The 55,457-nt window shown below is 62.1% G+C and carries 50 protein-coding genes, 4 tRNA genes and 1 pseudogene (1 of these 55 running past the window's edge); 39 read left to right on the top strand and 16 right to left on the bottom strand.

Going from position 1 to position 55,457, the window contains the following annotated elements; genetic code table 11:
• Positions 1 to 262, bottom strand: partial view of a helix-turn-helix domain-containing protein gene (locus ACTJJN_RS08500; RefSeq protein ID WP_003250216.1) — the 5' portion only. Its footprint begins 53 nt before the window's first position; only the first 262 of its 315 coding nucleotides appear in the window; its start codon is at positions 260 to 262; its stop codon lies beyond the left edge, outside the window.
• Positions 263 to 528: 266 nt separating this feature from the next.
• Here ACTJJN_RS08500 and ACTJJN_RS08495 point away from each other — a divergent pair.
• The 3 genes and pseudogenes from ACTJJN_RS08495 to ACTJJN_RS08485 form a co-directional block, all read left to right on the top strand.
• Positions 529 to 858, top strand: a pseudogene (locus tag ACTJJN_RS08495) (PAS domain-containing protein); the annotation flags it as partial.
• A gap of 360 nt (positions 859 to 1,218) precedes the next feature.
• Entirely contained in the window at positions 1,219 to 2,094 is an 876-nt protein-coding gene (locus ACTJJN_RS08490; protein WP_370588368.1) for a methyl-accepting chemotaxis protein, read from the top strand.
• A gap of 13 nt (positions 2,095 to 2,107) precedes the next feature.
• The gene (locus ACTJJN_RS08485; RefSeq protein ID WP_012053075.1) at positions 2,108 to 3,796 is read left to right on the top strand and encodes a putative bifunctional diguanylate cyclase/phosphodiesterase; all 1,689 of its coding nucleotides are present in this window, start codon (positions 2,108 to 2,110) and stop codon (positions 3,794 to 3,796) included.
• Between the two features lie 106 nt (positions 3,797 to 3,902).
• Here ACTJJN_RS08485 and ACTJJN_RS08480 read toward each other — a convergent pair whose 3' ends face one another.
• On the bottom strand, positions 3,903 to 5,651 hold the full coding sequence (locus ACTJJN_RS08480) for a sigma-54-dependent Fis family transcriptional regulator (RefSeq protein ID WP_440781195.1): 1,749 nt from the start codon (positions 5,649 to 5,651) through the stop codon (positions 3,903 to 3,905).
• A 223-nt stretch (positions 5,652 to 5,874) separates the two neighbouring features.
• On the opposite strand from ACTJJN_RS08480, the gene ACTJJN_RS08475 reads away from it, so the two are divergent.
• The 6 genes from ACTJJN_RS08475 to ACTJJN_RS08450 are packed head-to-tail and all read left to right on the top strand — an operon-like array spanning position 5,875 to position 11,797.
• Positions 5,875 to 6,969: an ABC transporter ATP-binding protein gene (locus ACTJJN_RS08475; protein ID WP_440781194.1), complete on the top strand. Its 1,095-nt coding sequence runs from the start codon at positions 5,875 to 5,877 to the stop codon at positions 6,967 to 6,969.
• Positions 6,969 to 8,066, top strand: coding sequence for an ABC transporter ATP-binding protein (locus ACTJJN_RS08470; protein ID WP_276216996.1), 1,098 nt, complete (start codon positions 6,969 to 6,971; stop codon positions 8,064 to 8,066). The genes ACTJJN_RS08475 and ACTJJN_RS08470 overlap by 1 nt, the downstream gene beginning before the upstream one ends.
• Complete coding sequence (locus ACTJJN_RS08465; RefSeq protein WP_003250226.1) at positions 8,063 to 8,929, top strand: carbohydrate ABC transporter permease; 867 nt, start codon at positions 8,063 to 8,065, stop codon at positions 8,927 to 8,929. Before ACTJJN_RS08470 ends, ACTJJN_RS08465 begins: the two co-directional genes overlap by 4 nt.
• A 3-nt stretch (positions 8,930 to 8,932) precedes the next feature.
• The gene (locus ACTJJN_RS08460; protein WP_003250228.1) at positions 8,933 to 9,733 is read left to right on the top strand and encodes a carbohydrate ABC transporter permease; all 801 of its coding nucleotides are present in this window, start codon (positions 8,933 to 8,935) and stop codon (positions 9,731 to 9,733) included.
• Positions 9,734 to 9,745: 12 nt separating this feature from the next.
• Positions 9,746 to 10,018, top strand: coding sequence for a DUF2160 domain-containing protein (locus ACTJJN_RS08455; protein ID WP_003250230.1), 273 nt, complete (start codon positions 9,746 to 9,748; stop codon positions 10,016 to 10,018).
• A gap of 39 nt (positions 10,019 to 10,057) precedes the next feature.
• Positions 10,058 to 11,797, top strand: a complete 1,740-nt coding sequence (locus ACTJJN_RS08450; protein WP_003250232.1) for an ABC transporter substrate-binding protein — start codon at positions 10,058 to 10,060, stop codon at positions 11,795 to 11,797.
• A gap of 142 nt (positions 11,798 to 11,939) precedes the next feature.
• On the opposite strand, the gene folD is transcribed toward ACTJJN_RS08450, so the two are convergent.
• Entirely contained in the window at positions 11,940 to 12,794 is an 855-nt protein-coding gene (gene folD / locus ACTJJN_RS08445) for a bifunctional methylenetetrahydrofolate dehydrogenase/methenyltetrahydrofolate cyclohydrolase FolD (RefSeq protein ID WP_003250234.1), read from the bottom strand.
• A 269-nt stretch (positions 12,795 to 13,063) separates the two neighbouring features.
• On the opposite strand from folD, the gene ACTJJN_RS08440 reads away from it, so the two are divergent.
• The 11 genes from ACTJJN_RS08440 (at position 13,064) to ACTJJN_RS08390 (ending at position 22,843) form a co-directional block, all read left to right on the top strand.
• A tRNA-Arg gene (locus ACTJJN_RS08440) sits at positions 13,064 to 13,140 on the top strand.
• Positions 13,141 to 13,181: 41 nt separating this feature from the next.
• Positions 13,182 to 13,257: transfer RNA gene (locus ACTJJN_RS08435), tRNA-His, on the top strand.
• A 52-nt stretch (positions 13,258 to 13,309) separates the two neighbouring features.
• Positions 13,310 to 13,394 (top strand) — tRNA-Leu (locus ACTJJN_RS08430).
• Positions 13,395 to 13,430: 36 nt separating this feature from the next.
• Positions 13,431 to 13,506, top strand: a tRNA-His gene (locus ACTJJN_RS08425).
• 310 nt (positions 13,507 to 13,816) lie between these two features.
• On the top strand, positions 13,817 to 14,116 hold the full coding sequence (locus ACTJJN_RS08420; protein WP_014753847.1) for a DUF6388 family protein: 300 nt from the start codon (positions 13,817 to 13,819) through the stop codon (positions 14,114 to 14,116).
• A 249-nt stretch (positions 14,117 to 14,365) separates the two neighbouring features.
• Positions 14,366 to 15,679 (top strand): trigger factor, encoded by a 1,314-nt coding sequence (gene tig, locus ACTJJN_RS08415; RefSeq protein WP_003250238.1) that lies wholly within the window; start codon positions 14,366 to 14,368, stop codon positions 15,677 to 15,679.
• A 91-nt stretch (positions 15,680 to 15,770) separates the two neighbouring features.
• On the top strand, positions 15,771 to 16,412 hold the full coding sequence (gene clpP, locus ACTJJN_RS08410) for an ATP-dependent Clp endopeptidase proteolytic subunit ClpP (protein WP_003259400.1): 642 nt from the start codon (positions 15,771 to 15,773) through the stop codon (positions 16,410 to 16,412).
• A 108-nt stretch (positions 16,413 to 16,520) separates the two neighbouring features.
• Complete coding sequence (clpX, locus tag ACTJJN_RS08405; RefSeq protein WP_003250242.1) at positions 16,521 to 17,804, top strand: ATP-dependent Clp protease ATP-binding subunit ClpX; 1,284 nt, start codon at positions 16,521 to 16,523, stop codon at positions 17,802 to 17,804.
• Positions 17,805 to 17,968: 164 nt separating this feature from the next.
• On the top strand, positions 17,969 to 20,365 hold the full coding sequence (lon, locus tag ACTJJN_RS08400; RefSeq protein ID WP_012053069.1) for an endopeptidase La: 2,397 nt from the start codon (positions 17,969 to 17,971) through the stop codon (positions 20,363 to 20,365).
• Positions 20,366 to 20,517: 152 nt separating this feature from the next.
• The gene (hupB, locus tag ACTJJN_RS08395) at positions 20,518 to 20,790 is read left to right on the top strand and encodes a nucleoid-associated protein HU-beta (RefSeq protein ID WP_003250246.1); all 273 of its coding nucleotides are present in this window, start codon (positions 20,518 to 20,520) and stop codon (positions 20,788 to 20,790) included.
• Between the two features lie 181 nt (positions 20,791 to 20,971).
• Positions 20,972 to 22,843: a SurA N-terminal domain-containing protein gene (locus ACTJJN_RS08390; RefSeq protein ID WP_012053068.1), complete on the top strand. Its 1,872-nt coding sequence runs from the start codon at positions 20,972 to 20,974 to the stop codon at positions 22,841 to 22,843.
• Positions 22,844 to 22,959: 116 nt separating this feature from the next.
• On the opposite strand, the gene ACTJJN_RS08385 is transcribed toward ACTJJN_RS08390, so the two are convergent.
• On the bottom strand, positions 22,960 to 24,000 hold the full coding sequence (locus ACTJJN_RS08385; protein ID WP_003250250.1) for a patatin-like phospholipase family protein: 1,041 nt from the start codon (positions 23,998 to 24,000) through the stop codon (positions 22,960 to 22,962).
• Between the two features lie 177 nt (positions 24,001 to 24,177).
• Here ACTJJN_RS08385 and ACTJJN_RS08380 point away from each other — a divergent pair, with 177 nt between their 5' ends.
• The 3 genes from ACTJJN_RS08380 (at position 24,178) to ACTJJN_RS08370 (ending at position 26,124) form a co-directional block, all read left to right on the top strand.
• Positions 24,178 to 24,456 (top strand): lipoprotein, encoded by a 279-nt coding sequence (locus ACTJJN_RS08380; protein WP_003250254.1) that lies wholly within the window; start codon positions 24,178 to 24,180, stop codon positions 24,454 to 24,456.
• Positions 24,457 to 24,470: 14 nt separating this feature from the next.
• Positions 24,471 to 25,250, top strand: a complete 780-nt coding sequence (locus ACTJJN_RS08375) for a CHAD domain-containing protein (RefSeq protein WP_014753843.1) — start codon at positions 24,471 to 24,473, stop codon at positions 25,248 to 25,250.
• 76 nt (positions 25,251 to 25,326) lie between these two features.
• The gene (locus tag ACTJJN_RS08370; RefSeq protein WP_014753842.1) at positions 25,327 to 26,124 is read left to right on the top strand and encodes an acyl-CoA thioesterase; all 798 of its coding nucleotides are present in this window, start codon (positions 25,327 to 25,329) and stop codon (positions 26,122 to 26,124) included.
• Between the two features lie 41 nt (positions 26,125 to 26,165).
• On the opposite strand, the gene ACTJJN_RS08365 is transcribed toward ACTJJN_RS08370, so the two are convergent.
• From ACTJJN_RS08365 to ACTJJN_RS08355, 3 genes are all read right to left on the bottom strand, one after another.
• On the bottom strand, positions 26,166 to 26,534 hold the full coding sequence (locus tag ACTJJN_RS08365) for an Mpo1-like protein (RefSeq protein ID WP_004576795.1): 369 nt from the start codon (positions 26,532 to 26,534) through the stop codon (positions 26,166 to 26,168).
• Between the two features lie 75 nt (positions 26,535 to 26,609).
• Complete coding sequence (locus tag ACTJJN_RS08360; RefSeq protein WP_014753840.1) at positions 26,610 to 28,088, bottom strand: methyl-accepting chemotaxis protein; 1,479 nt, start codon at positions 28,086 to 28,088, stop codon at positions 26,610 to 26,612.
• A 126-nt stretch (positions 28,089 to 28,214) separates the two neighbouring features.
• Positions 28,215 to 29,012: a TatD family hydrolase gene (locus tag ACTJJN_RS08355; RefSeq protein ID WP_017147777.1), complete on the bottom strand. Its 798-nt coding sequence runs from the start codon at positions 29,010 to 29,012 to the stop codon at positions 28,215 to 28,217.
• A 157-nt stretch (positions 29,013 to 29,169) separates the two neighbouring features.
• Between ACTJJN_RS08355 and ACTJJN_RS08350 the strand changes: the two genes are divergently transcribed.
• The 4 genes from ACTJJN_RS08350 (at position 29,170) to greB (ending at position 32,182) form a co-directional block, all read left to right on the top strand.
• Complete coding sequence (locus tag ACTJJN_RS08350; protein ID WP_017147776.1) at positions 29,170 to 30,576, top strand: transglycosylase SLT domain-containing protein; 1,407 nt, start codon at positions 29,170 to 29,172, stop codon at positions 30,574 to 30,576.
• A gap of 111 nt (positions 30,577 to 30,687) precedes the next feature.
• Complete coding sequence (locus tag ACTJJN_RS08345) at positions 30,688 to 31,125, top strand: DoxX family protein (RefSeq protein ID WP_017147775.1); 438 nt, start codon at positions 30,688 to 30,690, stop codon at positions 31,123 to 31,125.
• A gap of 248 nt (positions 31,126 to 31,373) precedes the next feature.
• Entirely contained in the window at positions 31,374 to 31,682 is a 309-nt protein-coding gene (locus ACTJJN_RS08340; RefSeq protein WP_003250272.1) for a hypothetical protein, read from the top strand.
• An 11-nt stretch (positions 31,683 to 31,693) separates the two neighbouring features.
• The gene (gene greB, locus ACTJJN_RS08335) at positions 31,694 to 32,182 is read left to right on the top strand and encodes a transcription elongation factor GreB (protein ID WP_003250274.1); all 489 of its coding nucleotides are present in this window, start codon (positions 31,694 to 31,696) and stop codon (positions 32,180 to 32,182) included.
• 97 nt (positions 32,183 to 32,279) lie between these two features.
• Here the strand turns inward: greB and ACTJJN_RS08330 are convergent, their stop codons facing one another.
• Positions 32,280 to 34,787, bottom strand: coding sequence for an ABC transporter permease (locus ACTJJN_RS08330; protein ID WP_017147774.1), 2,508 nt, complete (start codon positions 34,785 to 34,787; stop codon positions 32,280 to 32,282).
• Entirely contained in the window at positions 34,784 to 35,470 is a 687-nt protein-coding gene (locus ACTJJN_RS08325) for an ABC transporter ATP-binding protein (RefSeq protein WP_014753835.1), read from the bottom strand. The genes ACTJJN_RS08330 and ACTJJN_RS08325 overlap by 4 nt, the downstream gene beginning before the upstream one ends.
• Before the next feature lie 10 nt (positions 35,471 to 35,480).
• Between ACTJJN_RS08325 and ACTJJN_RS08320 the strand changes: the two genes are divergently transcribed.
• From ACTJJN_RS08320 to ACTJJN_RS08310, 3 genes are all read left to right on the top strand, one after another.
• Positions 35,481 to 36,086 carry an arylesterase gene (locus ACTJJN_RS08320; RefSeq protein ID WP_003250280.1) on the top strand — a complete coding sequence of 202 codons (606 nt, stop codon included), beginning with the start codon at positions 35,481 to 35,483 and terminating at the stop codon, positions 36,084 to 36,086.
• A 58-nt stretch (positions 36,087 to 36,144) separates the two neighbouring features.
• On the top strand, positions 36,145 to 36,435 hold the full coding sequence (locus tag ACTJJN_RS08315; RefSeq protein WP_003250283.1) for a hypothetical protein: 291 nt from the start codon (positions 36,145 to 36,147) through the stop codon (positions 36,433 to 36,435).
• A gap of 113 nt (positions 36,436 to 36,548) precedes the next feature.
• Positions 36,549 to 37,526: a L,D-transpeptidase family protein gene (locus ACTJJN_RS08310; RefSeq protein WP_003250286.1), complete on the top strand. Its 978-nt coding sequence runs from the start codon at positions 36,549 to 36,551 to the stop codon at positions 37,524 to 37,526.
• Positions 37,527 to 37,658: 132 nt separating this feature from the next.
• On the opposite strand, the gene ACTJJN_RS08305 is transcribed toward ACTJJN_RS08310, so the two are convergent.
• Positions 37,659 to 37,910: an Lpp/OprI family alanine-zipper lipoprotein gene (locus ACTJJN_RS08305; RefSeq protein ID WP_003250288.1), complete on the bottom strand. Its 252-nt coding sequence runs from the start codon at positions 37,908 to 37,910 to the stop codon at positions 37,659 to 37,661.
• Between the two features lie 507 nt (positions 37,911 to 38,417).
• On the opposite strand from ACTJJN_RS08305, the gene ACTJJN_RS08300 reads away from it, so the two are divergent.
• Entirely contained in the window at positions 38,418 to 38,699 is a 282-nt protein-coding gene (locus ACTJJN_RS08300; RefSeq protein ID WP_003250290.1) for a GNAT family N-acetyltransferase, read from the top strand.
• Between the two features lie 70 nt (positions 38,700 to 38,769).
• Here ACTJJN_RS08300 and ACTJJN_RS08295 read toward each other — a convergent pair whose 3' ends face one another.
• A complete protein-coding gene (locus ACTJJN_RS08295; protein WP_014753832.1) occupies positions 38,770 to 39,846 on the bottom strand; it encodes a 3-deoxy-7-phosphoheptulonate synthase in 1,077 nt (358 codons plus the stop codon).
• A gap of 232 nt (positions 39,847 to 40,078) precedes the next feature.
• Between ACTJJN_RS08295 and ACTJJN_RS08290 the strand changes: the two genes are divergently transcribed.
• The 3 genes from ACTJJN_RS08290 to cysB all read left to right on the top strand — a co-directional run bounded on the left by ACTJJN_RS08290 (position 40,079) and on the right by cysB (position 42,743).
• Positions 40,079 to 41,026, top strand: a complete 948-nt coding sequence (locus ACTJJN_RS08290) for a putative 2-dehydropantoate 2-reductase (protein WP_017147773.1) — start codon at positions 40,079 to 40,081, stop codon at positions 41,024 to 41,026.
• Positions 41,027 to 41,142: 116 nt separating this feature from the next.
• On the top strand, positions 41,143 to 41,640 hold the full coding sequence (locus ACTJJN_RS08285) for a universal stress protein (protein WP_003250295.1): 498 nt from the start codon (positions 41,143 to 41,145) through the stop codon (positions 41,638 to 41,640).
• Positions 41,641 to 41,768: 128 nt separating this feature from the next.
• A complete protein-coding gene (gene cysB / locus ACTJJN_RS08280; protein ID WP_003250297.1) occupies positions 41,769 to 42,743 on the top strand; it encodes an HTH-type transcriptional regulator CysB in 975 nt (324 codons plus the stop codon).
• A gap of 125 nt (positions 42,744 to 42,868) precedes the next feature.
• On the opposite strand, the gene ACTJJN_RS08275 is transcribed toward cysB, so the two are convergent.
• The 5 genes from ACTJJN_RS08275 to rloA form a co-directional block, all read right to left on the bottom strand.
• Positions 42,869 to 43,603, bottom strand: a complete 735-nt coding sequence (locus tag ACTJJN_RS08275) for a phosphoadenylyl-sulfate reductase (RefSeq protein WP_003250299.1) — start codon at positions 43,601 to 43,603, stop codon at positions 42,869 to 42,871.
• A gap of 80 nt (positions 43,604 to 43,683) precedes the next feature.
• Entirely contained in the window at positions 43,684 to 45,024 is a 1,341-nt protein-coding gene (gene pabB, locus ACTJJN_RS08270) for an aminodeoxychorismate synthase component I (protein ID WP_014753830.1), read from the bottom strand.
• 208 nt (positions 45,025 to 45,232) lie between these two features.
• Entirely contained in the window at positions 45,233 to 46,213 is a 981-nt protein-coding gene (locus tag ACTJJN_RS08265) for an alpha-L-glutamate ligase-like protein (protein WP_003250303.1), read from the bottom strand.
• Positions 46,213 to 47,748: an osmotic stress tolerance membrane protein RloB gene (gene rloB, locus ACTJJN_RS08260; RefSeq protein WP_012053057.1), complete on the bottom strand. Its 1,536-nt coding sequence runs from the start codon at positions 47,746 to 47,748 to the stop codon at positions 46,213 to 46,215. The genes ACTJJN_RS08265 and rloB overlap by 1 nt, the downstream gene beginning before the upstream one ends.
• A gap of 5 nt (positions 47,749 to 47,753) precedes the next feature.
• On the bottom strand, positions 47,754 to 48,290 hold the full coding sequence (rloA, locus tag ACTJJN_RS08255; protein ID WP_010953297.1) for a retropepsin-like aspartic peptidase RloA: 537 nt from the start codon (positions 48,288 to 48,290) through the stop codon (positions 47,754 to 47,756).
• 306 nt (positions 48,291 to 48,596) lie between these two features.
• On the opposite strand from rloA, the gene ACTJJN_RS08250 reads away from it, so the two are divergent.
• The 5 genes from ACTJJN_RS08250 to prpF all read left to right on the top strand — a co-directional run bounded on the left by ACTJJN_RS08250 (position 48,597) and on the right by prpF (position 55,397).
• Positions 48,597 to 49,313, top strand: coding sequence for a GntR family transcriptional regulator (locus tag ACTJJN_RS08250; protein WP_003250308.1), 717 nt, complete (start codon positions 48,597 to 48,599; stop codon positions 49,311 to 49,313).
• Entirely contained in the window at positions 49,310 to 50,200 is an 891-nt protein-coding gene (gene prpB / locus ACTJJN_RS08245; RefSeq protein ID WP_012053054.1) for a methylisocitrate lyase, read from the top strand. Before ACTJJN_RS08250 ends, prpB begins: the two co-directional genes overlap by 4 nt.
• 60 nt (positions 50,201 to 50,260) lie before the next feature.
• Positions 50,261 to 51,388: a bifunctional 2-methylcitrate synthase/citrate synthase gene (prpC, locus tag ACTJJN_RS08240; RefSeq protein WP_003250313.1), complete on the top strand. Its 1,128-nt coding sequence runs from the start codon at positions 50,261 to 50,263 to the stop codon at positions 51,386 to 51,388.
• Positions 51,389 to 51,503: 115 nt separating this feature from the next.
• Positions 51,504 to 54,092, top strand: a complete 2,589-nt coding sequence (gene acnD / locus ACTJJN_RS08235) for a Fe/S-dependent 2-methylisocitrate dehydratase AcnD (protein WP_019752043.1) — start codon at positions 51,504 to 51,506, stop codon at positions 54,090 to 54,092.
• Between the two features lie 114 nt (positions 54,093 to 54,206).
• Positions 54,207 to 55,397, top strand: coding sequence for a 2-methylaconitate cis-trans isomerase PrpF (gene prpF, locus ACTJJN_RS08230; RefSeq protein ID WP_017147771.1), 1,191 nt, complete (start codon positions 54,207 to 54,209; stop codon positions 55,395 to 55,397).
• Positions 55,398 to 55,457 lie beyond the last annotated feature (60 nt).

Raw genomic sequence — 55,457 nt, 5'->3', positions numbered from 1 at the left:
TGGGTGGGGCGTTGTGGATGACACCGAACAGGTAGGCGCGCTGCTCCTCTTCGTCGTCCGGTTCAGCGAAGAAGTCCTTGGGCTTGACGCCCAGCACCTGGGCAAACGCCATGATTGCATCGATGCTGGGGGTGTAGGTGCTGGTTTCGAAACGGCTGATGGTCTTGGGGTCGAAGCCGGTTCGTTCAGCCAGTTGTGCCTGGGTCAGGCCCGCCAGCTTGCGGTAGCGGCGCAGGGCGATACCCAAAGCTGATCTCGTCATCGCTTAATTCCCATTTAGAATCAAGAACTTAACGATATCTATCAATGTGGCGCAACGCCATGATCGATCACCTTTGTTTTATTTATGTGATGAATTTCGTAGAATTCATGGCTTGACCGGTCAGTCATCGTCACCTTCCTTGTACCGTTCGGCCTCGTGCCGTAACGGCAGGAAGCGCTTTTGCCCATTGGAACGGATCCTCATGAATCGGTTCCGATGGCCGTCGATGTACTGGGTACCGGCTTGTCATCGAATGGAGTCTCATCGTGCGCCTCAACCTGCCGGTAACCCCGGTCGAGCAACGTTTCCCCCCCGATCAGCGGCTGATTTCTGCTACCGATACCGCCAGCCTGATCACCTACTGCAACCCTGAGTTTGCCGCCATCAGTGGCTACAGCGAGGCCGAACTGATCGGCAGCCCGCACAACCTGGTGCGCCACCCGGACATGCCGCCGGCGGTGTACGAGTTGATGTGGCGCTACCTGAAAGCCGGCAAGAGCTGGATGGGTATCGTCAAGAACCGCTGCCGTAACGGCGACTACTACTGGGTCAATGCCTACGTCACGCCCATCCTCGAAGGTGGGCGGGTCGTGGGTTACGAGTCGGTGCGCGTATGCCCCACGCGGGAGCAAGTAGCCCGTGCCGAAGCCCTCTATGCGCGGCTACGCAACGGTCAGGCGGCATTGTCGGCGCCGCGCCGTCTGAGCTTGCTGACGCAGGCCTTGGCCTTGCCACTGGCCGGTGGGCTGCTGGCGGTGGGTGCCAATCAGTTGTGGCCTGGCCTGGTGGGGCAGGGGCTGACCGTGGGGCTGTTCGTGGCCTGCGGTCTATGGGCGCGCAATGCCCTCGGGCGGCAGCTGCAGCAGATTGTGCAGGGGGCCGAAGGTGCCTTCGCCGACCCGGTTGCAGCCTTGACCTACAGCGACCTGTCGGGTGCTGCCGGGCAGTTGCAACTGATGCTGATCAGCGAAGAGGCACGCCTGAAAACCGCATTGACGCGGCTAAGCGATCTGGCCGGGCAAATGGCCGTGGCCGCTCGCGATGCCGGGCAGTTGTCGCGCAGCACCGAGGCGGCATTGCTGGAGCAGCGTGCCGAAACCGACCTGAGCGCCACTGCAATGAACCAGATGGCCGCCTCCATTGGCGAAGTCGCCAACCACGTGCAGTTGACCGCCGCCGAGGCACACACGGCGCACCTGCTGGCCGAGCAAGGTAGCCAGGTGGCCGATGCCAGCGGCACGGCCATTCGTAACCTGGCCAGCACTGTGACGCAGATCAACCAGGCGGTCAGCCACCTGGCGGGTCAGACCGGCGCCATCGCCGAGGCAGCCGGGATGATCCGCGGCATTGCCGAGCAAACCAACCTGCTGGCCCTCAACGCCGCCATCGAGGCTGCCCGTGCGGGCGAGCAGGGCCGGGGCTTTGCCGTGGTCGCCGACGAGGTCCGGGCATTGGCCGACAAGACCCGCCAGTCCACCCTGCACATCCAGGCCATCATCGATGCCCTGCGCAGTGGCGCCGAGGAAGCCGTGGCGATCGCCAGCCGAGGCATCGACGGTGCCGAGCAAGGCGTTGCCCAGGTGCAGGAAGCCCGACAGGCGCTGCATGGCATTCGTGACGCGGTACAGCGCATCAGCGACATGAGCCAGCAGATGGCCACCGCCTCGCAGCAGCAGTCGGCGGTGGCAGAAGATGTTTCGCGGCAGATCAACGGCGTAGCCGGTATTGCCCAGCACAGCGCCCACAGCGCCAACGCCGCCGCCTCGCGCGGTACCGAACTGGAACACGTGTGCGCCGGATTGCGCGCCCTGGTGGAGCGCTTCAACCGCTAAGGCAGGATGCTTTATGGATGATAACTATCGCGCGGCCGTGGACGCGGCCGCAATCTTTTCGGAAACCGACCTGCGTGGGAACATCACCTACGTCAATCAGCAGTTCTGCAGCATCTCGGGCTACAGCCGTGAAGAACTGTTGGGGGCCAACCACCGCATCCTCAATTCCGGGCTGCATGAACCGACGTTCTTTGTCGGCATGTGGCGGGCTTTGGTCGCCGGGCGGGTGTGGAAGGGCGAAATCTGCAACCGGTCCAAGGACGGTTCGTTGTACTGGGTCGACAGCACCATGGTGCCACTGGTCGATCCGCTGACAGGCCAGGTGCGCAAGTATGTGTCGATCCGCTTTGACGTCACGGAGAAGCGCCAGCTGCTGCATACCTTGCAGTGGCGGGTGGGTCACGATGTGCTCACCGGCCTGCCCAACCGCGCCTACCTGTCCGACCTGCTGAACCAGGCCCTGGCCTACTCGCGCCGCGAAGGCATCTCGCTGGCGGTGTGCATGCTCGACCTGGATGGTTTCAAGGCGGTCAACGACGGCTACGGGCATGCCGTGGGTGACCTGCTGCTGGTGGAAGTGGCGCAGCGCCTGAAGAGTATCCTGCGTGGTGGGGATGCCGTGGCGCGGCTGTCGGGCGACGAATTCGTGCTGATCCTGCGCGATGTCGATGATGAGCACCAGCTGCATGCAGCCCTGCAGCGGGTGTTGCGTGCCTTGGCGGCGCCCTGTGTGGTGCGTGAGCATACACTGTCGCTCAGCGCCAGTATCGGCGTGACCCTGTACCCGCAGGATGACGAAGATGCCGACACCCTGGTGCGCCACGCCGACCAGGCCATGTATGTGGCCAAGCAGCGCGGGCGCAACCGTTACCATCTGTTCGACGTGTCGCAGGAACAGGAGCTCAAGGCCACCCACCAGACCGTGGCGCGCGTGCGCCGGGCGCTGCGCAACGGTGAGCTGTGTCTTTACTACCAGCCCAAGGTCAACCTGCGCAGCGGCAAGGTACTGGGCTTCGAGGGCTTATTGCGCTGGCAGCGGCCAGGCCGTGGTGTGGTGCCGCCTGGCGATTTCCTGCCATGGGTAGAGCAGACCGACCTGATCGTCGAAATCGGCGAGTGGGTGATCGGGCAGGCGTTGAGCCAGTTGCAGGCCTGGCAGCGCCAAGGGCAGCCCTGGTCGCTGAGCGTGAATATCGCCGCACGGCATTTGCAGCGCAATGACTTTGCCGAGCGCCTGCAGCAGTTGCTGGCAGCGTACCCGGCGGTGGACCCGGTGCTGCTGGACCTGGAAATCGTCGAGTCAGTGGCCATCGACAACCTGCAGCATGTCAGCCGCTGCCTGGATGCCTGCCGTGCGTTGGGTGTGCGTTTCTCGCTGGACGATTTCGGCACCGGTTATTCGTCCTTGAGTTACCTGAAACGCTTGCCGACCCAGACGATCAAGATCGACCAGTCGTTCGTGCGTGACATCCTTCATGACCAGGACGACCTGGCGCTGACGGAGGCGGTGATCGGCCTGGCGCGGGCGTTTGGCCGCGAGGTGATTGCCGAGGGGCTGGAGAGTGTCGAGCACGGTCGGGTACTGATGGGCCTGGGCTGCGAGCTGGCGCAGGGTTACTGCATCGCCCGGCCGATGCCCGCCAGTGACGTGCAAGCCTGGGCACAGGCCTACCGGCAGCCAGTGCAGTGGCGTGACCCTTGAAGCTCATCAGCGGGCCGTGGTCTTGACCTGCACGGGGGCGCCACCTGCTGTCGATCAGGGGTGGCTTCGAAAACCTGCTGTGCGGCGCGCTTCAGGGTCAATCGATTCATCGCTCACGCAACCGCTTGTACAGTGTGGTGCGGCTGATACCCAGTTGGCGGGCCACCGCCGACAGGTTGCCATTGGCTTGCTCGACCAGGCTCTGCAGGTCCGTCTCTTCAGTCGCTATCGGCACCGGTGTTTTCGACTCGGCCAGAAAACCCGCTGGAAGGTGCTCGACGCCGACCGGTCCGTTGGCCGCCAGGGCCAACGCGACCTGTAGCACACTCACCAGTTCGCGCAGGTTGCCCGGCCAGGGGTGTTGATCGAACAGGTCGATTATGGCCGGGGGCAGCCGCGCAGGTTGCCCGGGCTCGCGGTAGCGGGCATGCACCTGCTCAATCAGCTGGCGCCGGTCAGCGCGTTGGCGCAGGGGAGGCAGCACCAGTGTCAGGCCGGCGATGCGGTAGTACAGGTCCTGGCGAAAGCGCCCGGCGCGCACTTCTTCGGCCAGGTTGCGATTGCTCGCCGACACCACGCGGATATCCACCGGCACCGGTTCGCCACTGCCCAGCGGCTGGATGCTGCGCGACTGCAGTACGCGCAGCAGGCGGGCCTGGGTGGGCAGTGGCATGTCGCCAATCTCATCCAGAAACAGGATGCCGTGGTCGGCCTTGCGGATCAGCCCCGGGTTGCCCTTGTGGTGGGCGCCGGTGAACGCGCCTTTGTCATAGCCGAACAGTTCCGACTCCACCAGTTCGGCCGGGATCGCCGCACAGTTTACGGCAACCAGCGGCTGCCTGGCGCGGCTGCTGGCCCGGTGCAGGGTGTCGACGAACACTTCTTTGCCTACGCCTGTTTCGCCCTCCACCAACACCGGGATGTCCTTCTCCAATAGCAGGCCGGCTTGTTTCAAGGCTTTTTCCAGGCGCGGCTCGGCGTTGCCGGCTTCGGGGCGTCGAATGGTTTCGCGTGGGGGGTGCCACTGGCAGTGAAAGCGGTTGCGCCCGGTGGCCTGCAGAGCGAAGGGCTGCTGTCGGGGATGGCTGAGCAGCTGTTGCAGGGGTAACTGGAACAGTTGCTCGATGTTTTGCTGCAGCGGGTTTACGCCGAGCAGGCTATCGGCCCGGTGATTGGCAGCCAACACCTGTCCGCGCTCATCGAACACCAGCAGGCCGGCCCAAGGGCTGTCGAGGTTGTCGGAGGCGCTGTTGAAGATCAGTTGTGCATGCTGGTCAGCATGTTCGGCGAGGATCAGGCGGTTTTCCAGGCTCTGGCCCATCATGCGCACCAGCCCAAGCGTCTGGCTGGCCGGCAGGTAGCCGTCGCTGGCTACGTCGAGCACCCCGACCAGCTGCCGTGCGGCGTCGAACAGGGGGGCGGCGGCGCTGGACATGTAGCGGTTCTGGCGCAGGAAGTGTTCGTCCTGGCCGACGTGAATCGCTTCGGCGCAAATCAGTGTGGTGCCCAGGGCATTGGTGCCGACGCCACGTTCGTGCCAATGGGCGCCGGCGCTGAAACCATGGTGCTGGCGCGGTTCGATGAAACGCCGCGAGCCCCAGCTGTCGAGCAGGCAGCCGCTGGCATCGGCCAGCATCACCAGGTAGCTGGCGTTACCCAAGAGGTGCGCATAGTGCGGTAGCACTTCCTCGCGGGTCAGGCGTAGCAGGTTTTGGCGCCGCTCCAGCAGGGCGCTGAGCTCGGCGCAGGACAGGCAGTCAAAGTCCGGCGCATGCTGCGGCTGCAGGCCGTGGTCGCGGCAGCGGTCCCAGGAAGCCTGGATCAGGCGGGTGTGGGTCGAAGCGGATGCGGCCATGGGCCTGTCCTGTGTGATTGTTGTCATGGGTCGACCGCCGTTCAGTGTTGTTCACGGCTGTTCATTGTCAAACTGGCCAGTGTCCAGTTGTGCAGTGATTGTGTTCACCTGCGCGCCCGCGATTTGCCAGCGCTGCCACCCAGGCCCCGAACCAGAGCACCGGGCAAGGACTGGCACGGAACTGGCTGTAGCCGGCAGACAACAATCACAAAAAGGCCACGCCATGTCCCTGGTGCTGGAGCAGGTCAGCCGTAGCGTCGACAACCAGCCGTGGATCGTCGAGGCGTCACTGCGTTTCGAGCCCGGTTCGTTCAATGTGCTGCTGGGTCGCACCCTGGCCGGCAAGACCAGCCTGATGCGCCTGATGGCCGGGCTGGACCGTCCGGACCGGGGGCGGGTGCTGATGGATGGCCAGGACGTCACCGGAGTGCCGGTGCGTCAGCGCAATGTGTCGATGGTGTATCAGCAATTCATCAATTACCCGACCTTGAGCGTGTACGAAAACATCGCCTCGCCGCTGCGCCAGGCGCGCATGGCCGAGGACCAGATCCGACGGCGGGTGCAGGAAACTGCCGAGATGCTGCGCATCGAAACCTACCTGCAACGCCTGCCACTGGAGCTCTCCGGTGGTCAGCAGCAACGCACGGCGATGGCCAGGGCACTGGTCAAGGATGCCTCGTTGATCCTCTTCGACGAGCCATTGGTCAACCTCGACTACAAGTTGCGCGAAGGCCTGCGCCAGGAGCTGCGCGAGCTGTTCGCGGCGCGCCATTGCATTGCTGTGTACGCCACCACCGAGCCCAACGAGGCGCTGGCACTGGGCGGCACCACCACGCTTGTGCACGAAGGCCGTATCGTGCAGAGCGGGCCCACCGCCGAGGTCTATCAGCGCCCCAGCAGCGTGCTGGCTGCCGAGCTGTTTTCCGAGCCGCCGATCAACCTGGTGTCTGGCCGTATCACGGGTAACGAGGTGAGCCTGGCCCAGACCGTGCACTTTGCCCGCAATGCCGACCTGGAGCCGCTGGCCGAAGGTGACTACCGCTTCGGCGTGTGCCCCAGCCATATCGCGCTGGTGCCGGCCCATGACGATGACCTGGAGCTGGCGGTGCTGGTGGAGTTGGCCGAGATCAGTGGGTCAGAAACATTTCTGCATGTGCGCAACGAATACTGGCGCATGGTGCTGCACCTTCCCGGGGTGCACGAATACCAGGTGGACACGCCGATACGCGTGTTCATCCCCACGCACAAGCTGTTCGTTTTCGACAGCGCCGGGGTGTTGGTGCAGGCCCCGGGGCTGCGTCAGGCGAGGAGAGGGTGATGGCCGAAATCCGCCTGCGCCAGCTGGCGCACAGTTACAGCCGCCAGCCCGCCAGCGAGGCAGACTATGCCCTGCACGCACTCGAACATGTGTGGGAACAGGGCGGTGCCTATGCGTTGCTCGGGCCGTCGGGCTGCGGCAAGTCGACCTTGCTCAATCTCATTTCCGGGCTGCTGACGCCGTCTCATGGCGAGGTGCTGTTCGACGGCAAGCCGGTCAACCAGCTGTCCCCGCAGGCGCGCAATATCGCCCAGGTGTTCCAGTTCCCGGTGGTGTACGACACCATGACGGTGTTCGACAACCTGGCCTTCCCCTTGCGCAACCAGGGGCTCGATGAAGCCCGGGTGCGTGCCCGGGTGGAAGAAATTGCCGAAGTGCTCGAGCTGACTGCCGTGTTGCGCAAGAAAGCACGCAACCTCACCGCCGATGAAAAGCAGAAAGTCTCCATGGGGCGTGGCCTGGTGCGCGATGACGTGTCGGCGATCCTGTTCGACGAGCCGCTGACGGTGATCGACCCGCATCTGAAGTGGAAGCTGCGGCGCAAGCTGAAGCAGATCCATGAGCAGTTCAACATCACCATGATCTACGTCACCCACGACCAGTTGGAGGCCTCGACCTTCGCCGACAAGATCGCGGTGATGCACGGTGGACGCATCGTCCAGTTCGGCACACCGCGCGAGCTGTTCGAGCGACCGCGGCATACGTTCGTCGGTTATTTCATCGGTAGCCCGGGCATGAACTTGATTGACGTGCGTGCCGAGGCGGGCGCGGTGGTGTTCGGCGATGTCCAGTTGGTCCTGCCCGATGGCTTGTGCGAGCGCCTGGCTGCATTGGCGGGCGGGCGGCTGCAGCTGGGCATTCGCCCGGAGTTCGTGCAGCTGTGGGACAGCCCGTTCGAGGGTGCCTACCCGGCACGGGTGCTGGACGTCGAAGACCTGGGTACCTATCGCATCGTCACCCTCGAACTGGGCGGTGTCGCGCTCAAGGCGAGGCTGGGCGAGGACCGCCCGTTGCCTGTGGACAAGGCCTGGGTCAGCCTGCCGGCGCAGTGGCTGATGCTGTATGTCGACGATGTGCTGCTGGAGGCCGGGCCATGAACAACAAGGTGCCGAACAACAAGGCCTGGTGGCTGGTGCTGCCGGTGTTCCTGCTGGTCGCGTTCAGCGCGGTGGTGCCGATGATGACGGTGGTCAACTACTCGGTGCAAGACATCTTCGACCAGTCCAGCCGCTACTTCGTCGGTGCCGACTGGTACCGCCAGGTACTGCGCGACCCGGCGCTGCACGACGCATTGCTGCGCCAGTTTATTTACTCGGCCTGTGTACTGCTGATCGAAATTCCGTTGGGTATAGGCATCGCCCTGGCCATGCCAACCAAAGGCCGTATGGCCTCGGTGTGCCTGATCGTCATGGCTATCCCGTTGCTGATCCCGTGGAACGTGGTCGGCACTATCTGGCAGATTTTCGGCCGGGCCGACATTGGCCTGCTCGGCGCTTCCCTGGCCAAGCTCGGGGTCAGCTACAACTATGCCGGTGACCCGTTCGACGCCTGGCTCACCGTGCTGGTGATGGATGTGTGGCACTGGACTTCGTTGGTGGCTCTGCTGTGCTATTCGGGGCTGCGTGCGATCCCCGACGTGTACTACCAGGCCGCGCGCATCGATCGGGCCTCGGGCTGGGCGGTGTTTCGCCATATCCAGCTGCCCAAGCTCAAGAACGTGCTGGTGATCGCGTTGATGCTGCGCTTCATGGACAGTTTCATGATCTACACCGAGCCGTTCGTGCTGACCGGCGGCGGGCCAGGTAATGCGACCACGTTCCTCAGCCAGACCCTCACGCGTATGGCCGTAGGGCAGTTCGACCTGGGGCCGGCGGCAGCGTTTTCACTGGTGTACTTCCTGATCATCCTGCTGGTGTCGTGGCTGTTCTACACAGCCATGACCCATGCCGACAAGGACTAGGCCATGAGCACACGCAAATCAATGGCCCTGCTGCTGTACTTCTTCTTCCTGCTGGTGCCGATCTACTGGTTGCTGAACATGTCGTTCAAGAGCAACGCCGAGATCCTTGGCGGCCTGACCCTGTGGCCGCAGGCGTTCACGCTCGACAACTACCGAGTGATCTTCACCGACGCCAGCTGGTACAGCGGCTACATCAACTCGCTGTACTACGTGTGCCTGAACACGCTGATTTCACTGCTCGTGGCGTTGCCCGCGGCCTATGCGTTCTCGCGCTACCGCTTTCTCGGCGACCGCCACCTGTTCTTCTGGCTGCTGACCAACCGCATGGCGCCACCGGCGGTGTTCCTGCTGCCGTTTTTCCAGTTGTACTCGTCGATCGGGCTGTTCGATACCCACATTGCCGTGGCGCTGGCCCATTGTCTGTTCAACGTACCGCTGGCGGTGTGGATCCTGGAGGGTTTCATGTCGGGCGTGCCAAGGGAAATCGACGAAACCGCCTACATCGACGGCTACAGTTTTCCACGCTTCTTCGTGAAGATCTTCATACCGCTGATTGGCTCCGGCATCGGCGTCACGGCGTTTTTCTGTTTCATGTTCTCCTGGGTCGAACTGCTGCTGGCGCGCACCCTGACCTCGGTGAATGCCAAGCCGATTGCCGCGGTGATGACCCGCACAGTGTCGGCATCGGGCATCGACTGGGGTGTGCTGGCGGCGGCGGGGGTGCTGACCATCTTGCCGGGCATGCTGGTGATCTGGTTCGTGCGCAATCATGTGGCCAAGGGCTTCGCCCTGGGCCGGGTGTGAGGAGGGCAACGCATGGAGTGGATGGCCTGGACCCTGCCGACAGCGCTGTTCTTCGCCGCTGTGGGCCTGTTGCTGCTGGGCATGACCCTGCTTGAACTGCGTCGCCCCTGCGTAGAGCGACGGGGCTTTTTGCCGCTGGTCACCAGCCGTGGTGACCGTTTGTTCATCGGCCTGCTGGCCAGCGCCTACCTGCACCTGCTGGTGGTCGGTGTCAGCGACTGGCCATTGTGGGTGGCCTCGCTGCTGTCGCTGGCGTGGCTGGCGGTGGTGTTGCGCTGGGGCTGAGCAAGCGGCCCTGTGGGATAACTGAAACGGGAGATCACAATGTTCGACAACAAACACAACAGGCGACATTTGACCCTGGCCGCGTTGCTGGTACTGGCCAGCGTGCAAGGCACAGCCTGGGCCGACCAGTACGAAGAGGCGGCAAAGAAATGGATCGGCAGCGAGTTCAAGCCTTCGACCCTTACCCCCGAACAGCAGTTGGCCGAATTGCAATGGTTCATCAAAGCAGCCGAGCCGTTTCGCGGGATGAAGATTAACGTTGTGTCGGAAACCATCACCACCCATGAATACGAATCCAAGGTGCTGGCCAAGGCTTTCAGTGAGATCACCGGCATCCAGTTGACCCACGACCTGCTGCAGGAAGGCGATGTGGTGGAAAAACTGCAGACGCAGATGCAGTCGGACAAGAACATTTATGACGGCTGGGTCAACGACTCCGACCTGATCGGTACGCACTTTCGCTACGGCAAAGTGGAATCGATCACCGACCTGATGGCCAACGAGGGCAAAGCCTACACCTCGCCGACCCTCGACCTGAAGGACTTCATCGGTATTTCCTTCACCACTGCGCCTGATGGCAAGGTCTACCAACTGCCCGACCAGCAGTTCGCCAACCTGTACTGGTTCCGCGCCGACTGGTTCGAACGGCCTGAGTTGAAGGCCAGGTTCAAAGAGAAGTACGGCTATGAACTGGGGGTGCCAGTGAACTGGTCGGCGTACGAGGACATTGCCAAGTTCTTCACCGAAGACGTCAAGGAGATCGACGGCAAGCGTGTCTACGGGCACATGGACTACGGAAAGAAAGACCCGTCACTGGGCTGGCGCTTCACCGATGCCTGGTTCTCGATGGCTGGCGGCGGCGACAAGGGCCTGCCCAATGGTTTGCCGGTCGATGAATGGGGCATTCGCGTGGAGGACTGCCATCCGGTGGGTTCCAGCGTGACCCGCGGCGGCGATACCAATGGGCCGGCCGCCGTCTATGCCACGCAGAAGTACGTGGACTGGATGCGTGCCTACGCGCCCAAGGAAGCGCAGGGCATGACCTTCTCCGAAGCCGGCCCTGTGCCGGCGCAAGGCAACATTGCCCAGCAGATATTCTGGTACACCGCGTTCACCGCCGACATGACGAAGCCCGGCTTGCCGGTTGTGAATGCCGACGGCACGCCGAAGTGGCGCATGGCGCCTTCACCGAAGGGGCCATACTGGGAAGAGGGTATGAAACTCGGCTACCAGGACACCGGCTCGTGGACCTTCTTCAAGTCCACCCCCGAGAAGCAACGCTTGGCGGCGTGGCTGTACGCCCAGTTCGTCACCTCAAAGACCGTATCGCTGAAAAAGACCATCGTCGGCCTGACGCCGATTCGTGAGTCGGACATCAACTCCCAGGCCATGACCGAGTTGGCGCCCAAGCTCGGTGGGCTGGTGGAGTTCTATCGCAGCCCTGCGCGGGTGCAGTGGACGCCGACCGGCACCAACGTGCCGGACTACCCGCGGTTGGCGCAATTGTGGTGGAGCCATATCGCCGAAGTCGCCAGTGGCGAAAAGACCCCGCAGGAAGCCCTGGATGGGCTGGCCCGCGACCAGGACCGCATGATGGAGCGCCTGCAACGCTCCAATGCCCAGGCGACGTGTGCACCCAAGCTGAATCCGGAGAAGGACGCCCAGTACTGGTTCGACCAGCCGGGTGCGCCGAAAGCCAAGCTGGCCAACGAAAAGCCCATGGGCGAGACCGTCAGCTACAACGAACTGCTGAAGTCTTGGGAGGCGGCCAGGAAGTGATCGGCTGAACACCGTGGTGGCTTCCCCCGCCCCCTGGGGGCGGACAACCGCTTGCAAGAGCAGGCTCGTCCGCGAAGAGGTCATTTGTCACGGGCAAAAAAAACGGCACCTGAAAAAGGTGCCGTTTTCGCATTACGCGGTATTACTTGTGCAGCTCTTCTGCCGCGTACAGCGTGTTCTCCAGCAGGCACGCCCGGGTCATCGGCCCGACGCCGCCCGGCACCGGTGTGATCCAGCCGGCGCGGGGCAGGGCAGTCTCGTAGACCACGTCGCCGACCAGCTTGCCGTCTTCCTGGCGGTTGATGCCCACGTCGATGACGATGGCACCTTCCTTGACCCACTCACCCTTGACCAGGCCTGGCTTGCCGGCAGCCACGACCACCAGGTCGGCACGCCCGACATGGCCGGCCAGGTCCTTGGTGAAGCGATGGCAGACGGTCACGGTGCAGCCGGCCAGCAGCAGTTCCATGGCCATCGGGCGGCCAACGATGTTGGACGCGCCGACGATCACCGCGTTCATGCCGTACAGGTCCTGGCCGGTGCTTTCCAGCAGGGTCATGATGCCTTTCGGTGTGCACGGGCGCAGCAGTGGAATACGCTGGGCCAGGCGGCCGATGTTGTACGGATGGAAGCCGTCCACATCCTTGTCCGGGCGAATGCGCTCGAGCAGCAACGAGGCGTCCAGGTGTGCCGGCAGCGGCAGTTGCAACAGGATGCCGTCGACGGCCGGGTCGTCATTGAGACGGTCGATCAGCTCGGTCAGGGCTTGTTGCGTGGTCTCGCTGGGCAGGTCGAAAGCCTGCGAAATGAAGCCGACCTCTTCGCAGTCCTTGCGCTTGTGCGAGACATAGACTTGGGAGGCGGGGTCGGTGCCGACCAGGATCACTGCCAGGCCCGGCGTACGCAGGCCTTGCTGGCGACGCTCCACGACACGTTGAGCGATCTGCTGGCGCAGGCTGGCGGCGATAGCCTTGCCATCGATTAGGTGTGCAGTCATAGACGCGTGATTAACCATCGAGAAGGAACAATAAAGAACGTGCATTCTCGCACGACATGGGCCAAGGGCAAAGGCGGGTGGTCGGGCAAATCCCCTAACCCCTTAAATAATTTAAATTTTTTCGAAAAAGGTGTTGACGACTTTCGGGGTCGACTATAAGATTCGCCGCACTTGTCGGGCACAGCCTAGCACTGGTTGGCTAAGTCGGGCAGAATGAGTGGTTTAACAGTTCCTTGTTAGCGTCTCGTTCGGTTAGGCTTCAAGCTTAAGCGCCCGTAGCTCAGCTGGATAGAGCATCCGCCTTCTAAGCGGATGGTCGCAGGTTCGAGTCCTGCCGGGTGCGCCATTAGGCAGCTTTGGCAAGCAAGTAGGTTGTAATGCAATATGGTGGGCGTAGCTCAGTTGGTAGAGCGCTGGATTGTGATTCCAGTTGTCGTGGGTTCGATTCCCATCGTCCACCCCATATTTTTCAAGGGCGCCTCGATAGCATCTGGCGCCTTTGTTTTAAGCGTTACGCGGACGTGGTGAAATTGGTAGACACACTGGATTTAGGTTCCAGCGGCGCAAGCTGTAAGAGTTCGAGTCTCTTCGTCCGCACCATGCTTCTGTAAGGTTGTACCGCAAGACCGCAATATGGTGGGCGTAGCTCAGTTGGTAGAGCGCTGGATTGTGATTCCAGTTGTCGTGGGTTCGATTCCCATCGTCCACCCCATATTCCTGAAAGGCGCCTTGATCGTGAGATCGGGCGCCTTTTTGTTTTGGGGCTGTGGTGTGCACGCCTTCAGTGTTCTGGTGTCTTTGTTTGAGGTCGAGCGTCGCCCGCGCGGCTCCTGGTGTTCCTCCTCGATATCGTGCCGTGCAAACAAGGTGGTCGCCTCGCGGGCGCTGAAAATGTCGTGGTGAGCCACCTCTCGGTCAAATCAAACCCCGCCCCTTGTAATCCTCTGGTGGCACCCCAATAAAAGCTGTTAGATTTCAGCCGGTTGAAACACCGGCCCGTTTGGCCGGCAAAGGACATCACGATGATTGCAAAAGAAGCCCGTCAGGCCCTGGCGCTGCAGCGCTTTGCCGACGCTAATCCGCAGTTGCTCGAGGAGGTCCGCGAGCTGGATGCGCGCGAACAGGCCCAGCAGATCGAGTGGGCGTTCGAGGATGCCGCCGAGGAGCAGGGCATTGAGCCATGGGAGCTGGCGCTGCAATTGATTGCTGAGTCCCCGGAGCAGTTGCAGGCCATGCGCCTGGAAACGCACCGTGAAGTGGCTGAGGCGCTGGGGCTGGAATGGGAGGAATACTGCCAGTTCAACGACATTGACCCTCAATAAAGGAGGCGAATGCGTTGCGGGTAGTTGTTTGACAAAGTATTTCGGCTGCAGGCCGCCCTCCGGCGCCGTGCAGCCCCTGTTGGAAGCAGGCCTGGCGCTGTGCCGTGCGGGCCTTGAAAGTTAATCGACCGGCGTTGTTTTCAGTCGTCCCGTGTGGGGTGACTTCTGCTGCGTGACTCACTAGAATGTTTGCCCTTGATTCTGGAGTCGGGCTAACGCCGGCTAACGTCTGTGCAACGAGGAATATCCATGCAAGTTTCTGTTGAAAACACTTCCGCTCTCGAGCGCCGCATGACCATCGCCGTTCCGGCCGAGCGCGTCGAGAACGAAGTCAACAAGCGTCTGCAGCAGACTGCCAAGCGCGCCAAGATTGCGGGCTTCCGTCCTGGTAAGGTACCGATGACCGTGATCCGTCAGCGTTTCGAGGCGGACGCTCGTCAAGAGGCTTTCGGTGACCTGGTCCAGGCCTCCTTCTACGAAGCCATCGTCGAGCAGAAGCTGAACCCGGCTGGCGCCCCGGCTGTAGAGCCCAAGTCCTTCGAAAAGGGCAAGGATCTGGAGTTCGTCGCCATCTTCGAAGTGTTCCCTGAGTTCACTGTTGCGGGCCTCGAGTCGATCAAGGTCGAGCGCCTGAGCGCCGAAGTGGCTGACAGTGACCTGGACAACATGCTGGAAGTGCTGCGCAAGCAGAACACCCGCTTCGAGGCCGTCGAGCGCGCTGCGCAGAATGACGACCAGGTCAACATCGACTTCGTCGGCAAGGTCGACGGTGAAGCGTTTGCCGGTGGTTCGGCCAAGGGCACCCTGCTGGTGCTGGGCTCCGGCCGCATGATCCCAGGCTTCGAAGAGGGCCTGGTAGGCGCCAAGGCTGGCGAAGAGCGCGTTGTCAACGTGACCTTCCCAGAGGACTATCAGAACCTGGACCTGGCTGGCAAAGCCGCCGAGTTCACCATCACCGTCAACAGCGTTTCGGCACCTGTACTGCCAGAACTGAACGAAGCGTTCTTCGCCCAGTTCGGCATCAAGGAATCGACGCTGGAAGGCTTCCGCGCCGAAGTTCGCAAGAACATGGAGCGTGAGCTGCGTCAGGCGATCAAGACCAAGGTCAAGAACCAGGTCATGGACGGTCTGCTGGCCGCCAACCCGATCGAAGTGCCAAAGGCCCTGCTGGAAAACGAAGTCAACCGTCTGCGCGTGCAGGCTGTTCAGCAGTTTGGTGGCAACATCAAGCCTGAGCAGCTGCCAGTCGAACTGTTCGAAGAGCAAGCCAAGCGCCGCGTCGTGCTGGGCCTGATCGTGGCCGAAGTGGTCAAGCAGTTCGAGCTGAAGCCGGACGACGCCAAGGTTCGCGAGATGATCGAAGAAATGGCTTCGGCTTACCAAGAGCCTGAGCAGGTCATCGCCTGGTACTACAAGAACGACCAGCAACTGAACGAAGTGCGTTCGGTTGTGCTGGAAGAACAAGTTGTAGATACTGTTCTGCAGAAAGCGACTGTGACCGACAAATCGGTCTCGTACGAAGAAGCCGTCAAACCAGCCGAGGCGCCTGCCGCTGCTGAGTAACGGTCTTCTCTCGTAGGAAACCTCCACAAGCCAGCCTTCGAGCTGGCTTGTGCGTATTCAAGCCATGACTATTTGGGAGTGAGCGCAGGACATGTCCCGCAATTCTTATATTCAGCAGAGCTCTGACATCCAGGCCGCAGGCGGCCTGGTCCCGATGGTTATCGAGCAGTCCGCCCGTGGCGAACGCGCTTACGACATCTACTCGCGCCTGTTGAAGGAGCGAGTGATCTTCCTGGTTGGCCCGGTAGAGGACTACATGGCCAACCTCGTCGTTGCGCAACTGCTGTTCCTTGAGGCGGAAAACCCGGACAAGGATATCCATCTGTACATCAACTCGCCGGGCGGTTCCGTCACCGCCGGCATGTCGATCTACGACACCATGCAGTTCATCAAGCCGGACGTTTCGACCATCTGCATCGGCCAGGCCTGCAGCATGGGCGCCTTCCTGCTGGCGGCAGGTGCCAAGGGCAAGCGTCATTGCCTGCCTAACTCGCGCGTGATGATCCACCAGCCGCTGGGCGGCTTCCAGGGTCAGGCCACCGATATCGAGATCCACGCCCAGGAAATCCTCAATATCAAGGCCCGTCTGAACGAGCTGCTGGCCTATCACACCGGCCAGGATCTCGAAACCATCAAGCGTGACACCGAGCGTGACAACTTCATGAGCGCCTCGCGCGCAGCCGAGTACGGCCTGATCGACTCGGTCTATGACAAGCGGCAACTGGCCTCCTGAACCGGGGGGTCAGAGCAGGTGGGCGTCGAAAGCGCCTACCTGCGGACTTGAAAAAGCCCGCAATTGCCTTCATCTTGTGTTGCAAGCCTACCGGATTGGATCGATCGAATGACTGACACCCGTAACGGCGAGGACAGCGGCAAATTGCTTTATTGCTCCTTCTGCGGCAAAAGCCAGCACGAAGTGCGCAAACTGATTGCCGGGCCCTCGGTATTTATCTGCGACGAGTGCGTCGACCTGTGCAACGACATCATCCGTGAGGAGGTGCAGGAAGCCCAGGCCGAGAGCAGCGCGCACAAATTGCCTTCGCCGAAAGAAATCAGCGGCATCCTGGACCAGTACGTGATTGGTCAGGAGCGCGCGAAGAAGGTGCTGGCCGTAGCGGTGTACAACCACTACAAGCGCCTGAACCAGCGTGACAAGAAGGGTGACGAAGTCGAACTGGGCAAGAGCAACATCCTGCTCATCGGGCCGACCGGCTCGGGTAAGACCCTGCTCGCCGAAACCCTGGCACGCCTGTTGAACGTACCGTTCACCATTGCTGACGCCACCACCCTGACCGAAGCCGGTTATGTGGGTGAGGACGTCGAAAACATCATCCAGAAGCTGTTGCAGAAGTGCGACTACGACGTGGAAAAGGCCCAGATGGGCATTGTCTACATCGACGAAATCGACAAGATCTCGCGCAAGTCGGACAACCCGTCCATTACCCGTGATGTCTCGGGCGAGGGCGTGCAGCAGGCACTGCTGAAGCTGATCGAAGGCACCGTGGCCTCGGTCCCGCCGCAAGGCGGCCGCAAGCACCCGCAACAGGAATTCCTGCAGGTTGATACCCGCAACATCCTGTTCATCTGCGGTGGTGCGTTCTCGGGCCTGGAAAAGGTCATCCAGAACCGCTCCACCAAAGGCGGCATCGGTTTTGGTGCCGAAGTGCGCAGCAAGGAAGAGGGCAAGAAGGTTGGTGAGTCCCTGCGTGAGGTCGAGCCGGACGATCTGGTCAAGTTTGGCCTGATTCCGGAATTCGTCGGCCGCCTGCCGGTACTGGCTACCCTCGACGAGCTGGATGAGGCTGCGTTGATGCAGATCCTCACCGAGCCGAAGAATGCCCTGACCAAGCAGTATGCCAAGCTGTTCGAGATGGAAAGCGTCGACCTCGAGTTCCGCAGCGATGCGCTCAAGGCCGTTGCACGCAAGGCCCTGGAGCGCAAGACTGGCGCTCGTGGCCTGCGTTCGATCCTCGAAGGCGTGCTGCTCGATACCATGTATGAGATTCCTTCGAAAAAGGATGTCAGCAAGGTGGTTATCGACGAGAGCGTCATTGAAGGTACCTCGCAGCCGCTGATGATTTACGAAAACAGCGAACCGCAAGCCAAAGCCGCGCCAGACGCCTGATTCAGGCAATGGCCGGTTCTCGGTTGCAAGCAAGAAGGGGGCCTACGGGCCCCTTTCTGCTTTTCCTGTGCAAGCGCTTGTAATTTCTCAAGCGTGCCCCCACATTAGGTCCAAGCATCATTTCCACCGGTTTCCGGCCATAAGGCCGCTGTAGAGGCGAAATCATGAAGACCACCCTCGACTTGCCTCTTTTGCCATTGCGCGATGTCGTTGTTTACCCGCACATGGTTATCCCGCTGTTCGTGGGGCGCGAAAAGTCCATCGAAGCCCTCGAGGCGGCGATGACGGGCGAAAAGCAGATCCTTCTGCTGGCCCAGAAGAACCCAGCCGACGACGATCCGGGTGAGGACGCCCTGTACCGCGTCGGTACCGTTGCCACCGTGCTGCAACTGCTGAAGCTGCCTGATGGCACCGTTAAGGTGCTGGTCGAAGGCGAGCAGCGCGGTGCGGTCGAGCGCTTCTCCGAAGTTGAAGGGCACATCCGTGCCGAAGTCTCCCTGATCGACGAAACCGACACTGCCGAGCGCGAGTCGGAAGTGTTCGTGCGCACGCTGCTGTCGCAGTTCGAACAATACGTTCAGCTGGGCAAGAAGGTGCCTGCCGAAGTGCTGTCTTCGCTGAACAGCATCGACGAGCCAGGGCGCCTGGTCGACACCATGGCCGCGCACATGGCCCTGAAGATCGAGCAGAAGCAGGAAATTCTTGAAATCGTCGACTTGACGACCCGTGTCGAGCACGTGCTGGCACTGCTGGATGCCGAAATCGACCTCCTGCAGGTCGAAAAGCGCATTCGCGGCCGGGTCAAGAAGCAGATGGAGCGCAGCCAGCGCGAGTACTACCTGAATGAGCAGATGAAGGCCATTCAGAAAGAACTTGGCGATGGTGATGAAGGCCACAATGAAGTCGAAGAGCTGAAAAAGCGCATCGAAGCCGCAGGTCTGCCTAAAGATGCCTTGACCAAGGCTCAGGCGGAGCTGAACAAGCTCAAGCAAATGTCTCCGATGTCGGCCGAAGCTACCGTGGTGCGCTCGTACCTCGACTGGTTGGTGCAGGTGCCGTGGAAGGCTCAGAGCAAGGTGCGTCTGGACCTGACCAAGGCCGAGGAAATCCTCGATGCCGACCACTATGGCCTGGAAGAGGTCAAGGAACGCATCCTCGAATACCTTGCCGTGCAGAAGCGCGTCAAGAAGATCCGCGGTCCGGTGCTGTGCCTGGTCGGGCCACCCGGTGTCGGCAAGACCTCGCTGGCCGAGTCGATCGCTGCCGCCACCAACCGCAAGTTCGTGCGCATGGCCCTGGGTGGCGTGCGTGACGAGGCCGAGATCCGTGGCCACCGCCGTACCTACATCGGCTCCATGCCGGGTCGCCTGATCCAGAAAATGACCAAGGTGGGTGTGCGCAACCCGTTGTTCCTGCTCGACGAGATCGACAAGATGGGCAGCGACATGCGCGGTGACCCCGCTTCGGCACTGCTGGAGGTGCTCGACCCTGAACAGAACCACAACTTCAACGACCACTACCTGGAGGTCGACTACGACCTCTCGGACGTGATGTTCCTGTGCACCTCGAACTCGATGAACATCCCGCCGGCGCTGCTGGACCGGATGGAAGTCATCCGTCTGCCTGGCTACACCGAGGACGAAAAGATCAACATCGCGGTCAAGTACCTGGTGCCCAAGCAGGTCAAGGCCAACGGCTTGAAGAAGGAAGAGCTGGACGTCGACATCTCGGCGATTCGCGACATCATCCGCTACTACACCCGTGAAGCCGGTGTGCGGGGCCTGGAGCGGCAAATTGCCAAGGTCTGCCGCAAGGTGGTCAAGGAACATACCGGGCAGAAGCAGGTCAAGGTCAAGGTGGCCAGCGAGCAGCTGGAGCACCTGCTGGGCGTGCGCAAGTTCCGCTATGGCCTGGCCGAGCAGCAGGATCAGATCGGCCAGGTAACCGGCCTGGCGTGGACCCAGGTGGGTGGCGAGTTGCTCACCATCGAGGCCGTGGTCATCCCCGGCAAGGGCCAGTTGATCAAGACCGGCTCGCTGGGCGATGTCATGGTCGAGTCGATTACCGCCGCGCAGACCGTGGTGCGCAGCCGCGCCCGCAGCCTGGGGATTGCTGCCGACTTCCACGAGAAGCATGACGTGCACATTCACATGCCTGAGGGCGCCACGCCGAAGGACGGCCCAAGTGCCGGTATCGGAATGTGCACCGCACTGGTGTCGGCGCTGACGCAGATTCCGGTACGTGCCGACGTGGCCATGACCGGCGAAATCACCTTGCGTGGCCAGGTATTGGCCATTGGCGGGCTGAAGGAAAAACTGCTGGCGGCACACCGTGGCGGGATCAAGACGGTGATCATTCCCGAGGAGAATGTTCGCGATCTCAAGGAGATTCCTGAAAATATCAAACAGGATCTTCAGATCAAACCGGTCAAATGGATTGACGAAGTCCTGCAAATTGCGCTGCAATACGCCCCGGAGCCCTTGCCAGATGTGGCTCCGGAGATTGTCGCGAAAGACGAGAAGCGCGACGGCGATGCTAAGGAAAGAATCAGCACGCATTAGTAGTTTTTGGCTGGGGGGCTTTCCTTGACAGTATTTTCGGCGCCTTGCTATAAAGCGGCACGTTATTGTCGCCATGCCTCCCAGCACACGTTTCATAAGCTTTTCATTACATACTTAGAAACAAACTCAATAGAGAAATAAGGGGACTTAGAGTGAACAAGTCGGAACTGATTGACGCTATCGCCGCATCTGCAGACATCCCGAAAGCTGTAGCCGGCCGTGCGCTGGACGCAGTCATCGAATCCGTCACCGGCGCCCTGAAGCAAGGTGACGATGTGGTACTGGTTGGCTTTGGTACCTTCTCGGTCAAGGAGCGCGCCGAGCGTACCGGCCGCAACCCGCAAACCGGCAAGGCAATCAAGATCGAAGCCGCCAAGGTTCCAGGTTTCAAGGCAGGCAAAGGCCTGAAAGACGCCGTCAACTAAGTCGTCTTTCAGCCGGACCCGGCCTGGCCTGGTCCGAGCACGGTGATGGCGGGGCGCAAACGTTCCCGCCTGACACGTTTGCTAAGAAAAGGCGCATCCTCGGATGCGCCTTTCTTTTATCAGGATTCTACCCACGCTCCGCGGTTGTCGACGCAGTGGTACAGCCGTTTCTGGGGGACGCATGCTGCAAAATATCAGGGACAATTCACAAGGTTGGATTGCCAAGACCATCATCGGCCTTATCGTCGTGTTGATGGCATTGACCGGTTTCGAAGCCATTTTCCAGGCCGCCACTCATAGCCAGGACGCCGCCAAGGTGAACGGCCAGACCATCAGCCAGAACGAACTGAGCCAGGCGGCCGACATGCAGCGCCGTCAACTGATGCAACAGTTGGGCAAGGATTTCGACCCGGCGCTGCTGGATGACAAGTTGCTGCGAGAGGAGGCACTCAAGGGGCTGATCAGTCGCAAGCTGCTGCTGCAAGGTGCTGAGGATGCCAAGTTCGCATTCTCCGAGGCCGCGCTGGATCAGGTGATCTTGCAGACCCCTGAGTTCCAGGTGGACGGCAAGTTCAGCGCTGACCGTTTCGACCAGGTGATCCGCCAGATGGGCTACGGCCGTATGCAGTTCCGCGAGATGCTCGGCGAGGAAATGCTCATCGGCCAACTGCGCACCGGCCTGGCCGGCAGCAGCTTCGTCACCGATCAACAGGTCGATGCCTTCGCTCGCCTGGAGAAGCAGACCCGCGACTTCGCCTCCCTGACGTTCAAGGCCGACCCGGCCGCAGTCAAGGTCAGCGACGAAGAGGTCAAGGCGCACTACGACCAGCACGCCAAGGAGTTCATGTCGCCTGACCAGGTCGTGATCGACTACATCGAGCTGAAGAAGTCGGCGTTCTTCGATCAGGTCAAAGTGACCGACGAAGAGCTCAAGGCCCAGTACGAGAAGGAAATCGCCAACCTGGCCGAGCAGCGCCATGCCGCGCACATCCTCATCGAGGTCAACGACAAGGTCAGCGACGCCCAGGCCAAGGCCCGCGCCGAAGAGATCGAGCAGCGTCTGGCCAAGGGTGAGGACTTTGCCGCTTTGGCCAAAGAGTTCTCTCAGGACCCAGGCTCCGCCACCAGCGGTGGTGACCTCGGCTTTGCCGGCCCGGGCGTATACGACCCGGCCTTCGAAGAGGCGCTGTACCAGCTGCAGAATGGCCAGGTATCTGCTCCGGTGCGCACCGAGTTTGGCTACCATCTGATCAAGCTGCTGGGCGTCCAGGCGCCAGAAGTACCGAGCTTCGCCAGCCTGAAGGACAAACTGACCCGCGATCTGAAGATGCCGCTGGTCGAGCAGCGTTATGTCGACGCCAGCAAGCAACTGCAGGATGCTGCCTACGAGGCTTCCGACCTGGCCCAGCCGGCCCAGGACCTGAACCTCAAGGTGCACACCTCCGCGGCCTTCGGCCGTGAGGGCGGTGAAGGCATTACCGCCAACCGTGCGGTGGTGCAGGCGGCGTTCTCTGAAGAAGTGCTGGATGAGGGTGCCAACAGCACCGCCATCGAGCTCGACCCTGAGACCACCGTGGTGCTGCGCGTCAAGGAACACCGCAAACCAGAGCAACTGCCGCTGGACGCTGTGGCCAAGAACATCAGGGAGCACCTGGCCAAAGAGAAGGCGACTGCCGAACTCAAGGCCAAGGCAGACAAGCTGATTGCCGGCCTGCGTGACGGTTCCATCGCAGCAGGCAGCGTTCACGAAGGCCAAGGCTGGAAAGCCTATGAAGCAGTCACCCGTGGCGAGGACGGTATAGATCCGGCCGAACTGCAGGCACTGTTCCGTCTGGGCAAGCCGCAAGCCAAGGACAAGCCTGTGTATGGCAGTGTGGTGCTGCGTGACGGAAGCCTGGTGGTGTTGCAGCTCAAGGGTGTGAACGACGGCGCTACCGCCACCGACGAAGAGAAGCAGCAGATTCGCCGCTACCTCGCGTCCCGTGCTGGCCAGCAGGACTTTGCGGCTTACCGCAAGCAGCTGGAAGCCAATGCAGACATCACCCGTTACTAAGGTGTTCGTTGCATGAAGAAACAGGCCGCCTCGTGCGGCCTGTTTCGTTTTTGCCAGCCGCGAGCACGGTCATTGTCGAAGACCACACCGCCTTCAGGGGCGACGCCAACCAGGTGCTACCGCTTCACCCCTTCATAACTGTCCAGCGTATCGCGTGCAATCTCTCGCCCCAGGGCGATGAGCTCCGGCGCTTTGTAGAACTCGAAAAACCGGCACACCCGCTTGGGCACGTTGATCAGCACATCCGGTGGATAGCCGGCAATCTTGTACTGTGCCAACGAAGTCTGCATGACCTCGAAGCTCTGGTTGATCAAGTCCAACAGCGAGGCTGGCCCCACGTTGTCGATGATGAAAGAGCCGGTGGCCGACTTCGGTGCGCCCTCGCGCTCCGGGGCCGCTGCCGGTTGCTGGTTTTCCGGGTCGGCGCTGTCGGCAAGCCACGGGCTTGGCGGTGCCAACCCCTCGGCGACGATTTCCTTTTCGATGCGGATCAGCTCTTCCGCCGGTTTGCGCCGGAATGGCAAGCGTGAACCCAGCGAGCTCAACAAGGCGTCAAAGCGCATCTTGAATGCCGCCGGGCGCTCGATCACCGGCAACTGGTACTGCTTCTGGTTGGTGGCGTTGAGGTTGACCGCGATGATCAGGTCGCAATGGCTGGACACCACCGGCACGATTGGCAGCGGGTTGAGGATGCCACCGTCGACAAGCATGCGGTTGCCTTGCATCACTGGCGTGAACAGGCTGGGAATGGCCGCTGAGGCGCGCATGGCCTGATGCAGGCAACCCTCCTGGAACCAGATTTCCTGCTGGTTGGTAAGGTCGGCGGCCACTGCGGTGTAGGGTATGCGCAGTTGCTCGATGTTTATCTCGCCGACGATCTTGCGGATCTGCCCGAACACCTTGTCGCCGCGAATCGCACCGAGGCGAAAGCTGACGTCGACCAGGCGCAGCACATCCAGGTAGTCGAGGCTTTCGATCCAGTTGCGATACTCGTCCAGCTTGCCGGCGGCATAGATACCGCCAATCACCGCGCCCATGGAACACCCTGCGACGCAGGCTATGTCGTAGCCGCGGCGCTCGATTTCCTCAATCACGCCGATGTGCGCATACCCTCGGGCGCCGCCCGATCCCAGTACCAGTGCCACACGTTTGCTCATGAACTTTCCCCGGCCAGTGCCATCATGGTCCTACAATGCACCCATCGCTGCCTGTGCTTCAATGTAGATCGTGCTGAGCTACTGTAATAAAACTGGCCAGGCAAAGCCGGCTGGGCATGGCACTTTCCAGCTGTCGGAGCGTCGAACAGCCACTGTTTTTCCATAGAGGTATTACTGATGAAAGCCTGGATCTGCCTTCCACTGATTGCCTTGGCCCTAGCTGGCTGCGCGGGCAAGACGGCCTACCGTGACAGCTGCGCGACCCAGCTGGATGCCGCCTGGAAGGAACTGGACCTGGCCAAGGCCGAAGGCTTTGCCGGTGCTGTAAGTTATTCCAAAGCCTTGTCACTGCTGACCGGGGCCAAGACCCAGCAGCAGTTCGAAGGCTACGAAAGCTGTACCCGCAAAGCCGAAAAGGCGCGGTTCTACATTCGTGAATCTCGCGCCGGGCGCTGAACAGGGAGCATCGTATGTCAGCCATGCTCGACCATGTCGTTGCCCAGATACTGACCTTGCAGGTGCGCTTGCTGGCCTGTCGTGAACGCCTGGCTGCCAATACCGACAGCGAGGCCTTGCACGACCTGCGTATCACCTTGCGGCGCCTGCGCAGTCTGCTGAGGCCGCTGCGTGGGCTGCCTGGCGTGGAGCAGCTGGAGGATGCTGCACGTTCGCTGGGGACCCTTACCACGCCGCTGCGTGATCGCGAGGTGCTGGCGGCCGAGCTGATCGGGCGCGGTCATGCGGCAGCCGGCCAGCGGCGTCTGGAGGGGCGAGACAGGACTTTCGCCAGTGTCGCTGCCAGCCCACAGCTGGCCAGGGTATTGGCAATTCTCGACGCCTTTCCATTGTTCCTGCGAGCGGCGGGCCGGGAGGGGCTGGTCAAGTCGCTGGGCAAACGCATCGACAAGCGCCTGGTCAAGCAGTGGCGCAAGTTGCACAAAGCGTTGCAGGACCCGGCTCACGATCGCCACCGCCTGCGTTTGCTGATCAAGCGTGCGCGCTATGGCGATGAGGCCTACCCGCAACTCGATCACGCTGGGAAGAAACTGCAACGTCTGTTGAAAAAGGCACAGGGCAACCTGGGGGATTGGCACGACCGCCTGCAATGGCTGCTGCAAGCCCGCGATCATGCCGACCTGCTCCCCTGCAAGGCTGGTTGGGAGCAGGGGTTGCATGAGGCGGAGCGCCAGTCAGATGTGACGCTGGACGCCCTGCAAGAGGCGCTGGCGCGGCGTTATCACGGAAAATGACCGATATGCGGGCTGATTGCCCGGCGTTTGCTGGCTAGGATGAGCGGACTTTTTCTTTGCAGGCAGGAGCCGGCCAATGAATTTCAACCAACTCCTCGACGCCGTACGGGCCAACCCGGATTCGGTCAGCATTCCGCCCAGCTGGGCCCAGGGGCGCGCTGCCTTTGGCGGGCTGATGGCGGCTATGGTCTATGAAATCATGCGCCTCAAGATCAGCGACAACCGCCCGGTACGCTCATTGGCCATCAGCTTCGTGGCACCCGCGGCGGCGGATGTGCCCATCCGCTTCGAGGTGGAGGTTTTGCGCGAAGGCAAGGCGGTTAGCACGTTGCTGGGCCGCGCGGTTCAGGATGGCCAGGTGGTGACTTTGGTGCAGGGCAATTTCGGTGCGGGCCGCCCTTCGGTGGTCGAAGTGCCGGCGTTACCGGCCATTGAAATGCCTGCGCTCGAAGAAGCGGCCCCGGAGTTGCCCTATATCAAAGGCGTCACCCCGGAGTTCATGCGCCATGTGGCCCTGCGCTGGGCAGTAGGCGGGCTGCCGTTCAGTGGCAATCAGTCGCGCAAGATGGGCGGCTGGGTGCGTTTGCGGGATGTGGCTGACGAGCCGGTGAACGAGGCGCACTTGCTGGCGTTGGTGGATGCGTGGCCGCCCAGCCTTATGCCGTTTCTCAAGCAGCCCGCTGCGGGCAGTACGCTGACCTGGACCATCGAGTTCATCCAGCCAACGGCGAAGCTTTCGACCCAGGAATGGTGCCGGTACTGCGTGGAGACCGAACATGCGCGGGATGGCTATGGTCATGCTGCCGCAGCGTTGTGGACGGCGCAGGGCGAGTTGTTGGCCTTGAGCCGGCAGACCGTCACCGTTTTCGCCTGATCCTTACCAGGCTGCTCACAAGCAGTGCTCCGGCAGCTGGCTCAGTGTCGGTGCTTGTGCCGTTCGCGCCAGGCCCTCCACCAGGCCCCGCTCACCACAAAGCGCGGAAAGGTGATGAACTGCTCGGTCAGTAAGCGCTGCACAGCATCCTGGCGGTTGGCGAACGGCTCGGGCTGCTGGGCTTCAAGGCGGTGGCCTTGGCGCTGCAGGCCCAGCGCGGCGACCAGGGCAATCACACCCACCGCGATCTGGCCGAGGTCGAAACCGAACAGGCCGGACAGCACCAGTAGTGTCCCTAGAATGAACAACGGCACAGCAATCAGGTGCAGCACCAGGTTGGCCGGGTGGCGGTGATTATGGTGGTAGCCGCGCCATTGCCAGGCGGGAAGATTGGGCAGGCGTTTGCTCATGGGGATTTCCTCTCGGTCATGCCCAAAGCTTAGTGCGGCCCCCACGCGGGGGCCAATCGAAGCTGGCTATGGTGACTATAGCTTGAGCTGGCCAATGGCCTTGTTCAGTTCGCCGGCCAGGGTCGCCAGTTCGCTGCTGGTGGTCGCCGAGCCGACCGTCTGCTGCACGGTCCGCTCGGTGACATCGCGGATGCTGACCACCGCGCGGTTCATTTCCTCGGCTACCTGGCTTTGCTGCTCGGCCGCTACAGCGATCTGGGTATTGCTTTCGCGCATCTGCGCCACGGCACCGGTGATTTCAGCCAGCGCCTCACCGGCTTCCTGTGCCTGACGCACACAGTCGTCGGCCTTGTACGAGCTCTCCTGCATGAACTCCACCGCATCGCGGGTGCCCGACTGCAGGGCCGAAACCATGGTGGTGATCTCATCCGTAGAGGTTTGCACGCGTTTGGCCAGGTTGCGCACTTCATCGGCCACCACGGCAAAGCCACGGCCCAGGTCGCCGGCGCGCGCGGCTTCGATGGCAGCGTTAAGCGCCAGCAAGTTGGTCTGTTCGGCAATACTGTGGATCACACTGACTACACCGTTGATCTTCTGGCTGTCCTCGGCTAGTTGTCGAATCATCTCGGCAGTTTGTTGCACGCCGCTGGAAAGCCCGGAAATCGAATCCTGCACTCGGCTGACCACCGCTTGACCGCTGCCGGCCAAGGTGTCGGCGGTTTGTGACAAATCGCGGGTGGCACCGGCGTGCTGGGCAATGTGGTGCACGGTCGCCGACATTTCGTTGATGGCAGTGGCGGCCTGGTCGGTTTCACTCTGCTGGCCGAGCATGCCATGGCGTACGTCGCTCATGCTGGCGGCCAGGCGTGCAGCGCCCGAGTCCAACTGTGCTGCGCTGTGGGCGACGGTGCTGACCACGCGGTGATAGGTGGACTGCATGGCGTTGAAGGCCCCAGCCATCTGGCCGACCTCGTCGCCACTGGCTAGCGGTACGCGGGCCGACAGGTCGCCGGTCTTTTCCACGTGCAGCATCACGTCCTTGAGGGTGTTGAGTTGGCTGAGCAGGAAGCGGATCAGCAGTTGGGAGGCGCCGAGCATGGCCAGCATCAGGATCAGCACACACACCGCGTAATTGCTGAAACGATCGAAGAAGACCTGGCGCAAACTGGGTGACTGGGCCAGCACAGCTAACTGCTGGTCGCCACTGCGCAGCACCTGTGCGCCACGCAGTGGGTTTTCGCCGAGGACCCAGGCGCTCGGCAGTGCTACCCAGCCTTGGGCGTTGCGCAGGGCATCGAGCGCCTCCCCGGCGTAGGTTGGCGTTTGCCCGGTTGACCAACTGATGACGTTGGCCGGGCGTGGCAATGCTTGCCCGGCTGGCCAGGCGGCCAGCAACTGGGCTTGCGCGGCCGCCTGGGCCTGAGCCGCCTCGGCACGTGCGCGTTGCTCCAGGTGCACGGCGTACAGCACCAGCAGCAAGGTGGTGACAAAGGCCACTGCGTTGACGGCCCAGAACTTGTACTTCAGGGAAACATTGCTAAGCCAGGCACCCATGGGCAGGTCTTCTCTGAGTTGAGCGGAAACAATATTGGCAAGGTGCCATCATTGTGCCCTCATCCTCCTAGACATGTGTTGATGCATATCAACTGTGCTGACCCGCCCCGCAGAAACACGCGAGACTCAGGGGAGCTGGAAGAAAGCCCGCGCCGTTGCCGTGGTATGCGCCGCCGTGTGCTCGGCTGATTCACCGCGATGCGAGGCCACCTCGCGCAGTACCTCCGGCAAGAACGCCGGCTCGTTGCGCCCGCTCTTGGGCTTGGGCCGCAAGCTGCGCGGCAGCAGGTAGGGCGCGTCGCTTTCCAGCATCAGCCGGCCTTGAGGAATGTTGCCCACCAGCGGGTGCAGGTGAGTGCCGCGGCGTTCGTCGCAGATCCAGCCGGTAATGCCGATGTGCAGGTCCAGGTCCAGGTAGGCGAACAGCGCCTCACGCTCACCGGTGAAGCAGTGCACCACCGCGCCGGTCAGGTGGTCGCGGTAGTCCTTGAGAATCGCCAGCAAGCGCTCGCTGGCATCGCGCTCGTGCAGGAACACCGGCAGGCGCAGCTCCGCAGCCAGTGTCAGCTGGGCTTCCAAGGCTTTTTCCTGCAGCGGGCGAGGGGAAAAGTCGCGGTTGAAATCCAGGCCGCATTCGCCCACCGCGCGTACGCGCGGTTCACTCAGCAACCGTCGCAGCTGGCGCTCGCTGTCGGCATCCCAGGCCTTGGCATCGTGAGGGTGCACGCCGGCCGTGGCGAACAGGTGGGCACCGCTTGTATCCAGTTGTTGGCACAGTTCCAGGGCTTGTTCGCTGACCGCCAGGCTGGTGCCTGTCAGCAGCATTTGCGTAACGCCGGCCTCCAGCGCGCGCTCGACGATTGCGGCCTGTTGGTCGTGGAAACTGCTGTTGGTCAGGTTGACGCCGATATCGATCAGTTGCATGGTGCTATCTCGTGCCGCGGGGCGGCCAGCATAGCAAAAAGCGCGTTTTTCTGAAAAAACCAAGAACTTCATGCTGTTGCCGTGGTCATTTACCGTCGTTTATCACTTGGCGGTGCAACCCATGGATGCCGCTCACCGACCACGGACACGTTTTCGCATGCAGCGATGCTGGCTCATTTTTCTGCTGACGTTGGGGTTGATCTTTACCGGCCCCGCCCAGGCGCGCTCGCCGGGCCCACAGCAGCACATACCGCCTGCCAAGGTGCGTGACCTGCCGCAGATTCGTACCAGCAAAGTACTGCGAGTGCTGGTCAACCAGAGCCGCAACAGTTCCGGTGAGGTCAAGGGCGAGCCAGTCGGCATTGAGTATTATCGCCTGCGCGCCCTGGAGCATTTCCTCAATGCTCGTACGGCCGACGACCAGCAGATCCAGCTAAAGCTCATCCCGCGGGCCAAGGAACAGTTGCTGGGCGCCCTGGCCCGCGGCGAGGGTGACCTGGCCGCGCCAGGCGAGCTGCTTGACCCCACTACGGTGAATGGTGTTCGTAGCAGCGCGCCGATACTCGACCAAGTGCCGCTGATGCTGGTCGGGCGCAAAGGCGAGCGAAGTTTCAGCAAGGTCGAACAGCTGTCAGGGCGTACCGTGGCGTTGACCAGCGCCAGTGCCGCCGGACCATTGATCCAGCAGGTCAACCAGCAACTGGCACTGCGCAAGCGGCCGCCGATCAAAGTGGAGTGGGTCGATTCGACGCTGGCGGTGGAGGATGTGCTGGAGATGGTACAGGCAGGCATCTACCACCTGACCATGGTCGAGCAGCCCATTGCCCGGCGTTGGGCCCGGGTTATGCCGCGCCTGCGCCTGGACAGCCGGGTGCGCCTGGGTGCGCCGCAAGCCATGCGCTGGTATGTAGGGCGTGATGCGCCGCAATTGTTGGCCGCAGTCGATCACTTTCTGCAAGGTTACCGCGCGCCAGATAACCAGGATGCGGCGTTCGAGCGCATCTACCGCCGCCAGTACCGGGTACACAACCCGTTGGCCAGCAAGGACCGCCAGCGTCTGGCATCGGTGCGGGCGGTGTTGCAGAAGCATGGCCAGGCGCAACAGATCGACTGGCTCAACCTGGCTGCATTGGCCTTCAAGGAGTCGACGCTCAACCCGGCTGCACGCGGTACTGGCGGTGCCCATGGCCTGATGCAGATTACCCCTTCGGCAGCCCAGCGGGTGGGGGTGAGCAACACTGCAACGGTAGATGGCAATGTCCTGGCCAGTGCCCGTTACCTGGCGCTTATCCGGCGCAAGTTTTTTGCCAGTGCCAAGATCAACGAGCGTGAGCGCATGGCCTTTGTGCTGGCAGCCTACAACCTCGGCCCCGAGCGGGTTCAGGCCATGCGCGCAGAGGCTCGACGGCGAGGTCTAAACGGTAACCAGTGGTTCTTCCAGACTGAACGCATCGCCATGGAGCAAGTGGGGATGGGGCCGGTCAATTTCGTCAATAGCATCAACAAGTACTATTTGGCCTTCAACCGCGAACGCGCGGCACTGGAGCGCGTGGCGAAGCGTTAAAATCGATTTTATCGATTGTTATGTTGGGTTTTTTGCGATTTTCATATCAGTGGAATTGATTATGATGGCGCCCATACCCACACAACTGCTTCACTTCAAGGACGCTTCGACATGAAAAACACTACCCTCAACGCGCTGTTCTCTACACGTGCTGGCGCTGGCTTGAGCGTTATCCGCATCCTGGTCGGCATCATCTTCATGGCTCATGGTGCGCAAAAACTCTTCGGCCTGTTCGGTGGCTACGGCCTGGAAGGCACCGGCCAATGGATGGAAAGCATCGGCCTGGCGCCGGGTTATCTGATGGCCCTGCTGTCCGGCAGTGCCGAATTCTTCGGCGGCCTGGCCTTGGTGGTCGGCCTGCTGGCTCGCCCGGCGGCCCTGGCGCTGACGGTGACCTTGATAGTGGCGATCGTTTCGGTGCACATCGGCAACGGCCTGTTCATGTCCAACAACGGCTATGAGTTCGCCCTGGCGCTGTTGGCCGGCACTGTTGCAGTCATGATCGAAGGCGCTGGCCGCTTCTCGCTCGACCGCCTGATCGCCCGGTAATCAGCTGCACGCTGTGAGCTACGAGCCGCAGGCAAGCGCGGGCCAATACTCGGCGTGTTCTTGCTTGCGGCTTGTCGCTTGCAACTTGGGGCTCATCGCTCTAGCATACCGCCTGCGCCGATTTAAACAGCTACTTGCGGGGCGCAGGAAAGCCCCACCTCCGGGCCGTCCGAAATACCGCTAAAGCGCTGGTTCGGTGACGCCTCCCACCGCTGCCCAGCGGGATTCGCGAGGCGGAGAGAAGCTCCATGAGTTGCCCACGTACCAGTGTCTGTTTAAGCCCTTTGCCTGCCAGCCAGGCGTCCCGCACACCGCGCATCCTGCTCGGCGGCCGGCATCAACCCACCCTTTTGCGTCATCTTGAAGGCCTGTCACGGCGCAAGGGGCAGGCGCGTGCCTTTCTGATCCAGTTCGCCGACAGTGGCTGCCACCTCGCGCAGTATGGCAATGACCGTTTCGACCTGGCTGTGATCCAGGCGCCGGCACCGGACGAGGCCGCCGAAGTCATCGGCCATCTCACCCGCATCGCGCGTCAAGGCCTGATTACCCGCCGCTGAGGAATGCGCTATTGAGCACCAATATCATCACCACAGAAGGCCATGAGGCGCTGAAGAAAGAGCTGGACCACCTGTGGCGGGTGTATCGTCCGGAAATCACCCAAAAGGTTGCCTGGGCCGCTTCGTTGGGTGACCGCAGCGAGAACGCGGACTACCAGTACAACAAGAAGCTGCTGCGCGAAATCGACCGCAGGGTGCGATACCTGCGCAAGCGGCTTGAAGATGTGAAAGTGGTGGCGTACTCGCCCGAGCAGGAAGGCAAAGTGTTTTTCGGTGCCTGGGTTGAGATCGAGAACGACGAGGGCGAGACCATGAAGTTTCGCATTGTCGGCTACGACGAGATCTACGGGCGCAACGATTACATCTCGATCGATGCGCCCATGGCCCGTGCCTTGCTGAAGAAGGAGGAGGGTGATGAGGTGGTGGTGCATACACCTACCGGTGAAGCGACCTGGTATGTGAGCAGCATCCGTTACGGCCAGGGCGTCTCGACGGACTGACCGGGCCCGTCTTGCGCCAGCGTGAGGCATGTGCTGTCCCGGCAGGCGATCGCTCAGCCCTCAGGGGTGCGCCTGCAGAAACGCTGCCAGCCAGGCCTCAAGCCTCGCGCAACACCGCCAGCGGGCTGGCATTCAACGCCCGCCGCGTTCCCAGCACCCCCGCCCCCCCCACCAGCAGTGCCCCTGTCAGCGGCAACACCAGCAGCCACGGGTGCGGGCTCCACTGCAAGTCGAAGGCATAGCGGTACAGCACCCAGGTAATCAGTTCGCAGCCCACGGCCGCCAATAGCCCGCTGGCCGCGCCCAGCAGGCCGAACTCGATACGTCGGGCTTTTACCAGCAAGGGCCGCGCCGCGCCCAGTGCGCGCAACAGTGCGCCTTGGCGAATGCGCTCGTCCAGCGTGGCCTGCAAGCCAGCGAACAACACTGCCAGCCCCGCGGCCAGCACGAACAGCAGCACATACTCCACCGCCAGGGTTACCTGGGCGAGAATGCTGCGCAGCTGGTCGAGCAAGGCATCCACCTGCAGGATGGTCACCGCCGGAAACGCCCGTGACAGCGCGACGACATCCAGGTCATGCCCCGGTGCCAGGTAGAAGCTGGTCAGGTAAGTGGTCGGCAGCCCCTGCAGCGTGCCAGGCTGGAAGATCATGTAGAAGTTCGGCTGGAAGCTGTCCCAATGCACGTTGCGCAGGCTGCTGACGCGGGCCTGGCGCTGCTGGCCGCCAATATCGAACGTCAGCAGGTCGCCCATCTGCAGTTTCAGGCTGCTGGCCAGTTCCGCCTCCACCGAAACCCCGGGGATATCGTTGTCGGCTGGCAAGGCTTGCCACCAACTGCCTGCGGTCAGCACGTTGCCTTCGGGCAACTCGGCGGCCCAGGTCAGGCTGAGGTCGCGCTGCACGGCGCGCTCGCCTGCCGAGTCCTTGCTGACCACCTGCTGTACCGGTTTTTCATTGATTTGCACCAGGCGCCCGGGCGTTACCGGGTACAGCGGCGCTGAAGCGGCATTGACCTGGTGCAGGTGTTGAATGAACGGCTCACGGTCATCTGGCAGGATGTTCAGGGCGAAGTGGTTGGGCGCATCCTTGGGTAGCTGTGCTTGCCAGGTATCGAGCAACTCTGCGCGCAGCAGGGCGACCAAGGCCATGGCCAGCAGTATCAGGCCGAATGCCAGGGCTTGGCCTGCTGCCGCCATGGGGTGGCGCAATAGCTGGCCCAGCCCCAGACGCCAGGTGAGTGGCGCACCGGCCAGCAGCTGGCGCAGGCTGCGTAAACCGAGCAACAGCAGGCCGCCGAGCAGAAGTGCAGCGACCAGGCCGCCACCGAGCAGGGCGAAGGTGAGCAGCAGATCGAGGCTCAGGCGCCACATGATCAGGCCCAGTGCGAGCAGGGCGGCGCCGTACACCAGCCAACTGCTCGCAGGTATCGGCAGCAGGTCACGGCGCAGCACGCGCAGTGGCGGCACCTGGCCCAGCGCTGCAATCGGCGGCAGGGCAAAGCCAGCCAGTGCCACCAGCCCGGTACCGATACCTGCCAGCGCAGGAACGATGCCGCCAGCGGGCACCACGCTCGGCAGCAAGCCGTGCAGCAGGCGGAACAGACCCAGCTGAGCCAGCCAGCCGAGCAAGGCGCCGGCCAGGGCAGCGACCAGGCCGAGCATGGCCAGTTGCAGGCAATACAGGCCCAATGCCTGGTGGCGCGACAGGCCCAGGCAGCGCAGCAGGGCACTGGCGTCCAGTCGGCGTGCAGCATAGCGACTGGCCGACAGTGCCACGGCTACGCCTGCCAGCAGCACAGCTACCAGGCTGGCCATGTTCAGGTAGCGTTCGGCTTTGCCCAGCGCGCCGCCGATCTGTTGGTTGCCATCGCGGGTGTCACGCAGGCGCTGGTTGGCGGCCAGGTCTTTTTCCACGGCCTGACGGTACTGCGCCAGCGCCTCGGCATCGCCGCGCCACAGGTCACGGTAGGTGACCCGGCTGCCCGGCTGGATCACGCCGGTGGCTTCCAGGTCGGCCAGGTTCATCATCACGCGTGGGGTAAGGCTGTAGAAGTTGTTGGCGCGGTCCGGTTCGTAGGTAAGCACCCGGCTCATGCGCAGGGTTTTCATGCCCACGTCGATGCTGTCGCCGATTGCCAGCCCCAGTGCTGCCAACAGGCGCGGTTCCACCCACACTTCGCCAGGGGCAGGGCCGCCGCCGGGTGTTTCTTCGGCATAAGGTGCCGGAGCGCTGCGTACTTGCCCGCGCAACGGGTAGGCGCCGTCGGCGGCCTTTACGCTGGACAGCTGGATGCCATTGTCGCCGCCGACCACACTGGTGAACTCGACCACGCGTGCATGGCGCAAGCCCAGTGCCTTGCCGGCATCGAGCTGTTGCTCGCGGGCCGGTGCGCTGCCCTGCAGTACCAGATCGGCGCCCAGAAACTCGCTGGCGCGCAGCTGCATGGCGCCGTTGAGGCGGGCGCCGAAATAGCCGATGGCGGTGCTGGCGGCTACGGCCACCAACAGGGCAAAGAACAGCACGCGCACTTCACTGGCGCGAACATCGCGCAGCAACTGGCGCAGTGCCAGGCCACACAGGCGGGACAGCGGCATACGGCTCACCGGGCCTCCGTCGGCGCCACAAGGCGGCCCGCGTCCAGGCGGATCTGGCGCCGGCAGCGGCGGGCCAGGCGTTCGTCATGGGTGACCAGCACCAAGGTAGTGCCGCGCTCCTTGTTCAGCTCGAACAACAAGTCGCTGATGCGTTCGCCGGTGTGGCTGTCGAGGTTGCCGGTGGGCTCATCGGCGAACAGCACCGCAGGCTGCGCGGCGAAGGCGCGGGCGATTGCCACGCGCTGCTGCTCGCCGCCCGACAGCTGCCGAGGTGTGTGGCTCAGGCGCTTGCCCAGGCCGACCCGCTCCAGCAAAGTGCGAGCCTGTTCGCGGGCATCGCGGCGGCCGTCCAGCTCCAGTGGCAGCATGACGTTTTCCAGTGCATTGAGGCTGTCGAGCAGCTGGAACGACTGGAACACGAAACCCACATGTTCGGCGCGCACACGGGCGCGTTGGTCTTCATCCAGTGGCCCCAGGTCGTGGCCGGCGAGCACGACATTGCCAGCGCTGGGGCGGTCGAGGCCGGCGAGCAAGCCGAGCAGGGTCGATTTGCCAGAGCCCGAGGCGCCGACGATGGCCAGGCTATCGCCTTGGGCCAGGTCGAGAGACAGTGCGTGGAGGATGGTAAGGTCACCTTCCGCGCTGGGGACCACTTTGCTAAGGTTCTGCGCAACGAGAATGCTGGGGCTCATGGAGAATCCGATGCGAGTGTGGTGGTTGAGTGCCGGTCTGGCCCTGTATTGCCTGGCCCAGAGCGCAGCGGCAGGAACACTGCTGGTTGTTGGCGATAGTATCAGCGCCGGTTTTGGCCTGGATAGCCGTCAGGGCTGGGTGTCTCTCTTGCAGGCCCGTCTCAGGGACGAAGGTTTTGACGACAAAGTGGTCAATGCTTCGATCAGTGGCGATACGAGCGCAGGTGGCCAGGCGCGGCTCCCGGCGCTGCTTGCAGCACATAAACCAAGCCTGGTGGTGCTGGAGCTGGGCGGCAACGATGGCCTGCGCGGGCAGCCGCCTGCACAATTGCAACAAAATCTTGCCTCGATGATCGAGCGTTCGCGTCAGGCAGGGGCCAAGGTGCTGCTATTGGGCATGCGCCTGCCGCCCAATTATGGTGTGCGTTACACCACCGCCTTTGCCAAGGTGTATGAACAGCTGGCAGCGGACAAACAGGTTCCCTTGGTGCCGTTTTTCCTCGAAGGGGTAGGGGGCGTACCTGAACTGATGCAGGCTGATGGCATCCATCCGGCCCAGGGGGCTCAGCAGCGCCTGCTGGAAAATGCCTGGCCAGCGATAAAACCCTTGCTGTGAAGCTTTAAACGGGGGCGCCTTTCGGCTAATGTTGCGCCCCCCGTTTCGAGTGCTCCAAATGCCGCGCCCTGCCTGGTCCCTGTATGCCTACCAACTGATCGAGCCCGACGAGCAGCTCGACCTGTTCGCCTGCCAGGAAATCCGCGTCCACCTCGTGGCCCGCCAGCTTGAGCTGGGCGTGCCGGTCGACCGTACCTTGTGCGGCGGCCTGCTGCCAGCCCAGCCGCGTTGGTCGGGGGTGCCGCGATCGATTTACCGCGATGGCCGCCTGTGTGAGCTGTGCCGTGCCATCCTCGATGCCCAGCGACGCGGCATGCGCCCGGTGTGGCCTGAGCTGCATGGCAGCTGAACGACAAGCGCCTTTCATCATCTGAAACGCTTGCAGCGTGCCAATGCCTCCCGCTTGCATCGGCGCGGGTGTACAATCGATTCTCTTGACCCATCTTTCGAAGGATTTACCGGATGTTGCCGCGCTTTCCTGCCGTCACCCGTAGCCTGTCCCTGGCCGCCCTGTTGGTAGCGGGCCCCGCTGCTGCGCTGGAGCTGCCACTGCCACCGCCCGGTGAAGACATCGTCGGCCAGGTGCATGTGATCAAGGCAAAGTACGAGGACACGTTCGCCGATATCGGCACCGCAAACGACCTCGGCTACCTGGAAATGATTGCCGCCAACCCCGGCGTGGACCCTTGGCTGCCGGGTGCCGGCACCGAGATCATCCTGCCGACCCGTTTCGTTCTGCCGCCGGGGCCGCGCGAAGGCATCGTCATCAACCTGGCCGAGTACCGCATGTACTACTTCCCCAAGGGGGAGAGCGTGGTGTACACCTTCCCGCTGGGCATTGGTCGCGAGGGGTGGGGGTCGCCGATCGCCAACACCAAGATCACCGCCAAGACGCCCAACCCGACCTGGACGCCGCCCGCTTCGATTCGCAAAGAGCACGCCGAGGACGGTGACATCCTGCCGACGGTGGTGCCGGCTGGCCCGGACAACCCGCTGGGGCCGTTCAAGTTCACCTTGGGCGTACCGGGCTATCTGATCCATGGTTCGAACAAGAAGTTCGGCATTGGCATGCGCACCAGTCACGGTTGCTTCCGCATGCTTAACAACAATGTGCTTGAACTGTCGAAGATGGTGCCGGTGGGGACGCCAGTGCGCATCATCAACGAGCCTTACAAGTTCGGTATCAGCGCCGGCAAGGTCTATCTTGAGGCACACACGCCGCTGGATGACCAGGGTAACCCGTCAGTGGTCGACAAACACACCGCAGTTATCAATGCCTTGCTCAAGCGTGAAGACCTGGCCAATAACCTACGCATGAACTGGGACATGGTACGTGACGTGGTGGCTGCAGAAGATGGCATGCCGGTAGAAATTGCCGTGCCGGTGGAAAACCAAGGGGCCGCACCGATGGTGTCGAGCATTCCGCCCGAACTGCAGTAAGGTGATTTCGACACACCCAGGCCTGCCTTAGTGCAGGCCTTTTTGTACCTGCTGGCCGCGTTTGTCGGATTCAAAGGCAATAAAAAAGCCGACCCACAAGTGGGTCGGCTTCTTAACAATCCGTGAGGATTATTACTTGCGGCTGGCTTTGTCCAGCATACGCAGAGCGCGCTCGTTGGCTTCGTCAGCGGTCTGCTGAGCCTTCTGAGCGGCTGCCATTGCGTCGTCAGCCTTACGGTAGGCTTCGTCAGCACGAGCTTGAGCGCGAGCTGCTGCGTCTTCAGTCGCAGTCAGACGAGCTTCGGTTTCTTTGGATACGCTGCTGCAACCGGTAGCCAGAACTGCGGCCAGAGCCAGAGCAGAGAATTTCAGAACGTTGTTCATCGTGTTCCCCTTCAAGGACTTTCTATTAAATAGCCATCTCTCAGGAAAGAGAAACTGGCCGGCGTACATAGTACCCATTACTTGTAGTAAGTAAACTGACAGAGCGCAAGAACTGCAAAAAAAATGTTGCTTGACTCCGCGCCGACAAGATTTGCGACGTGTCTGTGAAAAAAATGTGCAGGGTTCGCAAGCGGTTGTGGTACAGGAACTTTTTTGTTGAACTAAGGGTGACTTTAACTGTCGATCAGCGTCTTAAGCCCTAGAACATCCGGTGGCTGTTGCGCGGGCTTGGGAAAGTCACCCGGGCGGCGTTTTGACCTTTTTTAAGCGCCACCACCTTGAGCAATCCCGCTCGCGGTGCCTACTATCTTGTGAGTGCCAGACGATCCGAACGATTACAATCGTCCAATGGTCGAAGCGGCAACAGGTGGCGTAGAGGATTCTGTGCCGGATAAACCACCATCGGTTAAGGTAAGGGTCTGCCGAGAAGACCTGCGAGGAGTAGTGATGAGCGAAGCGCTGACCATCCACCATGACCAGGCCGGTCATCAGTTCGAGACCAACGTGGACGGTCATCGTGCCTACCTGACGTACATGGATCTGGGCAAGCAGACGCTGGACATCTATCGCACCTTCGTGCCCAACGCCCTGCGCGGCCGTGGGATCGCTGCCGCCCTGACCGAGCGGGCGCTGGAGTACGCCGAGCAGATGGGCTACACGGTGATCCCGTCTTGCTCGTATGTGGAGCGTTACATGGAGCGCCAGCAGCGGCATTCGAGCAAGGCCTGAGCTGACCATAGGCCCCGACACAACAAAAAAAACGCCGGGCAGTGCCCGGCGTTTTTTATTCCCGCAATGTTCAGCTGCGCTTACGCTGCGGCAGCACATCCTTGAGCTTGGCATGCATGCTGCGCAGGGTTTTCTCGGTCGCCGACCAGTCGATGCAGGCGTCCGTGATCGACACGCCATACTGCAACTCGTCCAGGTTTTTCGGAATGGACTGACAGCCCCAGTTCAGGTGGCTTTCGACCATCAGGCCGATGATCGACTGGTTGCCTTCGAGAATCTGGTTGGCGACGTTCTCCATCACCAGCGGTTGCAGGGCCGGGTCCTTGTTGGAGTTGGCATGGCTGCAGTCGACCATGATGTTGGCCTTGATCTTGGCCTTGGCCAGGTCCTGTTCGCACAGGGCGACGCTGACCGAGTCGTAGTTCGGCTTGCCATTGCCGCCGCGCAGTACCACGTGGCCATATGGGTTGCCCTTGGTGGTGACGATCGACACGCCGCCTTCCTGGTTGATGCCCAGGAAGCGGTGCGGCTTGGACACCGACTGCAGGGCATTGATGGCAACGGTCAGGCCGCCGTCGGTGCCGTTCTTGAAACCCACCGCCGAGGACAGGCCCGAGGCCATCTCGCGGTGTGTTTGCGATTCGGTGGTGCGGGCACCGATGGCCGACCAACTGATCAGGTCTTGCAGGTACTGCGGGGAAATCGGGTCGAGCGCTTCGGTGGCAGTCGGCAGGCCCATTTCGGCCAGGTCCAGCAGCAGCTTGCGGCCGATGTGCAGGCCGTCCTGGATCTTGAACGAGTCATCCAGGTACGGATCGTTGATCAGGCCTTTCCAGCCGACGGTGGTGCGCGGCTTTTCGAAGTACACGCGCATGACCAGGTACAGCGTATCGGACACTTCTTCGGCCAGCACTTTCAGGCGCTCGGCGTATTCGTGGGCGGCCTTGATGTCGTGGATGGAGCAAGGCCCGACCACGACGAACAGGCGATGGTCCTTGCCGTCGAGAATATTGCGCACCACTTCACGGCCGGCAGTCACGGTCTGCAGGGCCTTGGCGCTGAGGGGGATTTCCTTCTTGAGCTGATCAGGGGTGATCAGGGTCTCGTTGGAGGCAACGTTCAAGTCATCGATCGGTAAATCAGCCATCGTGTTACTCGTCAGGTCACGGGTGCCGGCCGCCAACTATCCCCGTGCGGCCCAGCAGCAAGAATAATCGCAGCGGGGAGCCGAACCTTAGCGCGTTACAGATGGCACGACAATGGGCTGAACCCAGTCATTGTGGGGTTTTTACCTGAGCGAGGGGGTTGCGCGCGAATGGACTGCCCAGCGCTACGTAACCTGTGTAAAAAGAGTGCTGACCCTTTACCTGGAGATTGGCATGCATTCGCACCCCCCTCGCATCGGCATCATCGGCAGTGGCGCCATCGGCGGCTTTTATGGGTTGATGCTGGCCCGGGCCGGTTTCGATGTGCATTTTCTGTTGCGCAGCGAGTACCAGGCCGTTTGTGAACGCGGGCTGAGCCTGGACAGTGCCGTGCATGGCGCACTGCACATGCGGGTGCAGGCTTACGTCAGTGCCGCCGACATGCCGCCCTGTGACTGGCTTCTGATCGGGGCCAAGGCCACCAGCAACGAGCAGTTGGCACCGTTGATCGTCCAGGCTGCTGCGCCCGGCGCCAAGGTGGTGCTGTTGCAGAACGGCCTGGGTGTCGAGGAGCAGTTGCGTCCGGCCTTGCGCAGCGACATGCACCTGCTCGGCGGCCTGTGCTTCATCTGCGTCAACCGCCAGGCGCCAGGTGTAATCCGCCACCAGGCGCTGGGGGCGGTCAACCTGGGGTATCACAGCGGGCCGGCCACCGATTGCGGTGTCGCGCTGGTGAATGAAGGCGCCGGGTTGTTCCAGGCGGCGGGGATCGACTCGCAGGCCATGCCGAACCTGGCCTTGGCGCGCTGGCAGAAGCTGGTGTGGAACGTGCCTTACAACGGGCTGTCGGTGCTGCTGGGGGCCAGCACTTCGCCACTGATGGCCGACAGCAATAGCCGCGAGCTGATACAGGCCTTGATGGCCGAGGTGGTGCAGGGGGCGGCAGCCTGTGGCCATGTACTGCCCGAGGGCTATGCCGAGCACTTGTTCCAGGTGACCGAGCGCATGCCTGACTACTGGCCGAGCATGCATCACGACCATGTCCACAAACGCCCGTTGGAGCTGGGGGCCATTTACGCCGAGCCGTTGGCACGCGCTCGGGCGGCAGGCTGCAGCATGCCGCGCATTGAAATGCTGTACCAAGCGCTGAGTTTCATCGACAGCAGCAACCGGCCTGCCTGAGAGGGTGGCCGAGGCTTCGGCGGGGCCTTCCAGCCCACGGCGGCAGCGNAAAGCGAGCGTCCGGCGCGCTGCTAAGCTGAAGCTTGCTCTGCCGCTGCGGCAGTCGAGGAGGTCGAATGATCCGCTCCATGCTGTACGCCACCGACCTCGGTGTCTACGCCCCTTTCGTGATGCAACACGCGCTGGCCCTGGCGCGCACGTTCGGTGCCGAGTTGTATGTGATCCACGCGGTCGAGCCGATGGGCCAGTTCGCCGAATCCCTCCTGCAAAGTTACCTCGATGAGCAGACGCTCGATCAATTGCACAGCCAGGGGGTGAACACCGTGATGGCGAACATAGAGCAGCGTGTACTGGAAAACTTTCGCGACGAGCTGGGCGAAGAGGCTGACCTGGCGGTGATCAAGGCCGTGCGTGTGCGTCAGGGCGACCCGGCGCAGGTGATTCTCGACCAGGCCCAGCGGCTAAGCGTCGACCTGTTGATATTCGGTAGCCACAGTGCCGGTGCCGGGGTGGATGTACCGCTGGGGCGCACGGCGGTGCGGCTGCTGCAGCTGTCGCCGGTGCCGGTGTACATGGTGCCCTTGGCGCAGCATCTGGGGCGTAGGAAAACGTGAAGATAGGTGCAGTCCATTTCCGTGGGCATGTAACAAAATAGTTCTAGATTTATTTCCAGAACCACTAATATAGTTATATATCGTCGCTGCCTGCTGCCGCGGACTCACCGCTGAACCGAGGGAAACCTATGAAGCTTCAACAACTGCGCTACATCTGGGAAGTGGCGCACCATGACCTCAACGTCTCCGCGACGGCGCAGAGCCTGTATACCTCCCAGCCAGGTATCAGCAAGCAGATCCGCCTGCTCGAAGACGAATTGGGGGTTGAAGTCTTTGCCCGCAGCGGCAAGCATCTGACCCGCGTGACCCCGGCCGGTGAGCGCATCATCAATACCGCAGGCGAAATCCTGCGCAAGGTCGAGAGCATCAAGCAGATTGCCCAAGAGTTCTCCAACGAGAAGAAGGGCACGCTGTCCATCGCCACCACCCACACCCAGGCGCGCTACGCGTTGCCGCCGGTTATCAGCAGCTTTATCAAGCAGTATCCGGAGGTGTCCCTGCACATGCATCAGGGTTCGCCCATGCAGATTGCCGAGATGGCTGCGGACGGTACGGTCGATTTCGCCATCGCCACCGAGGCGCTGGAGCTGTTCGGCGATCTGATCATGATGCCGTGCTACAAGTGGAACCGTTGCGTTGTGGTGCCACAGGGGCACCCGCTGGCCAAGCTGCCGAAACTGACCCTGGAAGCCGTCGCCGAATACCCGATCGTCACCTACGTGTTCGGTTTCACCGGGCGCTCGAAATTGGATGAAGCTTTCAATCACCGCGGCCTCACGCCAAAAGTGGTCTTCACCGCGGCTGACGCCGACGTCATCAAGACGTATGTGCGCCTGGGGCTGGGCGTGGGTATCGTTGCTGGCATGGCTGTGGACGCCAAGCTCGACAGTGACTTGGTGGCGCTGGATGCCAGTGAGCTGTTCGAAGCCAGTATCACCAAGATCGGCTTCCGTCGGGGTACCTTCCTGCGCGGCTTCATGTGCGACTTCATTGAGAAGTTTGCCCCGCACCTGACCCGTGAAGTGATGGCCAAGGCCATTCAGTGCCATAACAAGCAAGAGCTGGAAGCGTTGTTCGAAGGTGTCGAGCTGCCGGTTCACTGATTCGGGAGTGATGGGGCCGCTGTGGGAGCGGGCGGCTTTGGTCGCGATCACCGGCAAAGGCGGTGCCATGCACCGCGTCGCCTGCTTCGCGGGTAAACCCGCTCCTACAGACCGCCCGGGCTATCTCAAGCCTTGCTGATCAGGTTGCCCGCATGCAACCCGCATTCCTTCTGCGTCGACTCTTCCCACCACCAGCGCCCTTCACGCTCATGCTGGTTTGGCAGCACCGGGCGGGTGCATGGCTCGCAGCCAATGCTGATGAAGCCACGCTCGTGCAGGCTGTTGTACGGCAGCTCGAGCATGCGGATATAACCCCATACCTCTTCACTGCTCATCTGCGCCAGCGGGTTGAACTTGTACAGCGTGCGCTCAGGCGTAGAAAAGGCGCTGTCGATTTCCAGTGCTGCCACCTGGCTGCGGGTGCCCGGGCTTTGGTCGCGGCGCTGGCCGGTGGCCCAGGCGCTGACGGTGGCCAGCTTGCGTCGCAGCGGCTCGATCTTGCGAATGCCGCAGCACTCGCCATGGCCGTCCTTGTAGAAGCTGAACAGGCCCTTTTCCTTGACGAACGGGTCGAGCTTGGCGCGGTCCGGGCTGAGGATTTCGATCGGCAGGTTGTACTGTTCGCGTACCTGGTCGATGAACCGGTAGGTCTCCGGATGCAGGCGCCCGGTGTCGAGGCTGAATACCTTTACCTGCTTGTTCAGCTTCCAGGCCATGTCGACCAGCACCACATCCTCGGCGCCGCTGAAGGAGATCCACAGGTCATCGCCGAAGTGCTCGAAGGCAAGCTTGAGGATGTCCTGCGGGGACTTGTTGGCATAGGTCGCGGCCAGGGCGGCGACGTCGAAGGGTTGGCTCATCAGGCGGTTTCCATCTTGGCTGTGGCGCTGTGCGCTCGTAGTAGGGGGATGGTAACAAAAAAAACGTGGTCTAGATGGGCTCACAAGCCCTGCAGGGTCTGCATCAGCACCCGCACTTTGGCGATCGACTCTTCATACTCGGCCTGCCACTGCGAGTCGGCTACCACCGCGCCGCCGCCCCAGCAACTGACCTGTCCATCTTTGATCAGCAAGCTGCGAATGGCGATCGAACTGTCCATTTCGCCGCGCACATCCACATACAGCAGCGAGCCGCAGTACAGCGCGCGGCGCGCGGGTTCCAGTTCGTCGATGATCTGCATGGCGCGGATTTTCGGCGCGCCGGTAATCGAGCCGCCAGGGAAGCTGTCGCCGATCAGGTCCAGCGCGTCCTTGTCGCTGGCCAGCTGGCCAGTGATGCTGCTGACCAGATGGTGCACATTGGGGTAACTCTCCAGGCTGAACAGTTCCGGTACCTTCACTGAGCCGATCTCACACGTGCGTCCCAGGTCGTTGCGCAGCAGGTCGACGATCATCAGGTTTTCCGAGCGATCCTTCGGGCTGTGCAGCAGCTCTTGGGCATTACGCTGGTCTTCAGCCGGGTCGCTGGCGCGTGGGCGGGTGCCCTTGATCGGCCGGGTTTCCACCTGGCCCTGGCTGACGCGGATGAAACGCTCGGGCGAAAAGCTCAGCAGGGTACTGCCGTCGGCCAGTTGCTGGTAGCCGGAGAAGGGTGTCGGGCAGGCCTGGCGCAGGGCCTGGTAGGCCCGCCATGGATCGCCTTGGCAGGGCGCGCGAAAGCGTTGGGTGAGGTTGATCTGGTAGCAGTCACCGGCCTGGATGTAGCGTTGTACCTGATCGAAAGCGGTTTTGTATTGCTCCGGCTCCAGGTCACCGGCCATCGGTGCGAGCAGCCGGAAGTCGCCGGTGGTGGTGCTGGTGTCCTGGAACAGGCTGATAAGGCGTTCGCGTTCGTCGCCTGCCAGGCTCGGGTGGAACACCAGCTGGCTGGTGCCGAGCAGATGATCGCTGACCAGTGCCCAGGCATACAGGCCCAGTTGTGCGTCTGGCAGGCCGAGGTCGTCCACGGCCAGGCTTGGCAGGTGTTCCAGGCGGCGGCCGAAGTCGTAGCTCAGGTAGCCGATCAGGCCCCCGACAAAGGGCAGTTCTACACCGTTGGGCAAGTCGGCGTGGCCCAGTTGTGCCAGGCCAGCGCGCAGGCGCTGGAGGAAGACGCGGCCATCTTCATCGGGCTGCGCCTGCAGTTGTTGCAGCGGCCAGGCGCTGAGCAGGTCGAAACGCCCGCGTTCGGCGCCGGGGCGGGCGCTGTCGAGCAGGATCGCACCGGGGGCCTGGCGCAGGTGGGCGAAATAGGCGGCAGGGTCGGGCTGGTAGGGCAGGGGGTGTAGCGTGCAGGTCGGCATCAGTATGGACGGCGATGTAAAAGCGAGGAGGGCGATTGTAGACCTGTGCAGGAAAAGCGCCTAGCGCTGGGTACGACATTCAACATTGTGTTTGGCCCATACGCAGCACAAGGCAGTTCCTGCAGGTTGAGCGAAGCGCTCGAATCAACTGCAGTGCTTGCAGGAGCAACCTTGTGCTGCGAATGGGCTGCAACGCAGCCCCTGTATTTCAGCGGTTAGGCACATGCCCGAACAGGCCCTGTGCTACCCGTACCCGCTGCTCGGCGTCTTCGGTCACACCCTCCTTGGCCAGTGCTTCGATGTGCGCCTCAATGGCATGGGTGCGCTGAGTCAGGCCGCAGTCGTTGGCAATCTGGATGTTCAGCCCCGGGCGGGCGTTGAGCTCCAGAATCAGCGGGCCCTTGTCCTGGTCAAGCACCATGTCCACGCCGATATAGCCCAGGCCGCACAGTTCATAGCAGCCAGCGGCCAGCTTCATGAAGCCGTCCCAGTTCGGCAGTTGCACGCCGTCCACCGCGTTGGTGGTGTCCGGGTGCTTGCTGATGATGTTGTTCAGCCAGGTGCCGCGCAGGGTCACGCCGGTGGCCAGGTCGACACCCACACCGATGGCGCCCTGGTGCAGGTTGGCCTTGCCGCCAGACTGGCGAGTCGGCAGGCGCAGCATGGCCATCACCGGGTAGCCCATCAGGACGATGATGCGGATGTCCGGTACACCTTCGTAACTGATGCTCTTGAAAATCTGGTCCGGGGTCACGCGGTACTCGATCAGCGCGCGGTCGCGGTGCCCGCCGAGGGAGTACAGCCCGGTGAGGATGCTGGAAATCTGGTGCTCGATTTCCTCATGGCTGATGATCTTGCCCGACACTGTGCGGTAGCGGTCCTCGAAGCGGTCGGCGATTACCAGGATGCCGTCACCGCCGGCGCCTTGCGCCGGCTTGATGACGAAATCGCTGCGACCGCCGATGATCTGGTCGAGCTTATCGATCTCTTTTTCGGTCTCGATGATGCCGTACATTTCCGGCACATGGATGCCGGCCGCCAGTGCGCGCTCCTTGGTGATGATCTTGTCGTCGACGATCGGGTACAGGCTGCGCTTGTTGTACTTCAGCACATAGTCCGCGTTACGTCGGTTGATCCCCATGATGCCCCGGGCCTCCAGGGCTTTCCACGTCTTGATCAGGCCAAACATCAGGTGTCTGCCTTTTTCAGGAAGGCTTTGAAGCGCACGAGCTCGGTCAGGCGGTAGCCGCGATAACGGCCCATCGCCAGCATGAAGCCCACCAGGATCAGCAGCACCGCCGGGAAGGTGAACACGAAGTACACCAGCTCCGGCACCATCATCAGCAGGTGTGCCAGGGAGGCGGCGAACAGGGTGCCGATGGCCACTTTCATGGCATGGCCGCCACCACGCTCCTCCCAGGTGATCGACAGGCGTTCGATGGTCATGGTCAGGATCACCATCGGGAACAGTGCTACCGACAGCCCGCGTTCAAGTCCCAGCTTGTGGCTGAACAGGCTGATGGCGGCAATCAGCACCACGACGAAGGTCAATACCACCGACAGGCGTGGCAGCATCTGCAGCTTGAGGTGTTCCAGGTACGAGCGCAGCGACAGGCCCAGGGCAGTGATCACCGTGAACAGCATGATACCGAAGCCCAACTGGGTTTCGCGGAACGCCAGGGCGATCAGCACCGGGGTGAATGTGCCCAGGGTCTGGATGCCGATCAGGTTGCGCAGCACCAGGATCACCAGCACGCCGATCGGGATCATGACCATGATCATGAAGGTTTGCTGGGTTTGCAGCGGCAAACCGTACAGCGAGTACTCGAGGAAGTCGGCGTCGGTGTTCTCGTCGGTCAGCTTGGCCAGGCGGATGGCGTTCATCTCGCTGTTGTTCATGCTGAAGGTGACAGTGGCCTTCTTGCCGCCATCGACGGTGATCAGGTTGTCGTCACCGGTCCACCACAGCAGGCGGTCGCTCGGCAGGCCTTGCTCACCGGTGTCCGGGTTGAAGTACAGCCAGTCGTCGCCGTTGAAGCTGCGCAGCCACAGCTCCGGGGTTTGCGGGGTGTCGGCCAGCAGGCGGATGGTGTGCACCTTTTCCATCGGCACGTGGGCGATCGACAGCAGCAGGTCGATGACCTGGGCCTTCTTCATTGCCGAAGTATCGCCGGCCAGCAGCAGCTTGACGTTGTCGTCGTTGAGGTTGTTGACCCGCTTGATGGTCTCGCTGACAAAGGTCTCGACGTCGGCCGAGTGCTGACGTATAGGCGCCATCAGCGCTTCAGCGGCGATCTTCTCGGGGCCTTCGACGGCCAGGCTGTCACGGAAGGTCGGGCCTTTGATCTTGGTCTTCTCGTTGCTGTAGCGCTTGGTCAGTACCAGGCGGTAGTAGAGGGTCTGGTTGCCACTGGCGCGACGTGCCGACCAGGTAACCTTGCGGTTGCCGTCGGCGCGGTTGATGCTGACCCCGTAGTTGTTGGAGATGAAGCTCTCGTTGAGGCTGACGTAGTCGCGGTTCAGCGGTGGCACGAACATCTGCACCTTGACCGGGTCCTTGCTGCTGGCCACGAACTCGACCTTGGCGTCAATGTTCCACAGGTCGTCGGTTTCATCCTCGGTCACCGGGATGCCGAGCACGAAGATCTGATAAGCCGTGACCGCCACGCCCAATAGCACCAGCACGGTGATCAGGACTTTCAGATGGAGGGTGAGAGAGCGCATCGGGATTACTCTGCTTTGGGAGCGTCGGTGGCACAGGCAGGTTTGCCGGCCGCATATTTAAGGCTTGGGTCAACCAGTGCGTCGAAGTGCTTGAGCGCCTCGGAACCGATCAGCAGCGGGAACTGGAAGGCGCTGCGGTCGGTGAGGTTGACTTCGATGGTGCGCCTGGTCTGGCCCATGCAGATTTCGAGTTCGATGACCGGGCGGGCCGTGTAGGCCTTGCCTGATTCGGCATCATAGTCGCCGGCCCGGCGCTTGATCTTGCTGACGCGTGCCAGTGGGCGTTCGATCGGGTGCGAATGGGCCGCATCGATGGCGAGGTAGAAGCGTACCCAGCTTTCGCCATTGCGCTTGAACCGCTTGATGTCGCGGGCGCTGAGCGACGCGGTCTTGGCACCGGTGTCGAGCTTGGCGGCCACTTCCAGGTCCAGGTCGCCCAGATGTGCGTATTCGTTGAGACCATACACGGTCTTGCCCGCAGCCTGGCCAAGGGCCGGCAGCAGGGTGAGGCATAGCAGCAATAAAACGGGTGTAAGTCTCATATTCCTGGCGCGGTGCATTGCAAGGTTCTAGGCAAGGTTCAGGTCAAGGTGACTGGCAATTACTGCGCAAGCTTCCTCGTTTATCTGTCAACAGGCACGAATGCATGACAGACAGGCTATCCATACCCCATCGGAGGCGCGGCATTCTATCACGCCGACGTCTTGACGCCAGCGGTGCGCGATCTGACAGCGTTGTAGTGGTGATAGTTCGCGATTAGACGATTGTCGACAATGTTCATTTTGTCTTTGACTTGAAGGGCTCGTTTCGTTAGTTTCTGGCGAAGAGATTTAAAAGGTGTCGACAATATGCAGGACCTTTCCACCCCCGGCCCGGTGCTGACAGACGAAACGGAAACCCTCTCCGAAAACGTCTTCCGGCGCATCCAGGCGGCCATTGTCAAGGGTGATATCGCCCCCGGCAGCAAGATTTCCGAGCCGGAGTTGGCGCGCACCTATGGCATCAGCCGCGGGCCGCTACGCGAAGCTATCCACCGCCTTGAAGGCCAGCGCTTGCTGGTGCGCGTGCCGCATGTGGGCGCGCGGGTGGTATCGCTCAACCACGCCGAGCTGATCGAGCTGTACGAAATTCGCGAGTCGCTGGAAGGCATGGCCTGCCGCCTGGCCGCCGAGCGCATGAGCCAGGCCGACATCGACGAACTGCGCCGGGTGCTCGACACCCATGAGCGCGATGCCGCGTTCCAGGCCGGCCTGGGCTACTACCAGCAGGAAGGCGACTACGACTTCCATTACCGGATTATTCAGGGTAGCGGCAATCAGACCCTGGTCAAGATGCTCTGCGGCGAGCTGTACCAGCTGGTGCGCATGTACCGTATCCAGTTCTCTGCCACGCCTAACCGGCCACGCCAGGCCTTTGCCGAGCACCATCGCATTCTTGATGCCATTGCCGACCGTGACGGCGAACTGGCCGAACTCCTGATGCGCCGCCACATCGGCGCGTCCAAGCGCAATATCGAGCGTCACTACCTGGACGCCCACAACAACAGCACACGAGGTGAGAAATGACAGTCAAGAGCACCCCCGGTCAGCGTTTCCGTGACGCCGTTGCCGCTGAACATCCGCTGCAGGTAGTTGGTGCCATCAACGCCAACCATGCCCTGCTGGCCAAGCGCGCCGGCTTCAAGGCCATCTACCTGTCAGGTGGCGGTGTGGCCGCCGGCTCCCTGGGCCTGCCAGACCTGGGCATCACTGGCCTGGACGACGTGCTCACCGACGTGCGTCGTATCACCGACGTGTGCGACCTGCCGCTGTTGGTGGATGTCGACACCGGCTTCGGCGCTTCGGCCTTCAACGTTGCCCGTACCGTGCGCTCGATGAGCAAGTTCGGCGCTGCCGCCATTCATATCGAGGACCAGGTTGGCGCCAAGCGTTGTGGCCACCGTCCCAACAAGGAAATTGTCAGCCAGCAGGAAATGGTCGACCGTATCAAGGCTGCCGTCGACGCCCGCAGCGATGACAGCTTCGTGATCATGGCGCGTACCGATGCGCTGGCCGTCGAAGGCCTGAACGCGGCCCTCGACCGTGCCGAGGCGTGTGTCGAAGCTGGCGCCGACATGATCTTCCCGGAAGCCATCACCGAACTGCAGATGTACAAGACTTTCGCTGATCGGGTGAAGGCACCGATCCTGGCCAACATCACCGAGTTCGGTGCCACGCCGCTGTACACAACCGAAGAGCTGGCCTCGGTCGACGTGTCGTTGGTGCTGTACCCGCTGTCGGCGTTCCGCGCCATGAACAAAGCAGCCGAGAACGTGTATACCGCGCTGCGCCGTGACGGCACGCAAAAGAACGTGATCGACACCATGCAGACTCGCATGGAGCTTTACGATGCCATTGGTTATCACGCCTTCGAGCAGAGCCTCGATGCACTGTTTGCCCAGAAGAAGGGCTAAGCGCTAGCGCCCGAATTAGCCAGAAAGCATCCATAACAAATTCAAGAAAGGAGAAACACCATGGCCGAAGCAAAAGTACTCAGTGGCGCAGGCCTGCGTGGCCAGGTGGCCGGCCAGACTGCACTGTCGACCGTGGGCCAGGCCGGTGCCGGGCTGACCTACCGTGGTTATGATGTGCGTGACCTGGCGGCCGGTGCCGAGTTCGAAGAAGTCGCCTACCTGCTGCTGTACGGCGAGCTGCCAACCCAGGCCGAACTGGCCGACTACAAGCGCAAGCTCAAGGGCCTGCGTGACCTGCCGCAAGCCTTGAAGGAAGTGCTTGAGCGCATCCCGCGCGATGCCCACCCGATGGACGTCATGCGCACTGGTTGCTCGGTACTGGGCACCCTCGAACCAGAACTGACCTTCGAAGCCCAGCGCGACAAGACCGACCGCCTGCTGGCGCTGTTCCCGGCCGTGATGTGCTACTGGTACCGCTTCACCCACCATGGCGTACGCATCGACTGCACCACTGATGAAGACACCTTGGGTGGCCACTTCCTGCACCTGCTGCACGGCAAGAAGCCGAGCGAGCTGCACGTCAAGGTCATGAACGTGTCGCTGATTCTCTACGCTGAACACGAATTCAACGCCTCGACATTCACTGCCCGCGTCTGCGCCTCGACCCTGTCTGACTTGTACTCCTGCGTTACCGCAGCCATCGGCTCGCTGCGTGGCCCGCTGCACGGCGGTGCCAACGAGGCTGCGATGGAACTGATCGAACGCTTCCAGAGCCCGCAGGAAGCCACCGCCGAGCTGCTGCGCATGCTCGAGCGCAAAGACAAGATCATGGGCTTTGGCCATGCCATCTACAAAGAGTCCGACCCGCGCAACGAGGTGATCAAGGGCTGGTCGAAGCAGCTGGCTGATGAAGTGGGTGACAAGGTGCTGTACCCGGTGTCCGAAGCCATCGACAAGACCATGTGGGAGCAGAAGCGCCTGTTCCCCAACGCCGACTTCTACCATGCCTCGGCGTACCACTTCATGGGCATTCCGACCAAGCTGTTCACCCCGATCTTCGTCTGCTCGCGGCTGACCGGCTGGGCGGCGCACGTCTTCGAGCAGCGCGCCAACAACCGCATCATCCGCCCGAGCGCCGAGTATGTCGGCGTCGAACAGCGCCAGTTCGTGCCGATCGAGCAGCGCTGAATAGCTATAGAGAGGCAACCCGTTCCCCTTGTGGGAGCGGGCGTGCCCCCGANCACGCCCGCTCCCACAGGTACGGTGAAACCTTCCGAATCCTGTGACCGAGCCTGATTCCATGATGAACACTGCATACCGCAAGCACCTGCCAGGCACCGACCTGGACTACTTCGATGCCCGCGCGGCGGTCGAGGCGATCAAGCCCGGCGCCTACGACGGCTTGCCATACACGTCCCGCGTGCTCGCCGAGAACCTGGTGCGCCGCTGCGACCCTGCTACGCTCGATGCCTCGCTGAGCCAGCTGATCGAGCGCAAGCGCGACCTCGACTTCCCGTGGTTCCCGGCCCGCGTGGTGTGCCATGACATCCTTGGCCAGACTGCGCTGGTGGACCTTGCCGGCCTGCGTGACGCCATTGCCGACAAAGGCGGCGACCCGGCCCAGGTCAACCCGGTGGTGCCGGTGCAACTGATCGTCGACCACTCGCTGGCCGTCGAGTGCGGTGGTTTCGACCCGCAGGCCTTCGAAAAGAACCGCGCCATCGAAGACCGCCGCAACGAAGACCGCTTCCACTTCATCAATTGGACCAAGAAGGCGTTCAAGAACGTCGACGTGATCCAGCCGGGCAACGGCATCATGCACCAGATCAACCTGGAGAAGATGTCGCCGGTGGTCCACAGCGACCGCGGTGTCGCCTACCCGGACACCTGCGTCGGCACCGACAGCCACACGCCGCATGTCGATGCACTGGGTGTGATCGCCATCGGCGTAGGCGGCCTGGAAGCCGAAAACGTGATGCTCGGCCGCGCCTCCTGGATGCGCCTGCCGGAAATCGTCGGCGTCGAGCTGACTGGCAAACTGGCCCCGAACATCACCGCCACCGACCTGGTACTGGCCTTGACCGAATTCCTGCGCAAGCAGAAAGTGGTCGGCGCTTACCTGGAGTTCCATGGCGAGGGTGCTCGCGCCCTGACCTTGGGCGACCGCGCCACCATTTCCAACATGGCCCCGGAATACGGCGCCACGGCGGCGATGTTCGCCATCGACCAGCAGACCATCGACTACCTGCGCCTGACCGGCCGTGAAGAGCAGCAGGTCAAACTGGTGGAAACCTACGCCAAGGCCACCGGCCTGTGGGCGGACAGCCTGGGCGGCGCCGTCTACGAGCGCACCCTGAGCTTCGACCTGTCGAGCGTGGTACGCAACATGGCCGGCCCGTCCAACCCGCATGCTCGCGTCGCCACCAGCGACCTGGCGGCCAAAGGCATCGCCGGCAGCTGGGAAGAAGTGCCGGGGCAGATGCCGGACGGCGCGGTGATCATCGCTGCCATCACCAGTTGCACCAACACCAGCAACCCGCGCAACGTGATTGCCGCAGGCCTGATTGCGCGCAATGCCAACAAGCTGGGCCTGACCCGCAAGCCATGGGTCAAGTCGTCGCTGGCACCTGGCTCCAAGGCCGTGCAGCTGTACCTGGAGGAAGCAGGGCTGGAGAAGGAGCTGGAGCAACTGGGCTTTGGCATCGTCGCCTTCGCCTGCACCACCTGCAACGGTATGTCCGGCGCCCTGGACCCGGTGATCCAGCAAGAAATCATCGACCGCGACCTGTACGCCACTGCCGTGTTGTCGGGTAACCGCAACTTCGACGGGCGTATCCACCCGTACGCCAAGCAGGCCTTCCTAGCCTCGCCACCGCTGGTGGTGGCCTATGCCATTGCCGGTACCATTCGTTTCGACATCGAGAAGGATGTGCTGGGCGTGGTCGACGGCAAGGAAATCCGCCTCAAGGACATCTGGCCCAGCGACGAAGAAATCGATGCGGTGGTGCGTGCTGCGGTCAAGCCGGAGCAGTTCCGCAAGGTCTACATCCCGATGTTCGCCATCGAGGAAGACCGCGGGCCAAAAGTTGCGCCGCTGTATGATTGGCGCCCGATGAGCACCTACATCCGCCGCCCTCCCTACTGGGAAGGGGCCCTGGCCGGCGAGCGCACCCTGCGCGGCATGCGTCCCCTGGCGGTGCTGCCGGACAACATCACCACCGACCACCTGTCGCCGTCCAACGCGATCATGCTCGACAGCGCTGCGGGTGAGTACCTGGCGAAAATGGGCCTGCCGGAAGAAGACTTCAACTCCTACGCTACCCACCGTGGCGACCACCTGACCGCCCAGCGCGCCACCTTCGCCAACCCTAAACTGTTCAACGAAATGGTGCGCAACGACGATGGCAGCGTGAAGCAGGGCTCGCTGGCGCGTATCGAGCCGGAAGGCAAGGTTACCCGCATGTGGGAGGCGATCGAGACCTACATGCAGCGCAAGCAGCCGCTGATCATTGTCGCCGGTGCCGACTACGGCCAGGGTTCGTCCCGTGACTGGGCGGCCAAGGGCGTGCGTCTGGCCGGTGTCGAGGCGATCGTGGCCGAAGGCTTCGAGCGTATTCACCGCACCAATCTGGTAGGCATGGGCGTGCTGCCGCTGGAGTTCAAGCCGGGCACCGACCGCAAGACCCTGGGCCTGGATGGCAGCGAAACCTATGACGTGCTGGGTGCGCGTACGCCACGGGCGACCCTGACCCTGGTGGTTACCCGTGCCAATGGCGAGCGCCTTGAGGTACCGGTGACCTGCCGTCTGGACACCGCCGAGGAAGTGTCGATCTACGAAGCGGGCGGGGTGCTGCAGCGCTTTGCCCAGGACTTCCTCGAAGCGACCGCCTGAGCATGAATCGGGGGCCGCTTTGCGGCCCTTTNCCTGTGGGAGCGGCCTTGTGTCGCGAAAGGGCTGCAAGGCAGCCCCAGGGTATTTCACCGGACTATCAGGATGCCCAAGAAAATGGCACATGTACCCCAGATCAAAATCCCCGCCACCTACATCCGCGGCGGCACCAGCAAAGGCGTGTTCTTCCGCCTGCAGGACCTGCCCGAGCAGGCGCAAATTCCAGGTCCCGCTCGCGATGCGCTGCTGCTGCGGGTAATCGGCAGCCCCGACCCTTACGGCAAGCAGATCGACGGCATGGGCGGCGCCACGTCGAGCACCAGCAAGACCGTCATCCTGTCGCAAAGCATCAAGCCCGAGCACGATGTCGACTACCTGTTCGGCCAGGTCAGCATCGACAAGGCCTTCGTCGACTGGAGCGGCAACTGCGGCAACCTGTCCGCTGCGGTCGGTTCGTTTGCCATCAGCAGTGGCCTGGTCGACCCGGCGCGTATTCCGCGCAACGGTATCGCCACCGTGCGTATCTGGCAGGCGAATATCGGCAAGACCATCATCGCCCACGTTCCGATCACTGAAGGTGAAGTGCAGGAAACCGGCGACTTTGAGCTGGACGGAGTCACCTTCCCGGCGGCCGAGGTGCAGCTGGAGTTTCTTGACCCTGCAGCCGATGAAGACGGCGGTGGCGGTGCCATGTTCCCCACTGGCAATCTGGTCGATGACCTGGAAGTGCCGGGGGTCGGTACGTTCAAGGCGACCCTGATCAATGCCGGTATCCCGACCATTTTTGTCAATGCTGCCGATATCGGCTACACCGGTACCGAACTGCAGGACGCCATCAACGGCGATCCGCAGGCGCTGCTGCGCTTCGAGACCATTCGCGCCTATGGCGCCGTGCGCATGGGGCTTATCGACAACGTCGACCAGGCTGCCGGGCGTCAGCACACGCCGAAAGTGGCGTTCGTCGCGCCGCCGAGCACCTACACTGCCTCCAGTGGCAAGGCGGTGCAGGCCGGTGAGATCGACCTGCTGGTGCGGGCCTTGTCGATGGGCAAGCTGCACCATGCCATGATGGGTACGGCTGCGGTGGCAATTGGCACTGCGGCGGCCATTCCGGGCACGCTGGTCAACCTCGCCGCTGGCGGAGGCGAGCGCAGCGCTGTGCGTTTCGGTCATCCTTCGGGCACCCTGCGGGTCGGGGCCGAGGCACGCCAGGTGAATGGTGAGTGGACGGTAACCAAGGCAATCATGAGCCGTAGTGCTCGCGTGCTGATGGAGGGCTGGGTTCGCGTGCCTGGCGACAGCTTCTAACGCACCACTGGCGCTCGGCTTTAGTTCGTTGGGGCCGCCAAGCGGCCCTTCGCGGGCTTG

This window comes from Pseudomonas sp. 22515 (assembly GCF_052044625.1).
Classification (GTDB): Bacteria; Pseudomonadota; Gammaproteobacteria; order Pseudomonadales; family Pseudomonadaceae; genus Aquipseudomonas; species Aquipseudomonas alloputida.
Note: the sequence above shows the minus strand (reverse complement) of the source record. Positions and strands in the feature narration are given on the sequence as shown.

Coding starts and splice junctions, on each gene's coding strand:
- ACTJJN_RS08480 (WP_440781195.1), bottom strand. CDS start 5,651: ATGGCCGCATCCGCTTCGACCCACACCCGCCTGATCCAGGCTTCCTGG.
- ACTJJN_RS08355 (WP_017147777.1), bottom strand. CDS start 29,012: ATGCAACTGATCGATATCGGCGTCAACCTGACCAACAGCAGTTTCCAC.
- ACTJJN_RS08475 (WP_440781194.1), top strand. CDS start 5,875: ATGTCCCTGGTGCTGGAGCAGGTCAGCCGTAGCGTCGACAACCAGCCG.
- prpC (WP_003250313.1), top strand. CDS start 50,261: ATGGCCGAAGCAAAAGTACTCAGTGGCGCAGGCCTGCGTGGCCAGGTG.
- ACTJJN_RS08275 (WP_003250299.1), bottom strand. CDS start 43,603: ATGAGCCAACCCTTCGACGTCGCCGCCCTGGCCGCGACCTATGCCAAC.
- pabB (WP_014753830.1), bottom strand. CDS start 45,024: ATGCCGACCTGCACGCTACACCCCCTGCCCTACCAGCCCGACCCTGCC.
- ACTJJN_RS08455 (WP_003250230.1), top strand. CDS start 9,746: ATGGAGTGGATGGCCTGGACCCTGCCGACAGCGCTGTTCTTCGCCGCT.
- ACTJJN_RS08365 (WP_004576795.1), bottom strand. CDS start 26,534: ATGAGCAAACGCCTGCCCAATCTTCCCGCCTGGCAATGGCGCGGCTAC.
- ACTJJN_RS08460 (WP_003250228.1), top strand. CDS start 8,933: ATGAGCACACGCAAATCAATGGCCCTGCTGCTGTACTTCTTCTTCCTG.
- clpX (WP_003250242.1), top strand. CDS start 16,521: ATGACTGACACCCGTAACGGCGAGGACAGCGGCAAATTGCTTTATTGC.
- ACTJJN_RS08485 (WP_012053075.1), top strand. CDS start 2,108: ATGGATGATAACTATCGCGCGGCCGTGGACGCGGCCGCAATCTTTTCG.
- folD (WP_003250234.1), bottom strand. CDS start 12,794: ATGACTGCACACCTAATCGATGGCAAGGCTATCGCCGCCAGCCTGCGC.
- ACTJJN_RS08320 (WP_003250280.1), top strand. CDS start 35,481: ATGCGAGTGTGGTGGTTGAGTGCCGGTCTGGCCCTGTATTGCCTGGCC.
- ACTJJN_RS08375 (WP_014753843.1), top strand. CDS start 24,471: ATGTCAGCCATGCTCGACCATGTCGTTGCCCAGATACTGACCTTGCAG.
- ACTJJN_RS08340 (WP_003250272.1), top strand. CDS start 31,374: ATGAGTTGCCCACGTACCAGTGTCTGTTTAAGCCCTTTGCCTGCCAGC.
- ACTJJN_RS08470 (WP_276216996.1), top strand. CDS start 6,969: ATGGCCGAAATCCGCCTGCGCCAGCTGGCGCACAGTTACAGCCGCCAG.
- ACTJJN_RS08490 (WP_370588368.1), top strand. CDS start 1,219: ATGCTGATCAGCGAAGAGGCACGCCTGAAAACCGCATTGACGCGGCTA.
- prpF (WP_017147771.1), top strand. CDS start 54,207: ATGGCACATGTACCCCAGATCAAAATCCCCGCCACCTACATCCGCGGC.
- ACTJJN_RS08465 (WP_003250226.1), top strand. CDS start 8,063: ATGAACAACAAGGTGCCGAACAACAAGGCCTGGTGGCTGGTGCTGCCG.
- prpB (WP_012053054.1), top strand. CDS start 49,310: ATGACAGTCAAGAGCACCCCCGGTCAGCGTTTCCGTGACGCCGTTGCC.
- ACTJJN_RS08380 (WP_003250254.1), top strand. CDS start 24,178: ATGAAAGCCTGGATCTGCCTTCCACTGATTGCCTTGGCCCTAGCTGGC.
- ACTJJN_RS08305 (WP_003250288.1), bottom strand. CDS start 37,910: ATGAACAACGTTCTGAAATTCTCTGCTCTGGCTCTGGCCGCAGTTCTG.
- ACTJJN_RS08385 (WP_003250250.1), bottom strand. CDS start 24,000: ATGAGCAAACGTGTGGCACTGGTACTGGGATCGGGCGGCGCCCGAGGG.
- tig (WP_003250238.1), top strand. CDS start 14,366: ATGCAAGTTTCTGTTGAAAACACTTCCGCTCTCGAGCGCCGCATGACC.
- ACTJJN_RS08300 (WP_003250290.1), top strand. CDS start 38,418: ATGAGCGAAGCGCTGACCATCCACCATGACCAGGCCGGTCATCAGTTC.
- ACTJJN_RS08290 (WP_017147773.1), top strand. CDS start 40,079: ATGCATTCGCACCCCCCTCGCATCGGCATCATCGGCAGTGGCGCCATC.
- ACTJJN_RS08370 (WP_014753842.1), top strand. CDS start 25,327: ATGAATTTCAACCAACTCCTCGACGCCGTACGGGCCAACCCGGATTCG.
- ACTJJN_RS08450 (WP_003250232.1), top strand. CDS start 10,058: ATGTTCGACAACAAACACAACAGGCGACATTTGACCCTGGCCGCGTTG.
- rloA (WP_010953297.1), bottom strand. CDS start 48,290: ATGAGACTTACACCCGTTTTATTGCTGCTATGCCTCACCCTGCTGCCG.
- rloB (WP_012053057.1), bottom strand. CDS start 47,748: ATGCGCTCTCTCACCCTCCATCTGAAAGTCCTGATCACCGTGCTGGTG.
- ACTJJN_RS08295 (WP_014753832.1), bottom strand. CDS start 39,846: ATGGCTGATTTACCGATCGATGACTTGAACGTTGCCTCCAACGAGACC.
- ACTJJN_RS08315 (WP_003250283.1), top strand. CDS start 36,145: ATGCCGCGCCCTGCCTGGTCCCTGTATGCCTACCAACTGATCGAGCCC.
- ACTJJN_RS08285 (WP_003250295.1), top strand. CDS start 41,143: ATGATCCGCTCCATGCTGTACGCCACCGACCTCGGTGTCTACGCCCCT.
- ACTJJN_RS08420 (WP_014753847.1), top strand. CDS start 13,817: ATGATTGCAAAAGAAGCCCGTCAGGCCCTGGCGCTGCAGCGCTTTGCC.
- ACTJJN_RS08350 (WP_017147776.1), top strand. CDS start 29,170: ATGCAGCGATGCTGGCTCATTTTTCTGCTGACGTTGGGGTTGATCTTT.
- ACTJJN_RS08360 (WP_014753840.1), bottom strand. CDS start 28,088: ATGGGTGCCTGGCTTAGCAATGTTTCCCTGAAGTACAAGTTCTGGGCC.
- ACTJJN_RS08250 (WP_003250308.1), top strand. CDS start 48,597: ATGCAGGACCTTTCCACCCCCGGCCCGGTGCTGACAGACGAAACGGAA.
- ACTJJN_RS08390 (WP_012053068.1), top strand. CDS start 20,972: ATGCTGCAAAATATCAGGGACAATTCACAAGGTTGGATTGCCAAGACC.
- acnD (WP_019752043.1), top strand. CDS start 51,504: ATGAACACTGCATACCGCAAGCACCTGCCAGGCACCGACCTGGACTAC.
- ACTJJN_RS08325 (WP_014753835.1), bottom strand. CDS start 35,470: ATGAGCCCCAGCATTCTCGTTGCGCAGAACCTTAGCAAAGTGGTCCCC.
- ACTJJN_RS08310 (WP_003250286.1), top strand. CDS start 36,549: ATGTTGCCGCGCTTTCCTGCCGTCACCCGTAGCCTGTCCCTGGCCGCC.
- cysB (WP_003250297.1), top strand. CDS start 41,769: ATGAAGCTTCAACAACTGCGCTACATCTGGGAAGTGGCGCACCATGAC.
- ACTJJN_RS08265 (WP_003250303.1), bottom strand. CDS start 46,213: ATGTTTGGCCTGATCAAGACGTGGAAAGCCCTGGAGGCCCGGGGCATC.
- lon (WP_012053069.1), top strand. CDS start 17,969: ATGAAGACCACCCTCGACTTGCCTCTTTTGCCATTGCGCGATGTCGTT.
- clpP (WP_003259400.1), top strand. CDS start 15,771: ATGTCCCGCAATTCTTATATTCAGCAGAGCTCTGACATCCAGGCCGCA.
- ACTJJN_RS08345 (WP_017147775.1), top strand. CDS start 30,688: ATGAAAAACACTACCCTCAACGCGCTGTTCTCTACACGTGCTGGCGCT.